This window comes from Haloferax sp. DFSO52 (assembly GCF_048158745.1).
Classification (GTDB): domain Archaea; phylum Halobacteriota; class Halobacteria; order Halobacteriales; family Haloferacaceae; genus Haloferax.
In genome coordinates, this window is sequence record NZ_JBLOPB010000002.1 from 113,230 (window position 1) to 167,793 (window position 54,564).

The 54,564-nt window shown below is 61.6% G+C and carries 60 protein-coding genes, 1 tRNA gene and 1 other RNA gene (2 of these 62 cut by a window edge); 26 read left to right on the top strand and 36 right to left on the bottom strand.

What is annotated here, in order from left to right; all coding sequences use genetic code 11:
- Both ACK3SC_RS10250 and ACK3SC_RS10255 read right to left on the bottom strand, forming a co-directional pair.
- On the bottom strand, positions 1–155 hold the 5' end (the start) of the coding sequence (locus ACK3SC_RS10250; protein ID WP_416840080.1) for a PfkB family carbohydrate kinase. 973 nt of this gene lie to the left of the window's left edge; 155 of the gene's 1,128 nt are visible here — the first part of the coding sequence; it begins with the start codon at positions 153–155; the stop codon falls past the left edge of the window.
- A 60-nt stretch (positions 156–215) separates the two neighbouring features.
- Positions 216–2,456: a PAS domain-containing sensor histidine kinase gene (locus tag ACK3SC_RS10255; RefSeq protein ID WP_416840081.1), complete on the bottom strand. Its 2,241-nt coding sequence runs from the start codon at positions 2,454–2,456 to the stop codon at positions 216–218.
- A 130-nt stretch (positions 2,457–2,586) separates the two neighbouring features.
- Here ACK3SC_RS10255 and ACK3SC_RS10260 point away from each other — a divergent pair, with 130 nt between their 5' ends.
- Entirely contained in the window at positions 2,587–3,072 is a 486-nt protein-coding gene (locus ACK3SC_RS10260) for a PaaI family thioesterase (RefSeq protein ID WP_416841212.1), read from the top strand.
- Positions 3,073–3,224: 152 nt separating this feature from the next.
- On the opposite strand, the gene ACK3SC_RS10265 is transcribed toward ACK3SC_RS10260, so the two are convergent.
- Positions 3,225–3,797 (bottom strand): cysteine hydrolase family protein, encoded by a 573-nt coding sequence (locus tag ACK3SC_RS10265; RefSeq protein WP_416840082.1) that lies wholly within the window; start codon positions 3,795–3,797, stop codon positions 3,225–3,227.
- A 141-nt stretch (positions 3,798–3,938) separates the two neighbouring features.
- Here ACK3SC_RS10265 and ACK3SC_RS10270 point away from each other — a divergent pair, with 141 nt between their 5' ends.
- The 3 genes from ACK3SC_RS10270 to ACK3SC_RS10280 all read left to right on the top strand — a co-directional run bounded on the left by ACK3SC_RS10270 (position 3,939) and on the right by ACK3SC_RS10280 (position 8,108).
- Positions 3,939–5,399 carry an Hvo_1808 family surface protein gene (locus ACK3SC_RS10270; protein ID WP_416840083.1) on the top strand — a complete coding sequence of 487 codons (1,461 nt, stop codon included), beginning with the start codon at positions 3,939–3,941 and terminating at the stop codon, positions 5,397–5,399.
- A gap of 58 nt (positions 5,400–5,457) precedes the next feature.
- Positions 5,458–6,879, top strand: a complete 1,422-nt coding sequence (locus tag ACK3SC_RS10275; protein ID WP_416840084.1) for an Hvo_1808 family surface protein — start codon at positions 5,458–5,460, stop codon at positions 6,877–6,879.
- 77 nt (positions 6,880–6,956) lie between these two features.
- Positions 6,957–8,108 carry a nicotinate phosphoribosyltransferase gene (locus ACK3SC_RS10280; protein ID WP_416840085.1) on the top strand — a complete coding sequence of 384 codons (1,152 nt, stop codon included), beginning with the start codon at positions 6,957–6,959 and terminating at the stop codon, positions 8,106–8,108.
- Between the two features lie 127 nt (positions 8,109–8,235).
- On the opposite strand, the gene ACK3SC_RS10285 is transcribed toward ACK3SC_RS10280, so the two are convergent.
- A complete protein-coding gene (locus ACK3SC_RS10285) occupies positions 8,236–8,838 on the bottom strand; it encodes a TIGR00296 family protein (protein WP_416840086.1) in 603 nt (200 codons plus the stop codon).
- Between the two features lie 150 nt (positions 8,839–8,988).
- On the opposite strand from ACK3SC_RS10285, the gene rnpB reads away from it, so the two are divergent.
- From rnpB to ACK3SC_RS10305, 4 genes are all read left to right on the top strand, one after another.
- Positions 8,989–9,478: RNase P RNA component (gene rnpB, locus ACK3SC_RS10290), an RNA gene on the top strand.
- Positions 9,479–9,588: 110 nt separating this feature from the next.
- Complete coding sequence (locus ACK3SC_RS10295) at positions 9,589–10,710, top strand: matrixin (RefSeq protein WP_416840087.1); 1,122 nt, start codon at positions 9,589–9,591, stop codon at positions 10,708–10,710.
- Positions 10,711–10,758: 48 nt separating this feature from the next.
- Entirely contained in the window at positions 10,759–11,439 is a 681-nt protein-coding gene (locus ACK3SC_RS10300; RefSeq protein ID WP_416840088.1) for a hypothetical protein, read from the top strand.
- Between the two features lie 147 nt (positions 11,440–11,586).
- The gene (locus ACK3SC_RS10305; RefSeq protein WP_416840089.1) at positions 11,587–11,904 is read left to right on the top strand and encodes a hypothetical protein; all 318 of its coding nucleotides are present in this window, start codon (positions 11,587–11,589) and stop codon (positions 11,902–11,904) included.
- A 61-nt stretch (positions 11,905–11,965) separates the two neighbouring features.
- Here the strand turns inward: ACK3SC_RS10305 and ACK3SC_RS10310 are convergent, their stop codons facing one another.
- Positions 11,966–12,262: a hypothetical protein gene (locus ACK3SC_RS10310; protein WP_416840090.1), complete on the bottom strand. Its 297-nt coding sequence runs from the start codon at positions 12,260–12,262 to the stop codon at positions 11,966–11,968.
- 85 nt (positions 12,263–12,347) lie between these two features.
- Here ACK3SC_RS10310 and ACK3SC_RS10315 point away from each other — a divergent pair, with 85 nt between their 5' ends.
- Positions 12,348–13,580 carry an MBL fold metallo-hydrolase gene (locus ACK3SC_RS10315; RefSeq protein ID WP_416840091.1) on the top strand — a complete coding sequence of 411 codons (1,233 nt, stop codon included), beginning with the start codon at positions 12,348–12,350 and terminating at the stop codon, positions 13,578–13,580.
- A 33-nt stretch (positions 13,581–13,613) separates the two neighbouring features.
- Here the strand turns inward: ACK3SC_RS10315 and ACK3SC_RS10320 are convergent, their stop codons facing one another.
- On the bottom strand, positions 13,614–13,751 hold the full coding sequence (locus tag ACK3SC_RS10320; protein WP_416840092.1) for a hypothetical protein: 138 nt from the start codon (positions 13,749–13,751) through the stop codon (positions 13,614–13,616).
- A gap of 331 nt (positions 13,752–14,082) precedes the next feature.
- Here ACK3SC_RS10320 and ACK3SC_RS10325 point away from each other — a divergent pair, with 331 nt between their 5' ends.
- Positions 14,083–15,372: a hypothetical protein gene (locus ACK3SC_RS10325; RefSeq protein WP_416840093.1), complete on the top strand. Its 1,290-nt coding sequence runs from the start codon at positions 14,083–14,085 to the stop codon at positions 15,370–15,372.
- Here the strand turns inward: ACK3SC_RS10325 and ACK3SC_RS10330 are convergent.
- From ACK3SC_RS10330 to ACK3SC_RS10340, 3 genes are all read right to left on the bottom strand, one after another.
- On the bottom strand, positions 15,369–15,761 hold the full coding sequence (locus ACK3SC_RS10330; RefSeq protein ID WP_416841213.1) for an SHOCT domain-containing protein: 393 nt from the start codon (positions 15,759–15,761) through the stop codon (positions 15,369–15,371). The genes ACK3SC_RS10325 and ACK3SC_RS10330 overlap by 4 nt on opposite strands.
- A gap of 320 nt (positions 15,762–16,081) precedes the next feature.
- Positions 16,082–16,369, bottom strand: a complete 288-nt coding sequence (locus ACK3SC_RS10335; protein ID WP_416840094.1) for a hypothetical protein — start codon at positions 16,367–16,369, stop codon at positions 16,082–16,084.
- Positions 16,370–16,371: 2 nt separating this feature from the next.
- A complete protein-coding gene (locus ACK3SC_RS10340) occupies positions 16,372–16,494 on the bottom strand; it encodes a hypothetical protein (RefSeq protein ID WP_416840095.1) in 123 nt (40 codons plus the stop codon).
- 126 nt (positions 16,495–16,620) lie between these two features.
- Between ACK3SC_RS10340 and ACK3SC_RS10345 the strand changes: the two genes are divergently transcribed.
- Positions 16,621–18,396: a PAS domain S-box protein gene (locus tag ACK3SC_RS10345; protein WP_416840096.1), complete on the top strand. Its 1,776-nt coding sequence runs from the start codon at positions 16,621–16,623 to the stop codon at positions 18,394–18,396.
- A 36-nt stretch (positions 18,397–18,432) separates the two neighbouring features.
- Here ACK3SC_RS10345 and ACK3SC_RS10350 read toward each other — a convergent pair whose 3' ends face one another.
- Positions 18,433–18,708, bottom strand: a complete 276-nt coding sequence (locus ACK3SC_RS10350) for a hypothetical protein (protein WP_416840097.1) — start codon at positions 18,706–18,708, stop codon at positions 18,433–18,435.
- Between the two features lie 45 nt (positions 18,709–18,753).
- Complete coding sequence (locus tag ACK3SC_RS10355) at positions 18,754–19,242, bottom strand: Lrp/AsnC family transcriptional regulator (protein ID WP_416840098.1); 489 nt, start codon at positions 19,240–19,242, stop codon at positions 18,754–18,756.
- 205 nt (positions 19,243–19,447) lie between these two features.
- On the opposite strand from ACK3SC_RS10355, the gene ACK3SC_RS10360 reads away from it, so the two are divergent.
- Complete coding sequence (locus ACK3SC_RS10360; RefSeq protein WP_416840099.1) at positions 19,448–20,386, top strand: DMT family transporter; 939 nt, start codon at positions 19,448–19,450, stop codon at positions 20,384–20,386.
- 5 nt (positions 20,387–20,391) lie between these two features.
- Here ACK3SC_RS10360 and ACK3SC_RS10365 read toward each other — a convergent pair whose 3' ends face one another.
- On the bottom strand, positions 20,392–21,312 hold the full coding sequence (locus ACK3SC_RS10365; protein ID WP_416840100.1) for a DMT family transporter: 921 nt from the start codon (positions 21,310–21,312) through the stop codon (positions 20,392–20,394).
- 326 nt (positions 21,313–21,638) lie between these two features.
- Positions 21,639–21,923, bottom strand: coding sequence for a DUF6360 family protein (locus ACK3SC_RS10370; protein WP_416840101.1), 285 nt, complete (start codon positions 21,921–21,923; stop codon positions 21,639–21,641).
- A gap of 250 nt (positions 21,924–22,173) precedes the next feature.
- Between ACK3SC_RS10370 and ACK3SC_RS10375 the strand changes: the two genes are divergently transcribed.
- Positions 22,174–22,566, top strand: coding sequence for a MaoC/PaaZ C-terminal domain-containing protein (locus tag ACK3SC_RS10375; RefSeq protein WP_416840102.1), 393 nt, complete (start codon positions 22,174–22,176; stop codon positions 22,564–22,566).
- A gap of 9 nt (positions 22,567–22,575) precedes the next feature.
- Here ACK3SC_RS10375 and ACK3SC_RS10380 read toward each other — a convergent pair whose 3' ends face one another.
- On the bottom strand, positions 22,576–24,354 hold the full coding sequence (locus tag ACK3SC_RS10380) for a nitrite/sulfite reductase (protein WP_416840103.1): 1,779 nt from the start codon (positions 24,352–24,354) through the stop codon (positions 22,576–22,578).
- A 90-nt stretch (positions 24,355–24,444) separates the two neighbouring features.
- Positions 24,445–24,765 carry a hypothetical protein gene (locus ACK3SC_RS10385; protein WP_416840104.1) on the bottom strand — a complete coding sequence of 107 codons (321 nt, stop codon included), beginning with the start codon at positions 24,763–24,765 and terminating at the stop codon, positions 24,445–24,447.
- A 304-nt stretch (positions 24,766–25,069) separates the two neighbouring features.
- Here ACK3SC_RS10385 and ACK3SC_RS10390 point away from each other — a divergent pair, with 304 nt between their 5' ends.
- Together ACK3SC_RS10390 and ACK3SC_RS10395 are read left to right on the top strand one after the other, a co-directional pair.
- Positions 25,070–25,234 carry a hypothetical protein gene (locus tag ACK3SC_RS10390; RefSeq protein WP_416840105.1) on the top strand — a complete coding sequence of 55 codons (165 nt, stop codon included), beginning with the start codon at positions 25,070–25,072 and terminating at the stop codon, positions 25,232–25,234.
- Between the two features lie 67 nt (positions 25,235–25,301).
- Entirely contained in the window at positions 25,302–25,973 is a 672-nt protein-coding gene (locus ACK3SC_RS10395) for a hypothetical protein (RefSeq protein WP_416840106.1), read from the top strand.
- Here ACK3SC_RS10395 and ACK3SC_RS10400 read toward each other — a convergent pair.
- A complete protein-coding gene (locus ACK3SC_RS10400) occupies positions 25,961–27,205 on the bottom strand; it encodes a M20/M25/M40 family metallo-hydrolase (RefSeq protein WP_416840107.1) in 1,245 nt (414 codons plus the stop codon). The two genes, ACK3SC_RS10395 and ACK3SC_RS10400, sit on opposite strands and share 13 nt — an antisense overlap.
- 84 nt (positions 27,206–27,289) lie before the next feature.
- Here ACK3SC_RS10400 and ACK3SC_RS10405 point away from each other — a divergent pair.
- The 3 genes from ACK3SC_RS10405 (at position 27,290) to ACK3SC_RS10415 (ending at position 28,856) form a co-directional block, all read left to right on the top strand.
- Positions 27,290–27,397: transfer RNA gene (locus tag ACK3SC_RS10405), tRNA-Lys, on the top strand.
- A gap of 363 nt (positions 27,398–27,760) precedes the next feature.
- On the top strand, positions 27,761–28,279 hold the full coding sequence (locus ACK3SC_RS10410) for a hypothetical protein (protein WP_416840108.1): 519 nt from the start codon (positions 27,761–27,763) through the stop codon (positions 28,277–28,279).
- A gap of 142 nt (positions 28,280–28,421) precedes the next feature.
- Positions 28,422–28,856 (top strand): group I intron-associated PD-(D/E)XK endonuclease, encoded by a 435-nt coding sequence (locus ACK3SC_RS10415; RefSeq protein WP_416840109.1) that lies wholly within the window; start codon positions 28,422–28,424, stop codon positions 28,854–28,856.
- 10 nt (positions 28,857–28,866) lie between these two features.
- On the opposite strand, the gene ACK3SC_RS10420 is transcribed toward ACK3SC_RS10415, so the two are convergent.
- The 6 genes from ACK3SC_RS10420 to ACK3SC_RS10445 all read right to left on the bottom strand — a co-directional run bounded on the left by ACK3SC_RS10420 (position 28,867) and on the right by ACK3SC_RS10445 (position 33,578).
- A complete protein-coding gene (locus ACK3SC_RS10420) occupies positions 28,867–29,007 on the bottom strand; it encodes a hypothetical protein (protein WP_416840110.1) in 141 nt (46 codons plus the stop codon).
- A 120-nt stretch (positions 29,008–29,127) separates the two neighbouring features.
- Positions 29,128–29,967, bottom strand: a complete 840-nt coding sequence (locus ACK3SC_RS10425; RefSeq protein WP_416840111.1) for a hypothetical protein — start codon at positions 29,965–29,967, stop codon at positions 29,128–29,130.
- Between the two features lie 83 nt (positions 29,968–30,050).
- Positions 30,051–30,362 carry a ferredoxin family protein gene (locus tag ACK3SC_RS10430; RefSeq protein ID WP_416840112.1) on the bottom strand — a complete coding sequence of 104 codons (312 nt, stop codon included), beginning with the start codon at positions 30,360–30,362 and terminating at the stop codon, positions 30,051–30,053.
- Positions 30,359–31,732, bottom strand: a complete 1,374-nt coding sequence (locus tag ACK3SC_RS10435; RefSeq protein WP_416840113.1) for an FAD-dependent oxidoreductase — start codon at positions 31,730–31,732, stop codon at positions 30,359–30,361. The genes ACK3SC_RS10430 and ACK3SC_RS10435 overlap by 4 nt, the downstream gene beginning before the upstream one ends.
- A gap of 55 nt (positions 31,733–31,787) precedes the next feature.
- Positions 31,788–32,798: an electron transfer flavoprotein subunit alpha/FixB family protein gene (locus ACK3SC_RS10440; protein WP_416840114.1), complete on the bottom strand. Its 1,011-nt coding sequence runs from the start codon at positions 32,796–32,798 to the stop codon at positions 31,788–31,790.
- Positions 32,799–33,578 (bottom strand): electron transfer flavoprotein subunit beta/FixA family protein, encoded by a 780-nt coding sequence (locus ACK3SC_RS10445; protein WP_416840115.1) that lies wholly within the window; start codon positions 33,576–33,578, stop codon positions 32,799–32,801. It abuts the gene before it with no gap.
- A gap of 144 nt (positions 33,579–33,722) precedes the next feature.
- Between ACK3SC_RS10445 and ACK3SC_RS10450 the strand changes: the two genes are divergently transcribed.
- Positions 33,723–34,334 carry a universal stress protein gene (locus ACK3SC_RS10450; RefSeq protein ID WP_416840116.1) on the top strand — a complete coding sequence of 204 codons (612 nt, stop codon included), beginning with the start codon at positions 33,723–33,725 and terminating at the stop codon, positions 34,332–34,334.
- 14 nt (positions 34,335–34,348) lie between these two features.
- On the opposite strand, the gene pepF is transcribed toward ACK3SC_RS10450, so the two are convergent.
- Positions 34,349–36,151 (bottom strand): oligoendopeptidase F, encoded by a 1,803-nt coding sequence (gene pepF, locus ACK3SC_RS10455; protein ID WP_416840117.1) that lies wholly within the window; start codon positions 36,149–36,151, stop codon positions 34,349–34,351.
- A 347-nt stretch (positions 36,152–36,498) separates the two neighbouring features.
- On the opposite strand from pepF, the gene ACK3SC_RS10460 reads away from it, so the two are divergent.
- Positions 36,499–37,836 (top strand): M28 family peptidase, encoded by a 1,338-nt coding sequence (locus ACK3SC_RS10460; RefSeq protein ID WP_416840118.1) that lies wholly within the window; start codon positions 36,499–36,501, stop codon positions 37,834–37,836.
- 23 nt (positions 37,837–37,859) lie between these two features.
- On the opposite strand, the gene truA is transcribed toward ACK3SC_RS10460, so the two are convergent.
- From truA to ACK3SC_RS10500, 8 genes are all read right to left on the bottom strand, one after another.
- Entirely contained in the window at positions 37,860–38,672 is an 813-nt protein-coding gene (gene truA, locus ACK3SC_RS10465) for a tRNA pseudouridine(38-40) synthase TruA (protein WP_416840119.1), read from the bottom strand.
- A 70-nt stretch (positions 38,673–38,742) separates the two neighbouring features.
- Complete coding sequence (locus ACK3SC_RS10470; RefSeq protein WP_416840120.1) at positions 38,743–39,189, bottom strand: universal stress protein; 447 nt, start codon at positions 39,187–39,189, stop codon at positions 38,743–38,745.
- Positions 39,190–39,303: 114 nt separating this feature from the next.
- On the bottom strand, positions 39,304–40,599 hold the full coding sequence (gene hisS, locus ACK3SC_RS10475; RefSeq protein ID WP_416840121.1) for a histidine--tRNA ligase: 1,296 nt from the start codon (positions 40,597–40,599) through the stop codon (positions 39,304–39,306).
- 104 nt (positions 40,600–40,703) lie between these two features.
- A complete protein-coding gene (locus ACK3SC_RS10480; RefSeq protein WP_416840122.1) occupies positions 40,704–41,609 on the bottom strand; it encodes an EamA family transporter in 906 nt (301 codons plus the stop codon).
- Between the two features lie 145 nt (positions 41,610–41,754).
- Positions 41,755–42,345 carry an alpha hydrolase gene (locus ACK3SC_RS10485; protein WP_416840123.1) on the bottom strand — a complete coding sequence of 197 codons (591 nt, stop codon included), beginning with the start codon at positions 42,343–42,345 and terminating at the stop codon, positions 41,755–41,757.
- Between the two features lie 3 nt (positions 42,346–42,348).
- Positions 42,349–42,711, bottom strand: coding sequence for a DNA-binding protein (locus ACK3SC_RS10490; RefSeq protein WP_416840124.1), 363 nt, complete (start codon positions 42,709–42,711; stop codon positions 42,349–42,351).
- A gap of 107 nt (positions 42,712–42,818) precedes the next feature.
- Complete coding sequence (locus ACK3SC_RS10495) at positions 42,819–43,274, bottom strand: 30S ribosomal protein S19e (RefSeq protein ID WP_416840125.1); 456 nt, start codon at positions 43,272–43,274, stop codon at positions 42,819–42,821.
- 116 nt (positions 43,275–43,390) lie between these two features.
- Positions 43,391–44,419: a lysylphosphatidylglycerol synthase transmembrane domain-containing protein gene (locus tag ACK3SC_RS10500; RefSeq protein WP_416840126.1), complete on the bottom strand. Its 1,029-nt coding sequence runs from the start codon at positions 44,417–44,419 to the stop codon at positions 43,391–43,393.
- 130 nt (positions 44,420–44,549) lie between these two features.
- On the opposite strand from ACK3SC_RS10500, the gene thiL reads away from it, so the two are divergent.
- Positions 44,550–45,431 (top strand): thiamine-phosphate kinase, encoded by an 882-nt coding sequence (gene thiL, locus ACK3SC_RS10505; protein ID WP_416840127.1) that lies wholly within the window; start codon positions 44,550–44,552, stop codon positions 45,429–45,431.
- A gap of 35 nt (positions 45,432–45,466) precedes the next feature.
- Here thiL and ACK3SC_RS10510 read toward each other — a convergent pair whose 3' ends face one another.
- The 4 genes from ACK3SC_RS10510 to ACK3SC_RS10525 form a co-directional block, all read right to left on the bottom strand.
- Complete coding sequence (locus tag ACK3SC_RS10510) at positions 45,467–46,606, bottom strand: site-2 protease family protein (protein ID WP_416840128.1); 1,140 nt, start codon at positions 46,604–46,606, stop codon at positions 45,467–45,469.
- Positions 46,607–46,944: 338 nt separating this feature from the next.
- A complete protein-coding gene (locus ACK3SC_RS10515) occupies positions 46,945–47,193 on the bottom strand; it encodes a hypothetical protein (protein WP_416840129.1) in 249 nt (82 codons plus the stop codon).
- A 306-nt stretch (positions 47,194–47,499) separates the two neighbouring features.
- Positions 47,500–48,285 (bottom strand): molybdopterin synthase, encoded by a 786-nt coding sequence (locus tag ACK3SC_RS10520; protein ID WP_416840130.1) that lies wholly within the window; start codon positions 48,283–48,285, stop codon positions 47,500–47,502.
- Positions 48,286–48,310: 25 nt separating this feature from the next.
- Positions 48,311–48,628 carry a hypothetical protein gene (locus ACK3SC_RS10525; RefSeq protein WP_416840131.1) on the bottom strand — a complete coding sequence of 106 codons (318 nt, stop codon included), beginning with the start codon at positions 48,626–48,628 and terminating at the stop codon, positions 48,311–48,313.
- 93 nt (positions 48,629–48,721) lie between these two features.
- On the opposite strand from ACK3SC_RS10525, the gene pyrH reads away from it, so the two are divergent.
- Together pyrH and lysS are read left to right on the top strand one after the other, a co-directional pair.
- Positions 48,722–49,435, top strand: coding sequence for a UMP kinase (gene pyrH, locus ACK3SC_RS10530; RefSeq protein WP_416840132.1), 714 nt, complete (start codon positions 48,722–48,724; stop codon positions 49,433–49,435).
- Position 49,436: 1 nt separating this feature from the next.
- A complete protein-coding gene (gene lysS, locus ACK3SC_RS10535; protein ID WP_416840133.1) occupies positions 49,437–51,122 on the top strand; it encodes a lysine--tRNA ligase in 1,686 nt (561 codons plus the stop codon).
- 36 nt (positions 51,123–51,158) lie between these two features.
- On the opposite strand, the gene ACK3SC_RS10540 is transcribed toward lysS, so the two are convergent.
- The gene (locus tag ACK3SC_RS10540) at positions 51,159–51,716 is read right to left on the bottom strand and encodes a hypothetical protein (RefSeq protein ID WP_416840134.1); all 558 of its coding nucleotides are present in this window, start codon (positions 51,714–51,716) and stop codon (positions 51,159–51,161) included.
- A 128-nt stretch (positions 51,717–51,844) separates the two neighbouring features.
- Here ACK3SC_RS10540 and ACK3SC_RS10545 point away from each other — a divergent pair, with 128 nt between their 5' ends.
- The 3 genes from ACK3SC_RS10545 to ACK3SC_RS10555 all read left to right on the top strand — a co-directional run.
- Positions 51,845–52,264 (top strand): hypothetical protein, encoded by a 420-nt coding sequence (locus tag ACK3SC_RS10545; RefSeq protein WP_416840135.1) that lies wholly within the window; start codon positions 51,845–51,847, stop codon positions 52,262–52,264.
- A gap of 67 nt (positions 52,265–52,331) precedes the next feature.
- Positions 52,332–54,125 carry a site-2 protease family protein gene (locus ACK3SC_RS10550; protein WP_416840136.1) on the top strand — a complete coding sequence of 598 codons (1,794 nt, stop codon included), beginning with the start codon at positions 52,332–52,334 and terminating at the stop codon, positions 54,123–54,125.
- Between the two features lie 106 nt (positions 54,126–54,231).
- Positions 54,232–54,564: the 5' portion of a heme-binding protein gene (locus ACK3SC_RS10555; protein ID WP_416840137.1), read on the top strand. It continues 1,167 nt past the right edge of the window; only the first 333 of its 1,500 coding nucleotides appear in the window; it begins with the start codon at positions 54,232–54,234; the stop codon falls past the right edge of the window.

Here is a 54,564-nt window from a genome sequence, read left to right on the forward strand (position 1 = left end):
TACTCATCTGCAGATTGTCGTTCCGAGACGAACTCACGAACTCGGTCGATGTACCCGTCGAAACCAAACACGACGCGTCCGCCGCCAGCAGTCTGCGGCAGGGCATCACGACAGGATTCGACCGCCTCTGTGGTCGCTTCGTCTGGTCGGTCCATACCACGGAGTTCGAAATGGCTCGAATTAGGCTTTTACACTACCAGCAATGTTCGTCGCTCTCACGACGACTGGGTCGTGATTTCGAATCGCGCGCCGCCTTCGTCGCTGTCGGAGTACCAGATGCTCCACCCGTGGGCGTTGACGACGCTCTGAACGATCGTCAGGCCGAACCCAGAGCCCTTCTCGCTCGTCGTGTACCCCGCTTCGAAGATTCGAGGGAGGTCGCTCGACGAGATTCCTACCCCGTCGTCTTCGACGAAGAACCCGTCGCGGTCTTCGAGCGGGCCGATTCGAACCGTCACGTCGTCACCGCCGTGGCGAATCGCGTTGGAGATGAGGTTTTCGAGCAGTTGCTGGAGGCGGCTTCTGTGGGCGTCTATCACAACGTCGCCGTCGACGATTTCGAGTGTCGCGTTCGGAGCGTTTGCTGCAGCGGTTTTCCACGCTTGCATCGCAACTGCTTCGAGTGAGACTTGCTCGACCTCTTCGACCGTTTGGCCGTTTCGAGCGAGCGCCAGCACGTCTTGGATAATCGTGCCGATTCGCTCGTGGGCGTTGGCGACGCGTTGGAGTGCATCGGAGTCGTCCTCTTCGCGAGCGAGTTCGAGATAGCCCATCGCGATGTTGAGCGGGTTCTGTAAGTCGTGGGAGACGGCCGACGCGAACGATTCGAGCTGCTCGTTCTGCCGGGCGAGTTCACGTTCGCGCTGTCGGAGCAACTGTTCGCGTTCGACCCGTCCGAGCGCTGCTCGGGCGTTCGATGCCAGCACCCTGGCGAGCGCCACACGCTGGTCTCCCAGCGCACCTTCGGTGAGTGCTCCCACGAAGAAGACGCCGTACTCGGGTATCGGGACCATCAGCTCCTCGACGATGTCGGTCCGTGGATTGTAGCGGCGTGGTTCAGATCCAACGTCCTCGTAGAAGCGCTCGGTGCCAGACTCGAACACCTCCCACGCGAGACCGGTTCCGCGGGGCAATGGTGGCACGTCGCCGAACAGTTCTTCTGCCTGTTCGGTGAACTTCGTCGGAACGAGTGCGTCGAGTGAGTCGTCGTAGAGGAGGACGCCACAGAGGTCGTAATCGAGTACGTCGACCGCCGCCTCACAGACGCCGTCGAGGACTGCTGCTTTACTCGTCGCCGCGCTCAACTGTCGCGTCGAGACGTGGAGCGCATTGAGTCGTTCTTCGTATCGTTTCCGGGCGGTAATATCCGACGAGAGGCCGACTGCACCGGTAATCTCACCGCCGGTCCCGTGAATCGGTGTGATGGTAAAATCGATGACGTACTCGCCGGATGCGAGCGAGACGTCCAGTTCGAAGCGTTCGCCGGTACTCTCGCCGGCGAGAATGTTTTCGAGTCCTGCCACGAACTGTGAGTACTGATCTTCGGGAAGGATTCCGTGTTCACGGAAGACCGAGATATGCTTCCCGATGAGTGTGTCCCGAGGCATCGAAGTTCGGTCCGATGCCGGTTCGTTGATGTACTGGAGGACGAAGTTTCGGTCGACGACGTAGGCACCCTGTTGAATCGACTCGACGATCGTCTCGTAGTGATGGAGTTGCGATTCGTAGGTCCGTTGTTCGGTGACGTCACGTAACGTGACGAGGACACCGTACTCTCCGTGAATCTCGATACTCTGTACGTTGGCCGAACACTGTCGCACTTCGTCGTCTGTCCCGACGACACGGACCTCGTAACTCTCCGGGGCGTCGTCACCGCGACGACGCCGTTCAGAAATCTCGCTGACTCGCTGTCTGTCGTCGGGGTGGATGATGTCTAACACCGTCTTCCCGACGAGTTCGTCGTCAGTGTGACCGGTCAGTTCGGCGAGTCGGTGGTTGCAAAACCGAACGTCGCCATCTTGGGCGACGAAGATGGCATCGTGGCTCTGTTCGACGATGGTTCGGTACAGTGAGTCACTCTCACCGGGAATCACCGACTCGAAGAATTCGATGGCACATTCGACGCGAGCGGCGAACGCTTCGGTGTCTTCGACGACGCTCGACCGGTGGACGCCGATTGCATCGTCACCGAGGACTGTCGGCGTGATGTAGTCTGGGTCGTCGACGACAAGATACACTGGAACCGCCCCGACGTGATCGCGGAGACGTGAGACGAACTTGCCGTTCGACTCGGCTTCGGAACGGCCGTCTACGACGACGCTTTTGACCGGGCCGTCGAGCGTCTCGAAGACTGCCGACCTGCGGGCGACTGTCTCCACTGCGAATCCGCGTCGCTCGAGAGCATCGCAGAGTAACGAGGCATCTTCACCCACGAGGAAGACACGGGACTCGCTCATACGTCTACGATTCTGGGTGTCGGTAAATATCCCACGCCAACCGAGGCGTTTGTTGGGTCCACCGTGACCGACTCGTTCCTGAGAGACGAGGACCGTCGGTTACATGCCGACCGGCCTACTCGTTCGTGGTATGATCGACGAGTTCCCTGCCGAGGCCGCGGCGATCGTCCAGCGGCATATCGAGGAGGAACACGGCTACCTCTCGTGGCTCAACACCCGCGTCGACGCCATCGAACGCGGTCGACTCGTGATGACCATCCCGTACGACGAGAAACTCACGAACACGGTCTCACCGCCGACGATCCACGGTGGTATCGCGGCGACGCTCATCGACACGGCAGGTGGTATCGCCCTCCGGACGATGCTCGACGACCCGCTCACCGGCGGCGTTGCCACGATCAATCTCAACGTGAACTACCTCCGACGTGCGTCTGGCGACCTGACCGCGGTCGCCGAAGTCATCCGTGCAGGTGGAAGCGTCGGCGTCAGCACCATCACCGTCGTCAGCACTGACCCGAAAGAAGACTCGAACGTCGCGAGGAGGCAATCTCCGTCGAGCGACTGGGACGACGCTGTCGCGACTGGGCAGGGCGCGTACCGACTCTTCCGCGATTGAGCAGAGTGCGTACCGACGCTTCACTGATTGAGCAGAGTGCGTATCGGCGCTTCACTGATTGAGCAGAGTGCGTACCGACGCTTCACTGATTGAGCAGAGTGCGTACCGACGCTTCACTGATTGAGCAGAGTGCGTACCGACGAACCGCGAACTCACTCGAATTCGATGTCGTCGAGCGTCGTCGTCTCACCGAACAACCAGTCGGCGTGGTCGACGGCGTACTCCTTGTGTGCTGGTTCGAGATAGCCGAGCGCGTCGGTGACTATGACGGGTCGGTAATCTCTCAGACCGGCACTGCCGGCAGTGTGGAGGACACAGACGTTCGCGAGCGTGCCGCAGATGAGCAGGTCGTCGATACCGTGGGCGTCGAGCCAGCCGTCTAACTGCGTCTGGTAGAACGCGTCGTAGGTGTGTTTCTCGACGACGAGGTCTTCGTCACGCACGTCGAGTCCGTCGTGTAACTCGGCGTCCCACGTCCCTTCGACGACGTGTTCGCCCCAGCGCTCGAACTCGTCGTAGTAGTGCGCATCGTCGAACTGCTCCGGGGGGTGGACGTCCTGCGTGTAGACGATGTGGGCCCCTGCCGCTCGCGCCAGCGAGACGAGTGTGGTGACGGCTTCGATGGCTGTCTCACTCGCCGGGGCGAACAGGCTCCCGTCGGGATGACAAAAGCCGTTTTGCATATCCACGACGACGACGGCAGTTCGTGTCGGGTCGAGTCTCATACTCGATGGTTGAACAGCAACGACCAAAACAGTACACGCCGTCGCGGATGGCGCTGTGGCACTCCCTCATCGTCGCGTATGCTGTTGGTTTCGGTGGTTATGTCGGACAAGGTACTTCCCTGCCCAGACCAAGAGTACGATATGCGAACGATTGGCTTGCGTGCTATCTTGGTCGCTACCCTCTTGCTTCTCGCTGGATGTGCCGCCCCGACGGCGACACCCGGCGCAGCGGGGAGCGACAGTTCTCCTCCTGCAACACCGGACCCCGACCGAACCGGGTTCGAAGACCCCGACAGCGACGTACTCGGCTGGGAGAATGGCTACTGGTACGACGAACCGATTGCAGTCGACCAGTCTGACGGTCTCAACGATTCAGAACTCGAAGCCTACGTCGCCCGTGGGATGGCACGAGTCGAACACATCCGGGAACTCGAATTCCAGGAGACGGTCCCGGTGAACGTCATCTCCCGCGAGGAGTACCGCAGCAGCAACGCCAACAGTTCCGGCCCGGCCGACTCGGAGTTCAACCGCTGGAACGACCAGGTGTGGGAAGCGCTGTTCATCACCGGTGAATCGACCGGAAGCGGAGAGGCAATCACCGAGACGACCAGCAGTGCTGTCCTCGGATTCTACTCACCGACCGACGACGAAATCAAAATCGTCACCGACTCGACCGGTGCGCCGACGATTAACAACGCGACGCTGATTCACGAACTCCAGCACGCACTCCAAGACCAGCAGTTCGACCTGACCGACGAACGATACAGTGGCGAGACACAAGACCGCCAACTCGCAGTTAGCGGTGTCGTCGAAGGCGACGCGAAACTCGTCGAACTCATGTACACCGAGAAGTGTGAGTCCGGTGCGTGGGACTGCGTGAAGACTCCCGCTGCGAACGGCGGCGGTGACGCGTCCGGAGACGGCAGCGGCCCGAATCTCGGAATTCTGCTCACCATCTTCCAACCCTACTCTGACGGCCCCGTCTACCTGAACACGCTCTACGAGGATGGTGGCTGGGAAGCCGTCAACGACGCACTTCGCAACCCACCAGCATCCTCTGAGCAGACAATCCACGTCACCGACGAGGAACCCGTTCCCATCGCCTTCGAAGACGGAGCGACGAACGGATGGACGACGTTCTCCGAACAGGGTGTCGATGGCGCTGACACTGTCGGCGAAGCGTCTATCTTCGCGATGTTCTGGTATCAAGCCCGCGTGTCCGGTGCCGAGACGATAAACCCACAGACCATCGTCGACACGAACGCGAAGTACGACACGTACAACTACGACGCTCCTGCGTCCGCCGGGTGGGGCAACGACCGAGTGTTCCCATACCAGAACGAGGCCGGCAGCGAAACCGAGTACGGGTACGTCTGGGTCACCACGTGGGACTCCGAGGGTGACGCCCGCGAGTTCGAGGATGCGTATCTGAACATCCTCGAAGCCAACGGCGCGACCCAGCAGGCAGACGGCATCTACGTCATCGAATCTGGCGAGTTCAACGACGCCTTCCGCGTCGTCCGAACCGGTGACCGAGTGGTCATCGTCAACGGCCCCGAACCCGGGGATGTAAACGAGATTCGACCGAGTCTGGCCTCGTAACGCGAGCGACAACCAGCCTGCCGGGACGTTTTTCCCTCCTCGCGTACCGTTTCAGTCTATGAATCGGCCGCGACTCGCCGCTCTCCTCTCGGTTATTTTCGTCGTCGTCGCCGGCTGCGCCGCACCTGCGGTGAACCCGGATGCGACGGCAGATACCGAAGGCGACTGGTCGTGGCCCGACGACCCACCGACTGACCGACTCGGGTGGGAAGGTGGGTACTGGTACAACGAATCTATCGACGTGAACCAGTCTGACGGCCTCAACGCGACGGAACGCGCCGCGTTCGTCAACCGGACGATGGCCCGCGTCGAGGTCATCCGAGAACTCGAATTCACCGACACGGTCCCTATCGAAGTCATCTCGCGCGCTGAATACCGTAACCAGTCGCAGTTCGACACCAACCCCGACAACGAGTCGGCCGTCATCCACTCCGACTGGAACGACCAGGTGTGGGAGTCGATTCTGTTGGTCGGCGAAGATCGAACCATCGACGAGGTGTTCGGCGAAATCTACGGCGGGGCAGTCCTCGGCTATTACTCGCCGTCGGAAGACCGAATCGTCCTCATCAGTGACGAGGGCGACCCAGTCGTGGACCGGCAGACACTCGCCCACGAACTCCACCACGCGTTACAGGACCAGCAGTTCGGTATCGACGGGTCGCCGCCGACACAGGACCGACAACTCGCAGAAAACGGTCTCGTCGAGGGTGACGCCAGATACGTGGACCGACTCTACGAAGAACGGTGTGCTGACGACTGGGAGTGTGTCCCCCGGCCGTCTGGATCTGGGTCTGGCTCTATCGGTGGGTCGTTCGACTACCCAGTCTTCTTGACCATCTACACCCCCTACAGCGAGGGCCCGACGTTCGTCTCCGAGCTGCGCGAACGCGGCGGGTGGGCGGCAGTCAACGATGCGTACGCGATGCCCCCGGTGTCCACCGAACAGATTATCCACCCCGAGACGTATCCCGACGAGCAACCAGTGGAGGTGCGTATCGAAGACCGGTCCTCCGACGAGTGGGTTCGGTACGACCACGACCCGGTGGGTGACACCGTCGGTGAGGCGTCTATCTACGCGATGCTCTGGAAACACGGGGCTATCGACCGAACCGACCTCAACCGAAACACGGGGCAGTACTCGGCGTACAACTACTCGGCAGGACCCTCGAAGGGATGGGCCGGTGACCTCGTCGTTCCCTACCGCCCCGCGTCCGACGACGAGTGGGAGACGAATCCGAACCAACGCGCCTACGTCTGGCGGATCGTCTGGGATTCAGAGGCAGACGCCGAGGTGTTCGAGACCAAATACGTGACGACGATTCTCCAACTCCGACTCGGCGCGAAACGAGTCGCACCGAACACCTACCTCCTCGAAACGGGCCCGTTCGCCGACGCCTATCGCGTCACTCGACAGAACGACACGGTCACGATCGTCAACGCGCCGACCGTCGATGCGTTAGCCGAAGTGCACCCCGAGTGAGTCGTTGAAGAAGATTCCTCTTCGACCGCCAGAACCGATTATGTACCTTTTTCATCGCGCAGCGGGAACTCACGATAATGACCGAGTTCGACATCGTCGGTTCCGAGGCCATCCGCGAAGGCGTCGCGACCGACGCCTACTTTCAGCGGACCGAGGACACCCTCAGGCACGCGGGAAAGAACCCTCGCGTCGTCGCCGAGGTGACTGCGGACCAGTTCCCCGATGGTGAGTTCGAGGTGTTCGCCGGTGTGAAAGACGCGGCGGCACTCCTCGAAGGCCACGATATCGATGTCGATGCGATGTACGAGGGCCAACTCTTCGACGGCGGCCCGGTGATGCGTATCGAAGGGAACTACCTCGAATTCGCCCGATTCGAGACCTCACTCCTCGGATTTCTTTCGCATGCGTCTGGCTGTGCGACTGCGGCGCTCGAGGTGCGGACCGCCGCACCTGAGTCTCCGATTTTCTCCTTCGGGGCGCGCCACGTCCACCCCGCTATCGCGGCGATGGTCGAACGAAGCGCACTCGTCGCCGGCATCGATGGCTTCTCGCACGTCGCCGCGGGCGAGATTCTAGGGAAGGAAGCATCGGGGACGATGCCCCACGCACTCCTCATCGCCTTCGGTCGCGGGAACCAGTCCGATGCGTTCCGCGCCTTCGACGAAGCAGTGCCGGAAGACGTGCCGCGAATCGCCCTCTGTGACACCTACGGCGACGAAACCGAGGAAGTCCTCCGCGCAGTCGAGACGCTCGGTGACCGCCTCGACAGCGTTCGCCTCGACACGACGTCGTCACGTCGAGGGAACTTCCGTCACATCGTCCGCGAAGTTCGCTGGGAACTCGACGCCCGCGGCCACGACGACGTCGGCATCTTCGTCAGCGGTGGCCTCGGCCCCGACGAACTTCGCTCCCTCCGTGACGTGGTCGATGGCTTCGGCGTCGGCGGCTACATCTCGAACGCGAACCCCGTGGATTTCGCGCTCGACATCGTCGAAGTGAACGGCGAACTGGCGGCCAAGCGTGGAAAACTCTCGGGCGTCAAAGAAGTCTACCGCACGGCCGACGGCGGCCACCACATCGGCCTGCGGGGGACGCCCGGCCCGACCGATGGCGACTCGCTGCTCGAACCTCTCATCCGAGACGGCGAAATCGTCCGCGACTTCGACCTCGATGCGGCGACGAGGCGGGCACGTGAGGACGCAAAGCGCGTCGGATTTGGAGACGACTAGCGCCGACTGGTCACGGGTCTTGGTTCTCCCGATGGCTTCGTTCGGGCGCCTAGACGATGCGTTCGGCTGTCTAGACGATGTACTCGGCAGTCGCCCAGTCGAGTAACAGATTACGGTGTAACCGAACTTACAGCGCTTCGACGCTGCCCCCGTCTTCGCGCTCGCGGAAGACCTGCCCCTCGAAGAGGGTGATCATCGTGTCTTCGTCTTGCCACGCGAGTGGCGAGAGCCCGGATTTGCGGCAGGCGTTCGTCAGGAACTCTTCTTTGGACCATCCGAGCTCGAGCGGGAGCGTCGGATACATCCATCCGTGGGTGCCACCGGCGTCGATGGCGATGCCGTGTTTCCCGAGTTCGAGGTCTGCAACAGGGTCGTTAGTAAGTGTGTAACTGTTAACGATGCAGACCGAGATGTTGAGGTTCGGTAGCTCCGGTGCCTCGATTTCGGTTTGACACGAGTCGCCGGACGACGCCTTGATAGCGGCGTCGACGATTGCGTGGCCCAGTTGGTCTTTCCCACGATACGCCCCTGCACAGCCCCGGAGCCGCCCACGCCCGCGTGTTGACTTGATACGAACGAACGCCCCCGTTCGTGCGTAAAACGCGTCACGCATACTCCCCGGTTGTTCTCGTTGCCCGTGGAGAACGTACGATTCGACCGATTCCCGCGCCAGTTCGACCGCCCGCGCCCCATCCTCGTAGGTGAGGTGTACGGTCTGCGCCTCGGACATACTACTATTCACGGCCTGTGTTGACTTCAACGCTTCCCTCGACTGTTAATCGATTGTTACGTCGATTAATTACCACATAAATCGCAGAATCGGGCCGATTCGACCTCCCCAATCGAACCGCTTATCCGGGGGACTGGGCTAGAATAACTCGGCAGAGAGAGCCCAGTTCCCGTGCCCATACTCGGGCATGAGGAAAGTCCCCCCACCGTCTGGACAGGTGACCGGGCGCAAGCCCGGAGTCGGAGACGGCTGGCTCTGGAACAGAAACGACACCCCTCGACCCGACCGATGATGTGCGTGTGACGACTTCGGTCGTCGCCGGTACGAACGAGGCAACTCGCCCGTACGCGAACCGACCCGTAAGGGGAGGAAGATAACCCACAGAGGGCTGGGAGATGGCATCGCCATCTCCGAACGAACGAGCGGCGAAGCCGCGAGTCGTTGCGTGTGGCCTCGTCTACACGCCGACGGTCGAGAATGGATGGAACGGTGAATCCTCACCGGTGCAAGTCCGCGCCGTGAAGGTAGTCCGGACGGCGCGTCGGGTTCGCCCGGCGTGCCCTCGGGGTCCGCCCCGAGAAGGACGCGGACGCTTAGCCGAATGCTGGGACGAACAGAAGGGGGCTTACTCCTCTCAGCCGATTTCGAACGACAGAGCGACAGCCACGTCGAATCGTTCGGTCGCTGCGTCGCTGCCCGATGCGATTCCGTAGATAAACATTCTTGCCAACCTGACACCACTCTCTGTGTATGCGTGGACTCCCCGTCCTCTTTGTCCTCCTCGTCGCACTGGCTGGGTGTACGGCACCAGCCCTTCCGGGTGACGGCTCGCCAGTAACGACGCCGATAGAGACACCGAGCGAGACACCCGCTACGACGGAGAGCGAGACGCCACCCACGACCACAACGACGGCACCGGAGTCCACGGAAACGGCGACACAGACGGCAACACCGACGGCCCAAGCGACGACCACGTACCCACCTGCATCGGGCTACGGACCGTGGGGGTCTGACCCGGTCATCGTCGACGTAGAGGCACCAAACGACGGCCGAGACTACGAAACACTCGTTCGCGAAGCGACGGTGTTCTGGGAGCAGAACGACGCGCGGTATCTCGGCTACGAAATCGAATACGCGGTGGATTCAGACGCTCGTAATCCCGACATCATCGTCCAGTTCTCAGACGAGATTCCAGAGTGTAGCGGGCAGGCGGACGCCGTCGGGTGTGCGCCCTACATCACGGACAGACGCCAGATTGAGCGCCCAGCCACGGTGTACGTCAAAACGGGATTCGGTGACGATTCGACCGTCGAAATCACCGAACACGAGCTGGGTCACACGCTTGGTCTCGCCCACGGTGACGAACCGGCCTCGTTGATGAACTCGACGGGCATCCTCTACACACTCCCGCGAACGAACGCCACCGAGAAGGCGTTCCCGTGGGACGACCCGGAGTTCACGGTCTACGTGGACGACTCCGGTTCGACCGACCCTGCGGAAGCACGTGACCAGATTCAACACGCCTTCGACTACTTCGAAGCGGGCGCTCCGGGGATGCCCGACAATCTGACGTACACCTACGTCGACGACCCCGAAGACGCAGAGGTTCGGATTTCGTTCGCCGAGGAGTCACCGTGTGGCGAGGGTGCTGCTTCGTGTGCCGCCGTCAGTGGATACGACCCCGACGGCGACGACGCATTGGAAACGTACGACCGCTTCGAAGTCGTCCTCGTCGATCTCGACACCGACGCCGTTGGCTGGCACGTCGGCTACTGGACGGCTCACTATCTCGGCGCAGAAGACGACGCCGACAAACCTGACCCATTCCGAGACGCGACGTACTCCGAGCGACGGAGTGAGTGGTGGACGTAACGCTGCGACTGATGGAATTGAAATACCGTCGAGGTGAACTACGATACCGTGTCTCCCGAGAAGTCGCAGTCGCCGCCGTTGACAGTCGTCTCGTGGTCGAGTGACGACAGTGGCGGCTTCGGTGAACTCCTCAGCCACGACGCAACCGCACTCGTCGGTGGTACCATCCTCGTCGCGGGAATCCTCATCGGACTTGCCACCGTTGGCGCGAGTCGCCTCGGAGAGTACAGACTCGTCGCGTTCGTCGCCCTGGCTCTCTTCTTCGGTGGCCCGTTCATGCTCGTCATCATCGCAGTAGTCGCCGCAGGCGGGTCACTTCGCGAGAACTTCCCGACTATCGAGACGATTCGACTCCGACCGTTCATCCTCGCGAGCGTCCTCGGCGTGTGTGCAGTCGTTCTCGCTATTCAGTATCCGCCCGTCCTCGCCGCCTACCTCTTCGTCGGGATTCTCACCGCTCTCACCGTCTCGATTCTCCGGACGGCAGGGACCGTCGATGTCGAGGCCGCGTCGCTCAGCATCTCGTCGCGCATCGGTCGAGACAGCGTGTTGGACCTCACCGACCTCCAGTCGGTGACCACACACCGGGTCGGTGGTGTCGTCGTCTTTCGACTTCGGTTCGTGGGAACACGTGGGGCTGCGAGTTGGCCGGTCGTCTCAGTTCCGACTGGCCGAGCAGCCGAGGTTCGGCGTGCTCTCGAGGCAATCGCCGACAGCGCTGGCGACTAATCTGCCCGCTGGCGATTACGCTGTCCGCTCCCGGACTGACCTGACCACGAGAGTGAGACTGTCCACAGGACTGCGGTCGAATCACGCTGGGACGTTGTGCGCAGAGTATACCGTAGCCGAGCGATTCTTTGGGTTCGGACGCGTAGCATGAGTGTGATACCCACCGATAGCCACGGTAACTCTCAGCTCTCCTTCGACGAGGAGGTGTTTCTCGACGCACTCTCCGAGTTCGGCGGAACCCCCGGAGAGCGGCACGTCGTCGCCCGACAGGCCCGCGACCTCGCCGACTCGGGGCAAGCAGAAGTAGACCGCGGCGCTGTGCTCACCGCAGACGAGATTATCCGCAACCTCCGCGATGCGCCAGAAGGTGGGCCTGCGACGCGGTGGAACTGGTGGCTCGGCGCGCTCGAAGCGGCGTACGGGAGTTACCGCGAGTTTCAGGTTCGCCACATCCCCGAACCGTGAGCCGTAATCGGTGAACGTGCTGTCGTGAGTTTCTCTTCTGCAGGGTCGGAACGTGCTCGTCTCAGTTTTGACCGTCGAGCGCAGCGAGTGCCTCGGCAAGCGATTCGCGCGCCGCTTCGACGTGTCGGTCGGCCTCCGCATCGTCGGTTCCGTCGACCTGTTCGAGGAGGTGTTCGACGTGCCCGAGACGCGTTCGAGTCACGTCTGCACTGGGGAGTGGAGCAGTTGTGAGGTCGGTCGCAACGGCCTCCGCTTCACCCAGCCATCGACTCGCATCTTCGCGGACGGGCAGTGTCGCCGTCGCTGCGAGGTGCTCCTGAAGCGCTTCGACGAGTTGCTGGAGGTCCGAGTCTGTCACGTTCGCTGGTGGTTGTGTAACGGTAAAAACTGGTGTGCCGACCGGACCGACGGGCAAAAGCCGCTCCAGTCGGTACGCATAGGCAATGCAACTCCAGTTCCTCGGCGGGGCCGGGGAAGTCGGGCGCAGCGCGATACTCGTCAACGACTCGCTGCTCCTCGACTACGGGATGATGACCGGGAACCCACCACAGTTCCCCGTCGGGTCGGTCGACCCCGACGCAGTCGTCGTCTCTCACGGCCACCTCGACCACGTCGGGACGGTCCCCTCACTCCTCTCCGGTTCCGAGTGGCCGGCAGTCCACTGGACGCCGCCAACGTACGAACTCGCGCTGACGCTCGCGCGCGACACGCTCAAACTCCACGGTGGGACCTACGACTGTCCGTTCACCGAGACGCACATCCGACGGATGACCCAACAGTCCGAACCGCACGAGTACGGCGAGACGTTCGAGGCTGCTGGGCACGAGGTCACCTTCTACAACGCAGGCCACATCCCCGGAAGCGCACACGTCCTCGTCGACGATGGTGAGACGCGACTGCTCTACACCGCTGACTTCCACACTGACGACCAGCGGTTGGTCAGCGGAACCACCGACCGCCCCGATGCAGATGTCGTCATCTGCGAATCGACGTACTCAGACGTCGAACACGAAGACCGAGCGACCGTCGAAGCGCGATTCGTCGAATCCGTCCGGACGACCATCTGGCAGGGCGGCACCGTCGTCGTCCCTGCGTTTGCCATCGGTCGAACACAGGAACTACTGATGGTGCTTGACGCCCACGACATCGATTGCTACGTCGATGGAATGGGGACGCAGGTTCTCGAGATGCTTCGAAACCACCCAGAGTATCTTCGCGACCCGGCGGCGCTCAAACGAGCGAAGTCGAACGCGAGAATCGTCTCGGGACGCGATGGCCAGCGACGGCGCATCGCTCGCCAGAACACCGTCATCGTCACGACGAGTGGGATGCTCTCGGGTGGCCCGGCGATGACCTACATTCCCGAAATCAGACAGGACCCGACGAACAAAATCTGTCTCACCGGCTATCAGGTAGACGGAACACCGGGTCGCGAACTCGTCGAACGTGGGCGGTGTGAACTCAACGGCGGTGTCGTCCCCGTCGCCGCCCGCGCCGAGATGTACGACTTCTCCGCTCACGCCGACAGACACGGCCTCCGCGCGTTTCTCGACTCGTATCAGGGCGTTCCAGTCTTCGTCAATCACGGCGACCGCTGTGCGGCATTTGCAGAAGAACTTCGCGCGGACGGACACGAGGCGACTGCACCAGAAGTCGGTACTGTCGTCGAGTTCTGAACTACGCTCTCCGACCGAAAACAAGTACCTCGATTACTCCGTGTCCGCTTCGGACACGACGTGCATCGACCGACTCGCTGCGACACACGCCGAAACACGGAGTCGCGTTCGCTGTGGGTGGAAGTGTTTGAACACTGCCCACGGACCACCAGACTGCGACGGTTCGCCCATACTTTTAGGTTGGCCTAAAAGAAGAAAACTATTCCGGTTGGCACCGGTCAGTACAGTCGCCACGGCCGTTCTCTTCTCCTCGAGTACCCTGTGGCTAAACAGCAATTTGACCCCCAACGTGTCCGTTCGGAGCCAAATCTGTGGTTCTCTGTTCGTTCTCTTTCACCACACCATCTAGGCCGTGCTTAATCGTGTCACGCGTACTATAACTATGGCTGATAGTCGCGTCTATTCTGTCAATCGTTCAGGATTCTGCTGTGACAGTAGGGTCCACTCGGTTACCCTTCGCTCGTGACTGCCCGTTTCGATTGCCCGCCTCACCAGACACCTGATGGTCTCAACCCAACTCATCGTCGTCATCGTCCTTCTCACGCTCCCAGTGACGGCGAGTGCGACTGTCGGGTTCTCTCCGATGTCGGTCGTCTCTGCGAGTGACTACGATGGTGCGTACTCGACGAATGTGGACACCGTCTCAGCGGAGACACAGACTCCTGTTGGGTCCGTTCGTTTCGCTCACTCCCCCGACAACTTCCCACTCACTGACGCTCACGGGAACCCTGTCGATTCGAACCAGGAGTTGTATTCGGCTGAAACACTCGAAACCGTCGACAAACCACCACTCGCCTCGGAACCGTCGTGGGTGGATTCCGATGGAGACGGCCTCGACGACCGATTAGAGCTATCGGTCGGCACCGACGTCTCCTCCTCGGATACCGACGGAGATGGCCTCGACGATCTGGCCGAGGTCGTTAGATACGACACCGACCCACTCGACAACGACACAGACGACGATGGTATCCTCGACAGCACCGAGTTCCGTCTCGGGTTGTCGCCGACCGTCTCAGATGCAACGTCAGGCCCAGATACAGACGGTGATGGACTCTCAGACGACCTCGAACGACGAATCGGAACCGACCCGACGCTGCAAGATACTGACGGCGACAAACTCAGTGACGGAATCGAAGTCTACGGCGCACCGCACCTGTTTCCCGGTGCCGACCCGCTTCGAAAAGACCTCTACTTCGAAGTCGATGCGTACCACACGACCACGGTGAACTGGACTGCCCTAGACAACGCAGCTGCGTTCTTTGCGTCGGCACCGGTCGAAAACCCTGATGGTTCGACCGGCTTTTCGGTTCACTTCGTCGTCGACGAGACGAATCTGACGACGCTCCGAGTCGCAAACGTGAGTTATCCAGCGCGCGTCGTCGCAGACTTCGACCGCGCAGACAGTGGCTATCAGTACATCTTCCTCACGGAGGCCGTCTTCATCGGGGACCGACAGGTTCGTGCGACTGCGAACGGTGGCCGAATCGCCATCGCCGAACGCGACCAGACTGACCGCCTCTACATCCACGAAATCGCTCACCTGCTCGGCGTCCACGGAAGCGACAGTCCGGGTGTCGACTCCTACGAGGCGTCTATCGAAGAGTACCCGAGTATCATGTCCTACGCATATCTCAACTCGGACCTGCCAGTTCAGATGGCGACGGGAGACGAGTCACCGAAGTCGAACGACGACTGGGAGGACATCAGACGACGGTTCACCCGCTGGGTAGACACGAGCGCACTCGACCCGCCCGGAAAATCTGCGCGTGCAGTGGCCGCCGACCGTCGTTAGTGCTGCGTGCCGTCTCGCTCGAGGCGGGCACGCCGCCGGTCGAACTCGTCGTCGTCGATATCGCCCCGTGCGTACGACCGCCGGAGTTCATCCAGCGCGTCGTCACCGGTTCGGTCACCACTCAGCGCACGGAAGAGCAAGACACCGCCTCCGACGACAACGGTGAGGATGAGTAGTTGACCGAACAGACCCATCCCCCACATCCACCACGGGATGGACCCTCCGGTGCCGCCGTGCATCCACGTGTCGTGCATCCACCCGCCGCCCCACCCCATTGGCCCGCCGCCGAAGGCGCCTGACATTCCGATGAGTACGGGAAGGACGAACAGGGCCACGAGCGCGAGCAGTACGATACCGATGAGTCGCGTCGAGTTGCGTGTCGTCGTCATAATTGGAATCTTGAACGGCACTCGGCCGTCCACATACCGACGTACGCGTCCAAGGTTTACGTCTCTTCTCGTTCAGTCACTCGGGGTTGTTCGCCGCACCAACCTTTGAATCCAAGGAATCTATCCCCCAACGGTTTTGGAACCGGGCGTTCCGCCCACACCGGTGACGAATCCGACTCTCGCAGTACCGAACGGCCGGACCCCAGCCAAGTCTGGTCAGAGGAACGACACTGGTGGGGTACGCGATACGGAATTCCATTCGCTGTGACGCTGACGACAACCACGAGCCGTGGCCTATGGAGTCGTCCACTGCGCGTCGGTCACGAATCGTCACTGCTGTGTCGTACGCCGTACAGGGAGTAGAGGACAGAGAGCATCCCGAGCGTGACGATACCCGTCTGGATGGTCCCTGCCTGAAAGAGCGACAACCCCACGACTTCGAAGAGGAGACCCTCGATGACAGCACCGAAACTGATGAACAGAAACCCGATCGCGACGAAGAGCATCGGTCTGCTGTCGTACTCGGTGTATCCCTTGTACGCCTGATAAGCGATGAGGAGCCCGAGTGCCATCGTGATGACCTTCGCGACGACGAGTTCAATGTGCACGCTTACTGCCTCCTGATGTCGTCCCAGATACGCGTGAACCGCTCTGCTGCCGACTCGTCGTAGTCCAACTCGATTCGGAGTTCGCCGTCGGCCACGATGATGGCGGCCACGACGACGGCGACCACACCGAATAACCTTGTTCGGTTCCGCGAAGCGGCCTCATCTTTTGGTGTCTCGTTCGAACAGAACATGACTGCTGAGAGATATTTTGTGTCCGTTTCATACTTGACCTCCGGTTGCGATTGCAGGGTATGGCCAGTAGCGTGTCCGTTCTCGTCGTCGACGAGGACAAACAAATCCGTGAGCATCTGGCCGCTTCGCTCCCAGATGCTGTCGGTGACAGGAGTACGACAATCTACGTTGCGACTGTCGACAGCATCGAGGTGGCACGGGCCGAACTCGACCGCTCACGGGTCGACTGTCTCGTCGTCTCGGCGAGGCTGATAGGCGATGACGGCACCCGACACGGGACGCCAGTATGGACCGATGGCGTGCCACTCGTCTCGTTCGAACGGACGAACGCATCAGATATCGACCTCGAAACCCTCGGTCAGGTCGTCTCCGACGCAATCCAGAACACCACTGGACGACTCGGTCACGACCGAGAAGACGACCTCGAGGCGTTCAAGAGCGCCGTCGACGCCGTCGATGCCGGTATCGCACTCACCCACGGTAGCGAACACGTCTACATCAACGACACTGGCGCGTCCATCTGTGGGTACCCCGATAGCGAAACGATCCTCGAAGGGTCGTGGACCGACCTCCACACCGCCGAAGAGGCCGACCGACTTCGCGAAGTCATCGGCGACGGGCTCGACACGTCGGGGCGATGGCAAGGCGAGGTATCGATTCGACGCCCCGATGGCGTGGACGTTCCGGTCCGGGTCACCATCACGTCACTGACCGACGACCGCAACGTCGTGGTGTTCCAGGACCTCACCGAACAGAAAGAGCGTGAGCGCGAACTCGAACAGAGTCGGGATTTTCTCGACCAAACACAGCGCATCTCGAAAGTCGGTGGGTGGGAACTCGACTTGCGAGACGAGACGGTGGAGTGGACCGACGAGACGAAGCGTCTCCACGGCGTCTCACTCGACTACGAACCGTCGCTCGACGACGCCATCGGGTTTTATCCGCCAGACCAGCGCGAGAAGGTTCGAACGCTCGTCGAACGCTGTCGTACCGAGGGCAAACCGTGGGAAGACGACTTCCGTATCGTAACCACAGATGGGGCCGAACGATGGGTCAGGACACATGGCGAACCTGTCATCAGAGACGGGCGCGTCGTCGCCCTCCGGGGAACGATTCAGGATGTCACCGTCAGTCGGGCTCGCGAACAAAAGTTAGAACGAATGAACGCAGAGCTGGAAGCGCTCAACCGCATCATTCGCCACGACATCAGGAACGATATGGCGGTCATCGTCGGATGGGCGGAGTTACTCGCACCGCACGTCGATGCCGAGGGCCAAGACATTCTCTCGCGCATCCTCTCGACGGGGCGACACACCATCGAGATTACCGAAGTCGTCCGCGACCTCATCGAGACGATGAGCGGTGACGCAGTCGAGACGTATCCACTCTCTCTCACCGACACGATCCAGCGCGAACTCACGGTTCACCGCGAGGCGTATCCCGCTGCCACGTTCGAAACCGACGGAGAGATTCCTGACGTTGCGGTTCGGGCGAACCCACTCCTCGCATCGGTGTTCAGGAACGCCTTCGGAAACGCCATCAAACACAACGGAAACGACACCGTAGTCACGGTGTCTGCCTCCGTCGAAGACGGCGGCGACGGCGACGATTTCGTCGTCGTTCGCATCGCCGACGACGGCGTCGGTATCCCCGACAGCAGGAAATCGGCCGTCTTCGGCAAAGGCGAGAAAGGATTAGAGAGTACAGGAACGGGGCTTGGTCTCTACTTCGTCAACAAACTCGTCGACTCGTACGGTGGCACGGTTTGGATAGAAGACAACGACCCAACCGGCGCGGTTGTCGTCCTCGAACTGCCAGTTGTGACGGTGGCGTGACTCCGAATCGGGTGGGAACTCCGCTGTCTGCTTCTGTTAGACGACGTCCGACGAGTCGTGCGTCTCGGCCATCTCTCGCGCCGCGGCGGCGTATGCCATCTGCGTCTCTTCGTCGCCGACGTGGCCTAACTCGTCTTCGTGGATGTCGAGTGCCGCGTAGGTGTCGCGGCTATCTGATTCGAAACTCGTCAGCGACCGTTCTTTTCTGTGATACCGCGTCCCGTCGATGGTCGCATAGACCAGGATGATGATGTTCTGTTCGTCGTCAGAGTAGGTCCGCTCGACCAGCCATACACGTTGGGTACCTGACATGCAGCAGGAGTACGGGCCGAAGAAGGATACGTCGTACGCTGGTGGTCAGTCGTCGATTCCCAACTCGTCTAGGAGCGTCTCGAGCGTGTAACTCTGCAGCGCTCTGTGACTGTCGCGCATCGTCGAGATGACGAACGTCGAGTTCGTCCGTTCGACTTCGGGGATGGCCTCGAAGTCGTTGATGAGACGCTCGACCCGGTCAGAGTCTGCGAGATGGGCGATGACGATGAAGTCAGTCTCTCCCATCGTGAAGTACAGTTGGGTGACGCCTTCTATCTCCAGCAGTTCGGTGCCGACTTCTTCGTACGGACCGCTGTAGTCGGCCAACACCTCGACGACGACGGTGACACCGAGTCCGAACGCCTCCAGGTCGATGTCGTAGAGGTCGTTTTCGATGACGCCGTCGTCTTTCAGGTTGTTCAATCGATAGTGAATCGTCGATACAGGAATCCCGGTCGCCTCGTGTAGCTTCTCGGGACTTCCAGTTCCGAGGTCCGCGATGGCCTTCAGCAGGCGCACGTCGCGTTCGTCCATATCTACACTGCACGTGTGATAGACCGTAAGTCTGTATGCTGGCCGCTGTATTTACTGGAACACTTCTCTCTTTCGGACTATCAGGATTTATTTATGGATAACTCTGCCAAACTCAGAATATCCGAATGAAAAATACAACTAGATAGAAAATCTTTGTAGAAGGATTTAACAAGGACTATCTCTGACGATTGAAGCACATCCGACCATGACGCACACCTCTTGGAGAAACCTCCCGACGACCCCCCTGATGTTCGTCGTCCTCGCGGCGATGTGGGGCACGTCGTTCGTCGCCATCGAAGTCGGGTTGGAGTTCTTCCCCACGCTGACGTTCGCGGCGATACGCTACGAGGCCGCTGGCCTCCTGATGCTCGCGTACGCCGTCTACTCCACCGACCGGTGGCGACCCCAGACCAGAGACGAACTGCTCGCGACAGCCATCGGTGCGGTGTTCATCATCGGCGCGTACCACGGCCTCCTCTATCTCGGACAGAACTACGTCCCCGGTGCAATCGCGTCGATAATCATCAGTCTCTCGCCCATCCTCACAGCCGTCTTCGCGGCACAGATTCTCTCTGCGGACTCGCTCGGAAAGACGGGCGTCTTCGGACTTCTCGCTGGTTTCACCGGCGTCGTCCTCGTTGCGGACCCGGGTTCCGGCATCCTCGAATCTTCTCAGGGACTCGGTATCGTTCTCATCTTCCTCGGGTCCATCTCCTTCGCACTCGGGTCGGTCCTCACCCGCCCCCTCCGTACAGACTTGCCAGTCCAGTCGATGCAGGCGTGGACCATGCTCGGCGGTGGGGTCATCCTCCACATCTGGGGACTGGCACGCGGTGAATCGATAGCCGCCATCGAGTGGGCACCGCTCGGAATCGCATCGTTCCTCTATTTGACGCTCATCTCCGGTGCAGTCGCGTTCATGCTCTACTTCGAACTGCTCGACCGCATGGGCCCGACAGAACTCAACCTCATCGGCTACGTCGAACCCGTCGTCGCGGCGGTGCTGAGCTGGGTGCTCCTCGGACACGCCATCGAGACGACGGCGCTCGTCGGATTCGGTGCAATCTTCGTCGGATTCGCGGCGATGAAAAAAGACGCACTCGTCGATGTCGCCACCACGGTTCGGCGACAGATTGCGGTCTAAGCTCGTTATTCGGTCTCTGCAGGCCGGTGCCCCGCCGTGCCAACGATTCTGGCCACGCTCTCGCGTTGGACCAGCAAGAATCCGGAGACGATGACGCCGAACCCGAGAATCGTTCCTGCCGATACCGACTCACCGAGGAACGCCCACCCGAAGAACGTCGCGACGATTGGCAACGCGTATGCGACGAGGTTCCCACGGACGGGACCTGCCTCTGTGAGCAGCGCAAAGTACACCGGGTACGCCGCTGCCGTCGCGGGCATCCCGACGTAGAGAATCGCTGCGACGATGGTCGGTGACCACACGACCTGCGTGGGTGACTCACCGAGCCCCAGACTCACGGCGTGGATGCCGACAGCGGCGACGACCATCGCCCACGCGGTGAGGGGAATCGTTCCGATGGTGGGGCCGACGCGTTTGAGCAAGACCGTGCCGAACGCGACAGAGACCGCTGCACCGACGACGAGCACCTGTCCGGCGCTCCCGCCACCAAGGACGCTCTCCGGACCGACGATGACGACGACGCCGGCGAGGCCGAAGAGGATCCCCACGGCATCGACAGCGGAGATTCGCTCGTCGGCGAGAAGGAACATCGCGAACACGGGTGAGATGACTGGCACCAGACTGTACATGACTGCTGCAGCACCTGTCGTCGCGTGCTGTTGCCCGAGGAAGAGCAACACGTTGTTCGCGCCGAGAACGAACGCGGCGCTCGCGAGCACGCCGAGAACGTCAGCGCGGGTGCGGGGAAGCCAGTAGCCTCCACGGAGTGTGACGAGCGTCAAGAGGACGACAGCGGCGACGTCGATGCGGAGCGCTGCGAAGAGCACTGGCGGGACAGAACCGATAGCGGCCTTGATTCCGACGAAGGAGGTGCCGAACAGCACCGCCGTCGCGACGAAGAGGACGAGGGTCCGGTGACGACTCACGCCACCACCCCCCGCGCTGTGGCCGGCGTTCGATTCGCCGGGTATGCGCGGGAGGTAGAGAGCGGTCGACGGGCAATACGGAGACTGCGTGAAGGCCTCGTCAATATCACAACCCAGTATTCTGTGGACATTGCCATATGTCTATCGATAGCTCAAGATGCTGGACGAATCTATACCGAATGTGCACAATTATCAAAGATTGTGTGGGAAATCAAGATAAAACTCACCATGGTCTGTGTTGTCACTGAGCGTTCAGCGCGGTCGAACGTACCCACCAGCGAACTCTCTACCGAGGGCTACATTCGCAGAAACCGAGGGTGCAGGAGTTAGTCGTTGGTCGCCGCTTCGACCCGGTCGGCGTGCGTCTCGAGCGCTGCCGCCAGCGTCCGCGCCTCGTCGGGGGTGAGCGTCACCCGGTCTGCGTGCGGCGCGAGCGTGTCGAGTTGCGTCCCGTCGAGTTCGAGTTCCAGCGTGATGGCGTCCGGGTTCTTTCGCGGGGAGGTGACGTTGAGTACGGCGAACGCGGATTCGTCGAAATCGTGTCCCTGTGCGGTTCCGTCGAGTAAGTCGAAGGTCGTGTACGCGTTGACTCTGAGGATACGGTCTGGCATTGGTTGTTGTACGGTGATAGTGTGGTGGTTTCGTGAGTGTGCTGGTGGTAGTGTGGTAGTTTCGTGAGTGTGTTGGTAGTGCTGGTGATTATGCTGGTGATGGTAGTGGTGATGGTGATTTCGTTGGTGAGACGGTGTTCGTCGTCGTCGAGGTGGCCGATAGATGATGTGAATCGCCGGTGATGTCTGGATTGTCAGTGTCGATAGTACGTGGGTGAAGAACTATCTCGCGGTCGGCCGTGGACAGGGTATGTCTACGACCGACGTTCCGTCTGTGGGTGAGACCCTCGTCACGGAACGGGTGTTCACCACGTCAGAGGTGGAGTCGTTTGCGACCCTCTCTCGCGACGAGCAACCGATTCACACGGACCCCGACGACGACGGCCGACTCGTCGTCCACGGGTTGCTGACTGCCACGCTGCCGACGCAAATCGGCGGCGAACTGGAAGTCCTCGCTCGCTCGATGGAGTTCGAGTTTCTCGCCCCGGTGTACACCGGCGAGACGATTCGCTGCGAAGTGACGATGACCGCCGTCGACCCACGGGAGGACCGCTACGACATCGAAACCGACATCGTCTGCCGACGGCTGGACGACGGCGCAGTCGTCCTCCGGGGCGGGTTCGAGGGGCTCATCTGGAAGTGAGTTGGCTCCTCAGTCGTCGCTCTCGATAGGTGTCCCGTCGGCGTAGTTCGGTGCCGGACTCGCTTCCAGACTGTCGTCTTCGGCGTATGGGTACCACGTGCGCTTCGTGTTGTGCATCATCGGGTCATCGTAACTCGTCTCTTCGGGTTCGACGAGTTCGGCGAGCGTTTCGCTGTCCGTCCGTTCGACGAACTCGCGGAAGGTCTCGTCACCCACTCGACGCGCTTCGAAGTTCGCGAGCAGGTTCTTGATTGCGCCGGGAACTTCGTCGACTGGGACGCGCTGGGTGACCCATTCGGCGAAGTTCGGATTCTCGCCAAGACCGCCGCCGAGGCCGATATCGAGCGCTTCGACTGGCTCTCCATCTTTGCGGGTCTTCATGCCGCGAAGACTCACGTCGGCAATCTGTGGCTGGGCACACGAGGCCGTACAGCCCGAGAGGTGGATGTGGAAGTCCTCGACGCCGTCGGGAAGGTCGACGTTCTCCTTCAGCCAGCGTGCGTAGCGGACCTGTCGGTTCTTCGTCTCGACGATAGAGAGCGAACAGAACTCGGTGCCCGTACAGGCGACAGAACCGCGCATGAACGGGTGCGGGTCGGGCGAGTAGTGGTCGAGCAGGTCCTCGTCCTGTAACGCGTCGAGTTTCGCTCCCGGCACGTCGGTGATGATGACGTTCTGGCGCTGCGTGATGCGGATTTCGCCGGACCCGTACTCGTCGGCGACGCGGGCGAGTTCTTTCGTGTCGTCGACGCCCATGCGCCCGACGAGCACGTCGAGGCCGACGTAGTAGTTGCCATCGGCTTGCTCGTGGATGCCGACGTGGTCGGCGTGCCCACCGTTGGCGTAACCGGAGTTGTACGAGTACTCCGAACGGAGGTCCTCGCCGGCGGATTCCAGTTCGAAGTCGACGTACTCATCCTGGAGGACGCGACGGAACTTCTCTGGTCCCCACTCGTCCAGCAGGAACTTGATGCGGGCGTTGTAGCGGTTCTCGCGGTCACCGTTGTCGCGGAAGAGCGCGGAGATGGCACCCGACACCTCCGGTGCCTGTTCGGGCGTCACGAAGACGTCGATGTCGCGGGCGAGTCGCGGTTCGTTACGGGAGAGGCCGCCGCCGACGCGGATGTTGAAGCCCTTCGTCTTCTCGCCGTCGAGTTCCTTGGTCGCAGGCTCCAGCGCAAGGTCGTTGATGTCGCCTTGGCCACAGCCTTCGCGGCAGCCAGTGATAGAGACCTTCCACTTACGGGGGAGATTCGAGTGGTCGTCGTTGCCTTTGAACGTCTCGTTGAGTTCCATCGCGACGGGCAGCGCGTCGACGTGTTCGTGTTTGTCCTTGCCGGCGACGGGACAGCCGACGATGTTGCGCCACGAGTCACCACAGGCTTGCTGCGTGGAGAGGCCGACTGATTCGAGTTTGTCGAAGATTTCGGGGATATCCTCCAGCTTGATCCAGTGGAGTTGGATGGACTGGCGGGTCGTCCAGTCGACGTAGCCGTTCCCAAAGATTGGGTTCTCGGCCGGGCCACGAGCGTACTCGTCGGCGACTTCGGCGACGACTTCAGTCTGTCCGGGAGTCAACACGCCGTTCGGCGTCCCGATGCGCATCATGAAATACGACTCCTGGCCGTTCCGCTGGTGGTAGAGACCCCACCATTTGAAGCGCTCGAACCACTCGTCTCGTTCGTCTTCGGGGATGGCTTCCCAGCCTTCTTCGGCGAATCGGAAGAGATGCTCCCGTATCTCGGTACCGTACACTTCTGATTTCCAGCGTTCGACGTCCGTGGGCATTCGTACGAATCACATGAATTTCCGGACGTAAGGCCACGAGCGTACCGTCAACCCTTCCCGGTGCTGGCAAACACAGGCAAAAAACACCGCTTAATGATGGTCACGCTCTCGAACCGAGAGGACGACGCTCTCGCGGTCGATATCGACGAATTCGCCGTCCGAGAGGCGACCGACCGGAACCCACCCGGGGACGCCAGTTTCACCGCAGGCGATACACTGGCCGTACACCTTCGCGTCGATCGTGTGTTCGTCGACACCGACTGCGAGGATGTTTTCGACGACGAAGTCGGGTAAGCCGCACGCACAGAACGTGGGCGCGTCGAGACGCCAGAGTTCGCTGACACTCACTTCTCTCGCGTCGTTCACGGAGACCCACGCCCCGTCGTCGAGGACGCGTAACGAGACACTCATTGGTTCCAGTCTGTGTTCTGGCTACCTATGCTGGACGGCAGACGCAATCTCCGCAGAAGGGCGTGACGACGGTTGGTGACCTCATTCGACTGCTGTCTGGCGATTTTCCACTGGCTGGGATGTCTGAGGTAGGGGCAACGAGTTCCGGTAGCCGGGAGTGGGGGTACACATTACAGGTGCGGATTCCCTTATCTGCATGGCCCCCAAGTGTGTCGATGATGAGTGACCATCGAACCGCCGTCCGACAACACGCCTCCGCCGACGCAGCCCCCGAACTGTTCGACAGTGAACCCGAGGAGGAAGCATGACTGGCGAGGCAGAACTCGAACCCAAGCAGACTGCCGACTCGGAGTGCGAGGCGGAACGAGACGACGCAGAGAAGGACCTTACGTCGCATCTCGACGACCTGGAGGACGGCGCGGGATGTACCGAAATCTGGTCACATCTCTCGGAGTCCCGAGAAGAGTGAGCGCTCGAGCGCGACATCTACCATTTGGGGGGATATTTTTAACCGAGAACGCGAAATCGGTTCGTAGATGACGAACGACGAACACCGACGCGGCCAACAGGTCCCGGCCGATAGGCGAGAGCCTGTCGGTGCGCCTGTCGTCCGTGGTGACCCTGCCGTCACGGGCGAGCGTGCCCGCGACGCCGTTGGCTTCGACCCGACCAACCCAGCGAGCGTCGAGGAAGCCGCTCGGACAGTCCGCTCGTTTTCCGAGTCCTCGGCGGGGGACGACCACGTCTTCATGCTTCGCGGTGCGGCCGCCTGTGCGGCCCTCGTCCGTGGCGTCGGGTCGTACAAACAGGCCGCGGAGATGGCCGGCGGCGACGTCTCAGTCTCGTTCATCCGCAAGTGGGCCCGCGTCCACGACTTACCACAGTCGGTTCGTCGACACGTCGCTCGCGGACACATCGCGCCGACGGCAGCCAAACACATCGCTCGCGTCTCCGGTGATGCGCGACTCTATCTCGCGTGGGCGACGCTCGATAGCGACCTGACGGTCCGAGAAATCCGCCGCCTCGCGAGTGAAGTTAACAACGGCACGCCCGTTCTCGATGTCCTCGAAGACCACGGCATCGACGTGGGGAGCGTAGATATCTCGCTCCCACCGGACGTCTACCTCGAACTGCGCCGACGTGCCTCGTTAGACGACGCCGAACCGGGTGACATCGTCGCCGAGGCGTTGACTGATTACTTCGACTGAAGATATCGCTGGGCTGTCTCTCGAATCACGGTACGGGCCGTCTCGACTTCGTCCCACTCGATAGTCTCGTCGGGGAAGTGCGCCTGGTCGATGTTCCCCGGGCCGAAGACGACCGTCGGGATACCTGCGTCGACGTAGTGTCGTGAGTCCGCGCCGTAGGTCGCTCCCACGGGTTCGTCGTCCAGTGAGTCGGCTCGGAGCGTGGCCCGAAGCGCCTCGACGACCGGTTCGTCGGGGGCGATCTCGGCCGATTCGAACTGTACGGAGAACCGCTCGAACGTCGGCGGATGCTCGGAAAGCCACTCGTCGTCGGCGACGACTGTCGCCAGTCGCTCCTCGAACGCCCGTTCGACGTCTGCAACGCTCTCGCCCGGTGCGACGCCCAGTCGCCACTCTGCGGTGAGTGTTCCGGCGACGCTCGACGCCCACGACCCTGCCTCCACTCGGCCGACACAGATTGGCCACGGAATCGGATAGTCGTACAGCGGGTGTGAGACGTGTTCGGTCCGTTCGGCTTCGAGTTCGAAGAACGCCTCGCGAATCGTCTCGAACTTCGGAAGCACGTCCACACCGCGCCACCGTGAGGCGGCGTGAGCAGTTCGGCCGGTCAGATGGAGTCGTTTCATCACCGACCCTTCGGTGGCAACCACCGGTTTGAGTCGCGTCGGTTCGGCGACGAGTGCGGCGTCTCGCTCGAATGGGTACGGGTTGTCGAGCGCGGCAGCAGCAGCACCGATTCCCCCTTCTTCTTCGCCGACGACGCTCTCGACGACGACTCGGCCGTCGATGTCGATGTCGCCCGAATCGGCCGCCTCCTTGAGGTCGAGTGCGGCGAAGACGCACGCCGAGAGGCCGGATTTCATGTCGGCCGCCCCGCGAGCGCTGACCGTCTCGTCGTTGTCGCTCCACCGGGGAAGGTACGGTTCGTGGGACCACAGTTCTGCGTCGGCGGGGACCACGTCGACGTGCCCGTTGAGGACGATGGTCTTTCCGGCGTCGGGGTCACCGAACTCGAGGACGCCCGCGACGCTCGGTCGGTTTACCGTGTCGATGTCGTCGGGGTCGTCGGGAAACGACGGATGGTCGGCCAGTCGGCGTGGGTCGGCGTTCCACTCGTACGTCTCGAATCCGAAGTCGTGCAGGCGGTTCTTGAACCACATTTGCGCGGGTGCTTCGGCCCGGGCGACGCTCTCGAATCGAAGGAATGTATCGACGAAGTCGCGCAGTTGCATACATGGTAGACGGCAACGGGGTACAAAGCAAATGGGGGAACGAAAATAAACGCTTATCAGTATCCCCACCCTCGAATCGGACGAGGGCTGGTAGCTCAGTTAGGCAGAGCGTCTGGCTTTTAACGGGGCTACGCAGTTTGCGTGGTTTCGGAAGACACCAGACGGTCGGGGGTTCAAGTCCCTCCCAGCCCGTTCTTACATCCGCGAGCGACAGCGAGCGGTGGTCAGACGCCACTGGGAGGAGTTGAATCAGGGAGCGAACGCAGTGAGCGAGTGAGGTTCAAGTCCCTCCCAGCCCGTTTCTACACTTCTGAGCGAATGCTGACGACACAGTAGGTCTACTGAGAGTATCCAGTTGGTGACTCTGGTTGTTGGTTCTCTGTGGATTCACCCATAGATATTCATTTTGACAGCTTATCGAGGCCGTGCTGAATACAGCGCGCATATCTCGCAAGGTAACTCTCGGGAATGACTGGTATCCAGTGGATTCGTATTTCGCTCACATCGTCGTATTCGCTCGCCGACATTTATGTACAAACGGGGACAAAACCTATTGTGTACAGACGGTTCCTCCTCTCCACGTTGGCAGTTCTTCCTGTCTGGGGGACTGGATGTCTCGGCCAACAAGAGACGTCGCCCGACGGTGGCGCAGGACAAAGCGACTCGGGAGCGGGCATCAACGACGCGAAGCTCCAGTTGGAGGGCTACCAGAATCATCAGAAGGCAATCGAAGATGGCTATCGAAATACAGGCACCTGTATCGAGGGGCTGGGTACCCCGTTCGTGAGAGATGATGTCTCTCAGGTTTCCTACGACAATCCGAACGTGCTCTTGTACGAACGGAGAGACACCGACCAGTACGAACTGATGGGTGCCGAGTGGTTCGTCCCTGCCAGTGACGTCGAGGAACCTCCTGCACTCTTTGCTGGTGATGACCGGCAAACGTTTCGTGGGCCGACGGAGGGCCATTATTCGGGACAGCCTACGCATTATGGACTCCACGTCTGGTTGTTCACCGAGAATCCGAACGGACAGTTCTCGGATTCCAATCCCAATCTAACTTGCTCGAACTGAACACGGTCCCACTCTGCTGCATCCATCCCCTGTCTGTGTCACTCCATTCATGTCCGATTCTATAGAATCATGTCGAACCTCCACAGGTATTCACTTTCGCTGTACGCCGACCATTCATCTCTAGCTGAAACGTGGTGAAGACATGGAGAAAGCGGCGCATCCAAAGCAGCGGGGGCAATGCAGTGAAGCGGCCATTCTCTTCGAGTTCGTTCGCAACGGCGTCACGGTACTCGAACCGTTCGGTGACAACGAACGGTACGATTTCGTCGTCGAACTTGGCAGTGAGTTCTATCGAGCGCAAGTGAAAACTGGACGGCTAACTGATGGCCGAGTTCAGTTCGAAACACGAAGTTCGGGGACGCTGACTCGGAAAATCAAAAAGGAAGGATACGACGGACAAATCGATGTCTTTGCTGTCTACGCTCCCGACCTCGAACAGTCGTACATCGTGCCCATCGACGAGGCACCACGAACGTCGATGGGACTCCGTGTCGAACAAGCACGGAAGAAGTCGCCGAACATCAATTGGGCAGACGATTTCTCGCTAACAGCGTGGATTGACCACGTACGGCCGTAACTTGGCGCCCTCATTGCTTCCGTATCTTCGCCTTGACAGGCGGCTCGACCACCGCGAGTTCGTAATACTCACCATCCTTCCGAAACCCGAGTACCACCTCTTCGACGCCAGACCCCTCACCTAACTCGACTTCGAGATGCTCGGTTGACATTTTATTCGTCAAGATTGTTGGATATCTAATACTAAAAACATTTTCCGGGGGCTGCTAGAGTTTCAGGAACTACACAGAGACGGTCGAGACAGAATGTGACGGTTGCGGGGACAAGCTTCGTTACTCGGTCGGTGTCGTGGACGTGCCAGTCGCCGTCTCTCCGACCGGAATCTCGACCTCCCACTCGTCGCGTCCCCAGTCGAGGCGAACGATTGCTTCGTCACCGTCTCCGACCATCTCTGTGGTACTCTCCAGTTCGGCCGTCGTTCCTGCATCGAGCGTCACTGTGGCCGTCTTCGACCCCGAGACGTAGTTCCCCGTCAGACTCGCGCCGAACGTTCCCACTCCCTCGCCGACGTTCTCGACGGTTGCCCGAACCGTCGCACTCGTCTGTTCACCGGCGGGTATCTCTGCCGGCATAACAGTGAGATTTGAGACGCGGAACCTCGGCGGGCGGTTCAGTCGCTCCAGCGTCGCCGTCGAGAGCGAGTGAAGCGTCACCTCTCCATCGGTGACGTCTCCCGTCTCGTACTGGCCGTCTTTCGAGACGGCGAAGGCGACGTCGGTGGTGTTCGACTCCCACGAGACCGGTTGGCGTTCGGCCAACTGCACTGTCTCGTCGTTCAACTGGAGGGACACTCGCTCGCGAATTGCGTCGTCGTCGAGCGGCGAGTCCACCTCGACAACCATATACTGGACGCCGGGGCGTGCGTGGACGTGTGGATGCACACCAGCGAGGGGATACTCGATGAAGTCTGTGACGGAGAGTCCAGTGACGGAACGTTCGATAGACGTGGAGTCTGTCTGCTCGTCGTCAGTCTCGGTATCGTCCGGCGACGAGTCGGTCGGACTCGCGTTCGTGTCACCATCGACGCTGTCGGCGAGACACCCCGCGAGTCCGACCAGTGCGAGGCACCCAGTCGTCAGCGCTTCTCGGCGTGTCACGTCGGTGGAGGGCATGTCTGCCAGTTGCCACTCTCGCGGTAAATGTTTCGTGTCTGTCGCGCGCCAAAGAATAGGCCGCAAACGCGTGCCGTCGCCGTCTATCCCTGTTTGAACACGACGCCGCCGCCGGTCTTCGGGTACTCCCACGTGACGTTGTCGTAGGGGCATCCGAACCGGCAGGTCCCGCATTCGAGGCAGTTCTCGTAGGCGATGTGTGGAACGCCGTCGCCGTCGTCTTCGACGGTCCAGACCGCCGCCGGACAGACGTTGGTGCACTCGTTAGTCGTGCAGTCTGTACAGACGTCTGGATTCTCGACGCCGAGGTGGGACTCACCTGCGTCACGGTATTTGACCGTGTAGAGACGGTCCTCGATGCTGACGTCTGGAACGTGTGGTTGTGCTGTGCTCATGATAACATCCTCCGGAAGCGCCACGCGCGTTTCGCGGCACCGAACCACCCACCTGCAGCGTCGAGGAGGCGGTCACGGGCCGCGTCGGTGTGTTCGTCTTTCGACGTGCGGTCCATCCTGAAGAACTCCGTCTCGGCGTCGGCCAGCGCTCGCGGTAGGTCCTCGAAGAGGAACTGCCGGTCGTCTGCGATGGTCTGCTGGAACCAGTCGTAGTGGCGCAGGTTCTCGACGACGAACGAGTTCTCGAGGTCACGTGGGTAGTCGGCCAGTGCCGCTTCGTCGCTGCGGCCGTCTGCGAGTGCAGCGACGATGGCTTTCCCAGCGTGGTAGCCACTCTCGACGGCCATGTTGGTCCCTTCGAGGTGGACACCGCTGTTCAGCACCAACCCGGCAGCGTCACCGACGACGACGGCCCCGTCGTGGACGAGGTCCGGCATCGCGTCGGCCCCACCTTCGGGGATGACGTGCGCGGAGTACTCGATGCGGCGACCACCACGAATGAGTGGTGCGACCGCTGGGTGCGATTCGAAGGCATCGAGCGTCGCTTCGGGTGTCTGGCCGTGTGCTGCGTCTTCGATACGGTAGGCGACACCGACGCTGACGGTCCGTTTGTTGGTGTAGACGAACCCGCCACCGACCGCCTTGCCGACGGCACCTTCACCGAAGTACTGGTAGGCCGCACCGGCGTCGCCGTCGAGGCGGAACCGGTCGTCGATGGTCTCGCGGTCGAGTTTGAACACCTCTTTGACCGAGACGGCCACGTCTTCGCGGTCGGGACTCGCTTTGAGGTCTGCGCCCTCGCTGACCAGCGAGTTCGCGCCCTCTGCGAGGACGACCACCGGGGCGCGAATCTCCCCGTCCGGGCGGTCGGTCTCGACGCCGACGATTTTCTTCCCGTCGCGGATGAGCCCCGTCACCGTCGTCTCGGTGATGAGTGTCACGCCCGCTTCGACGGCCTGCTTGGCGAACCACTCGTCGAACCGTCGTCTGATGACGGTGTACGAGTCGTTGTGTGGTTCGTCGCGCCACGCTCCGGGCCGTACAGAGACGGCCGTCTCGTCACCGTCCGCGGTGAGCATCGAGAAGCGTTTCTCGGCTATGTAGCGCTCAGTCGGCGCGTTGTCGATGTCGACCAGCTCGCGGAGTGTCGGCGTGTAGAGGACGCCACCGAAGACGTTCTTCGTCCCCGGTGCAGGGCCGCGTTCGAGCATCAGCACGTCGAGTCCCTCGCGGGCCATCGTTATCGCTGCCGCCGTTCCCGCGAGGCCCGCTCCGACGATGATGGCGTCGTACGCGTCGTTGTAATCAGGCGTCTCCGAGACCATCTTCGGGAGTTGCAGGCTTCCGTTCTCAGCTCCATCAGCGCTCATGCGACCACCTCCAGAACGTCGTTCTGGCGTACTCGCAGTCGCTGTCTCCGACAGCTCATGCGACTACCTCCTGTTTCTCGCGAATCATCGCAGTGAGTTGCGGCAGCACCTCGTGGAGGTCACCGACGATGCCGTAGTCGGCGTTGTCAAAGATAGCTGCATTCGGGTCGGTGTTGATTGCGACCACGTAGTCGCTGTCGTTCATCCCTTCGAGGTGCTGGACGGCACCCGAGATACCGGCGGCGATGTAGAGGTGTGGCCGAACGGTCTTGCCCGTCTGGCCGACCTGTCTGGCGGGTTCGACCCAGCCTTCGTCGACGGCGGCACGACTGGCGGCGACTTCGCCACCGAGTGCCTCCGCGAGTTCGACGATTGGTCCGAAGTTACCTTCACATCCTGCACCGCCGGCGACGACGACGTCGGCGTCGGTGATGTCGACTACGTCGCTGACGACGCGTTCGATGACTTTCGAGAGTGTGTCTTTCTCCTCGACGACGACACTGACTTCCTCGACGGCGTCGGCATCGACATCCGTCTCGACAGGGTCGCTCGCGTCGAAGACGCCGGCACGAACAGTCGCCATCTGTGGGCGGTGTGACGGACACTTGATGGTCGCCATCGCGTCACCGCCGAAGGTCGGCCGACTCGCGAGGAGGAGGCCTTCGTCGTCGACGTCGAGTTCGGTACAGTCGGCGGTGAGTCCGGCGTGTGCCGGGACGGCGACACGGCCCGCGAAATCGCGGCCGGTGTGCGTCCCACCGATGAGGACGATACTCGGTTTGCGTTCTTCGACGAGTGTGCGGAACTGTTCGCCGTACGGGTCGGCCCGGTACGGTTCGAACACCGGGTCGTCAGCGAGCAGTGCGTGGTCTGCACCGCGTCTGACTGCTTCGTCGGCGAGGTGAGAGACACCGTCGCCCATCACCAGTGCAGTGAGCGGTTCGCCCATCTCGTCTGCGAGTTCGCGGCCCTTCGTGAGCAGTTCCCACGAGACGGGCACTGCCTCGCCGTCGTGTTGTTCGACGAAGACCCAGACGCCTCGGTAGTCGTCGATATCGATTGTCATTCAGAGTACCTCCATGATGTGGTCGTACAGTTCGTCGACGTCGTCGACTTGCACGCGTTCGCGTTCGACTGGTGACGCCGTGTCCATCCCGCCGACTTTGGTCGGTGAGTTGGCAAGCCCGACTCGGTCTTCGATGCCGAGGTCGGAGGCGTTCCACTCGACGGGTTCGAACTCCGTCTCGGCGAAGATTTTTCGGTGGAGACCTGCCGGACGTGGTCGGTTCGCACCGAACTCCATCGCGACGACGACAGGGAGTGTGGCGGCCACGCGTTCGTAGCCACCCTCCACGTCTCGTTTCCCGACGAGGACGCCTTCGTCCGGACGTGGTTCGAGTGATTCGACGTAGGTGAGTTGCGACCACCCGTTGTGGGCGGCGATTCCTGGCGGCACCTGTCCGGTCGAAGAGTCGGTACTCTCCTCGCCGCAGATGACGACGTCCGCGTCGAGTTCTGCTGCCGCTCGGGCGAGTGCGAGGCTCGTCGGCCACGTGTCACTCCCCCCGAATGCGCGGTCGGTCAGCAGGACGCCGCCGTCAGCGCCAGCACCGACTGCCGTCTGGAGGACGGCCTTCGCCGGCGGTGGGCCCATCGTTATCGCGGTCACTGTCCCCCCGACCGCTTCGCGGAGTTCGAGTGCGGACTCGACGGCGTTCTGGTCGGGCCTGTTCAGAACTGCAGGGGCGTCAGACCGGTTCAGAACCCCTGTATCGGGGTCGATCGTAACGTCGTCCGCGTCGGGTACTTGTTTGACGCAGACGACGATGTTCCATCCGTCATTCATGATTAGACGGCGCCGTCGTATGCGGCGCTCGAAATGAACTACGTACTAGGAATGTACATACCGGGGCGGTCATTCTCGAAAAATAGGAACGGAATATGCGCTATTATTCCCCGGATGACGTACCTTCCGTCAGGAGGGTCACCAATGTACACTCATATCCTCGTTCCCGTCGATGGCAGCCCAGAAGCCGAAAACGCAGTGGGCCACGCCGTCCATCTCGCCGCTGCGGTCGGTGCCGAGGTACACGCACTGTACGTCGCTGGAGCGCAGTCTGCCGACGAACCGACAGCCAGGGCGGTCGCAGACCGCGGACGGCGCGCCCTCGAAGACGTTCGTGAACGCGCCACGGAACACGACGTGACCGTCGATACGACCGTCGCCGAGGGCGAACCTGCACAGACGATTGCTGACTTCGTCGAGACGACTGGTGCGGACCTCGTCGTCATGGGAACTCACGGACGCGACGGCGTGGACCGACTCCTCAACGGAAGCGTCGCCGAGCGCGTCGGCCGACTGGTCTCGATTCCCGTGATGTCGATTCGCCTCGGGGCTGGAGAACAGGCGGTGACCTCACCGCTCGAGGCCCAGCGCATCGCCCGCGAGAAACTCCAAGTAACGGGACACGAAGACGCAGTCATCGAGTCGCCGTCGCACCAGCGAACCGCGTGGGTCGTCCACGCCTCCGACGACAGCGGCGAGTACAACATCCACATCAACAGCGCGTCGGGACGGGCAAAACTCGTCCACCTCGGCTGAGAGCGCTCGTTTTTCTACGCGTCGAGGTCCATCAACTCGGCCGCCTCGTCGAGGAACGACTCGTACACCGACATCGCGTCCTCGATGGGTTTGGGTTCGGTCATGTCTACGCCCGCCGTCTTCAGCACGTCGAGTGGGTACTCGCTTCCACCGAGTGCGAGTGCGTCGCGGTAGTCTGCGGCAGCAGACTCACCGTCTTCGCGGATGCGTTCGACGATAGCCGCGGCAGCAGAGATGCCCGTCGCGTACTGGTAGACGTAGTAGTTGTAGTAGAAGTGGGGAATCCGCATCCACTCACGAGCGATGTGGTCGTCCGTCTCGGCGGGGGCGTAGTACTCCGCTTTCAGGTCGCCGTAGAGCTGGTCGAAGCGGTCCGGAGTGAGTGCGCCGTCCGCCTCGACGATTTCGTGAATCTGTAGTTCGAAGTCGGCGAACATCGTCTGGCGGAACAGCGTCGACCGGAAGCGTTCGAGGTACTCGTCGAGGACGTGCATCCGGAGTTCGTCGTCGTCGACGTTCTCCAGCAGATACTCGGTCAAGAGCGTCTCGTTGACCGTCGAGGCGACTTCGGCCGTGAAGATGTCGTAGCCCGCGTCGTGCCACGGCTGGGCGTCGTTGGCGAGTTCGGAGTGCATCGAGTGGCCCAACTCGTGAGCGAGCGTGAACATGCTCGCGGCGTCGTCCTGATAGTTCATCATGATGAACGGCTGGGTGTCGTAGGTACCGGACGAGAACGCGCCGGCGCGCTTGCCGCGGTTTTCGTACACGTCCACCCAGTGGGTTTCGAGGCCCTCAGCCATCCGCGACTGATACTCTTCTCCAAGCGGTGCCACTGCTTCGACGATGTACTCCTTGGCCTGTTCGTAGGATATCTCCGGGCCGTGGCCGCCGGTCAGCGAGACGTAGAGGTCCCACATCTGCAACTCGTCGGCCCCGATGGCTTCCCGCTTCAGTTCGGCGTGTCGGTGGAGGTGTTCGAGATTGTCGCGAACGGTCTCTATCAGGTTGTCGTACACGTCAACCGGGACGTTCGGGCCGTCGAGTGCGGCCTGTCGGGCGGTGTCGTAGTTGCGGATGCGGGCTTTCTTTACGTCGGCCTTGACGCTGTTTTTCAACGACGATCCGACGGCGTTGCGCACGTCGTACCAGCGGTCGTAAAACTCCTCGTGGACCGTCCGGCGGAACGCTCTGTCGGGGTGTTTTTGCAACTTGGTGAAGTTCCCCTGCGTAATCTCGACGGACTCTCCATCGGGTTTCTCGACGGTCGGGAACTCCATGTCGGCGTTCGCGAGCATCGAGTAGATGTCGCTCGGCGACCCTGTCACGTCAGAGAGGTCCGCGAGCACCGCTTCCACTTCGGCCGACCGGGTGTGTTCTTTCGTCCGAAGCACGTCGTCGAAGTGGTGTTCGTAGGCTTCGAGCGCCGGTTCTTCTTCGACGAACTCCTCGACACCCGCACGGCCGAGTTCCTGTATCTCTGGGTCGAGATAGCTGACTGCACTTCGTGCCTTCGACGCGAGCGCTTCTGCACGACCGGCCTGCGCTTGATACTCCTGATTTCGCGTGTCTTCGCTGCTCCGAAGGCTGGCGTACGAGACGACCATCGACACCTCACGAAGCACCGATTCCATCGTCTCGAGGAGTTCGAGAAGCGTCTCGGGGTCTTCTGTTGCACGCCCTTCGTACGCTTCGAGTTCGGGGATGCGCTCGACAACGTCCTCGTAGGCGTTTTCCCACTCCTCGTCGGAGGTGTAGATACTGTCGAGGTCCCACTTGTACTCCTCGTCGATGTCGCTCCGCTCGGGAACCGAACTCATGATTCACCCGTCGTTCGCGCGGGTGGTAAGCCTTGTCAATCGACTGCCGGCGAGGAGAAGAGCGGGCGAAGTAGCGTCGAGATTAGTGTCGTGTCGCTCTCGCTTGTCGTACCTGCGCACCGTCACGAACCATATCCTCACAGTGAGGACAGACTCGCGGCTCCTCCATGCCTTCTGGTGCAAACACCCGTACGTACCCTTCCGTAACGAAAGAACCGCAGTTCTGACATTGTGGCATGGTACCTCGCCGTACCACGTCGGATTAGTTAGAAGTTATGCACAAATTATATATCCGCGTGTCTGACATGGGGCACAAACCACTTTGACTCCCACGGTGTGAGTGAGCCATGGACGACCTTTCTCCGGCGGCCCGTGACGCGTTCGCTCGAACGTGGACAGACGACAGACCGTGGGAGTTTCTCACCCGACTGACCGCAGTGGGTGACAGAATGGCAGGAAGTGACGGCGACGCTCGTGCGGCCGCCATCGTCGCCGACGCGTTCAGGGACGCCGGTGTCCGCGACGTGGAGTACGACCCCTTCGAGATGGCGTCGTGGTCACGCGGGGAGACGACGCTCGAACTCACCGCGCCCGACGAGCGAACGTTCGAGGCGATTGCTCTCCCGTACGCTCCGGCGGCGGCTGTCTCTGGTCCACTCGTCGATGTCGGGTACGGAACGCCGGCCGAAATCGACGACTACGATGTCGAGGGAGCGATCGTCGTCGCCAGTACGACCACGCCCGAGGGCGGGCGGTTCATCCACCGGGTAGAGAAGTTCAACTACGCCATCGACTCCGGTGCGAAGGGATTCGTCTTCGTCAACCACGTCCCCGGGCAACTGCCGCCGACTGGCACGCTCAGATACGACGAGGAGGCAGTTGCACCCGCGGTCGGCGTGAGCAAAGAGACGGGCGCGTGGTTGACCGACTACGCCAAGCGGGGTGGAGCGGCACGACTCACTATCGACGCCAGCACAGAACCCGGTGAGAGCCGGAACGTCGTCGGCCGCGTTGGCCCCGACACCGACCGAGAACTCGTCTTCTGTGCGCACTACGACGCCCACGACATCGCCGAGGGTGCACTGGACAACGGATGCGGCATCGCGACTGTCGTCACCGCAGCGCGAATCCTCGCGTCGATGGACCTTGATTGCGGCGTTCGCGTCGTCGGTGTCGGTGCCGAAGAACTCGGTTTGACCGGTGCGGAACATCTCGTCGAGACGCTGGACGTCGACCGGGTCGCCGCCGTGGTAAACGTCGATGGTGCGGGTCGGTTCCGCAACATGGTCGCGATGACGCACGCCTCGGACGCGATGGCGGACGTGGTCGAAACAGTTTCCGACGAGCTGGGACACCCGATTCGCGTCGAGTCGGAACCCCACCCGTTCAGCGACCAGTGGCCGTTCGTCAGAGCAGGGGTCCCGTCAGTGCAACTCCACAGCGACAGCGGCGAACGCGGCCGTGGCTGGGGGCACACGCACGCAGACACGCGCGACAAAGTAGACGACAGAAATATTCGCGAACACGCGATGATGACCGCACTTTTGGTCCGTACACTCGCAGTAGAAACGGCAACCGACACGATTCCGAGACTCGACGGCGACGAACTCGTCGCTGCCTTCCAGGAAGCGGAGTTCGAGACGGGAATGAAGGCAGCAGGCATCTGGCCCACTGACTGGGAGTAGCCCGCTCCGACTCCGATTTCTGGTTATTTGGCGTCGATTCCGCGACAGATACGCGACCCGACGCGCCACCCGATTCTATCTGCGAGCGCCCGCTCTCGGAACGCGTCGACAGCACTCGCTGCGGCGTCAGGGTCGATACCGAACTCGATTCCCGGATATTCGACGGCAGTGAGGACGAGCGGTGTCGGTCGTGCAGGGGGAACGCCGTCCGGTCCCTTCAGATGCGTGGGGCCGAGAACGTCGTCGACTTTCGACATCGGTGCCGCCCCCGACCCGACGGCCTGAACCAGTGAGACGAGACGGCGGACGAGTTCGCGGGCGAACCCGCCTGCTTCGACGCGGACGAGCAGAAACTCACCATCTCTGGTCAGGTCGCCGTCGACCGTTCGGGTGGTTCCGTGTTCGTCGGGCGTGAGGTTGTGAAAGTCGTGTTCGCCGCGGAGCGCGTCGAACACGATGGCTGCGCGTTCGTCGTCGAACGTTTCGGCCGGTGCGTAGAGGTCGTAGACGTACTCCCGACGATTCGGCCGGTGTCTCGCGTGAAAGTCGTCGGGAACGTCGGCAGCGGCCCACGCCCTGACGGTTCCGGGGAGTTCGGAGTTCAACGCCCGTGGGGTACACCAGTCGGGACACTCGAACGCGACGGTCTGTGCGAGTGCGGAGACGCCGGCGTCGGTCCGGCCGGCAGCAGCATAGCCCGGTGGGGCCGCATCCGTCTCACAGAGGCCGAGGTCGCGGCAGGCGTCGAGAATCGTATCTTCGACGGTCGGAACGTCCGGTTGTCGCTGAAAGCCGTAGTACGGACGGCCGTCGTAGGCGATACGGAACGAGCGCATGAAAATGAGGTTCTCCGTGGCCGTACTTAATCGCCCCCACTCGATGGCTGACGACGGCGTGTCTGTTCGGCTATTCGTCTTCGAAGGGTTCGTCCTCGCCGCGGATAGTGAGTATCGGCACGTCGGTCATCCGGAGGACACGTTCGGTGACGCTCCCGATGAGATAGCGTTCGAGTCCGCGACGGCCGTGGGTCCCCATGACGATGAGGCCGACGTCGTGTTCGTCGGCGTATCGCAGAATCGCGCGGTGTGGCGACCCGTGTTCGACGGCCGTCACGACGTCGACGTCTGCCCGTGCGACCGACTCGGCGGCCTCCGAGACGATTTTTTCGCCTTCTTGTTCGTAGGCGCGCACGAGGCCACCGGCGTCGAGTTGTGTGGCGTGGAGGACTCGCTCGTCGACGACGTAGACCACGTGAATCGTCGACCCAAGCGTTGCAGCGAGTTCGATGGCCTGGTCGAGGGCCGACTCGCTCGGGGCACTCCCGTCGACGGGGACGAGAATCGTATTGTACATCTCGATTTTCGATAGGATGGGCAGGGAGAAAAGGACGTTCGCAAACCTCACTTCGCGAGAATCGATGTCTGTAGATGTAGACGAGCGTGAACGCGACGGACCGAATTTCCGACCTTACTCGAAGTCGGTGTAGGTCGGTTCGTCTACGTCACCGGGGAAGTCGTCGACGGGGACGGTCGTCTGGTCGCCAGACTGCATGTCTTTGATGGTCACTTCGCCGTTCTCTAAGTCGCGTTCGCCGACGATGACGACGGTGCCGGCGTTGATGGAGTCGGCGTAGGACATCTGTGCGCCGAAACTCCGGCCGGAGACGTCGACTTCGACGACGTTCCCAGCAGCGCGGAGGTCACGAGCGATGCGCGAGGCGACGGTTCTGGTGTCGCCCACGGTGAGGATGTAGTAGTCCGTCGTGAGTTCTTCTTCGGGCCAGACACCGGCACGCTGGCAGAGCAGTTCGAGCGGTGCAGCACCGATGCCGACGCCGACTGCAGGCGTGGGTTGGCCGCCGAACGACTCGATAAGGTCGTCGTAGCGACCGCCACCGAAGGCTGCACGTGAGACTTCGCCCGTCGAGTCGAAGCACTCGAAGACGACGCCCGTGTAGTAGTCGAGGCCACGAGCAGTCGTCAGCGAGACGTGGCAGAACTCGCCAGCGCCGAAGTCCTCGGCCGCCGCGAGGACGTTCTGGAGATTTTCGACCGCCGATTCGACGTTCTCGCCGCCGAATTCTGCGATTTCGTCGAGGTCACCACGCTCGATGAGGGAGGCGAACTCGTCGGCCTGGTCGTACGAGAGCCCCGCATCCGAGAGGAGGCCCAGATACTCTTCGCGCTCGACTTTCTCGGACTTGTCCACGGCACGGACGGCGTCTCGAACGTCGACATCGGCGTCGAACGACCGGAGGAGGCCGCCGAGGATGTCGCGGTGAGAGACGCGGAACTCGAAGTCGTCGGCGGTGAGACCGAGGTCGGTCATGGCGTCTGCTGCGAAGGCCAGAATCTCGGCGTCGGCCTCCGGTTCCGAGGAGCCAAAGATGTCGGCGTTCGTCTGGTAGAACTCGCGGAAGCGACCCTGTTGGACCTGTTCGTAGCGCCAGAAGGGGCGCGTCGAGACCCACTTGATGGGCTTCGACAGCGCCTGCTGTTTGGCGACGACCATCCGGGCGACGGTCGGCGTCAGTTCGGGGGCGAGCGAAATCTCACGGCCGCCTTTGTCTTCGAAGGCGTACAGTTCTTCGACGATTTCCTCGCCGGATTTGTCGACGTACATCTGGGTCCGTTCGAGATACGGCGTCCCGATTTCGCGGAACCCGTAGCGAGCGGCAGTCGTCTCGACGGTGTCGATTACTTCGCGTCGAGCCGACATCTCCTCGGGGTAGAAGTCACGAAATCCCTTGAGTCGGTCGTACATGCCCAGTCGTTGGCGAAGGCTCCGCTTGAAACCTGTTGTTCGCGAGCGCGGCGAACTCCCAGTCGCTACTGACTATCGGCCATCGAGACGAACCCTGTGGGCGACTACCCGACCACCGAGACGAGTGTCGACACGTTGCCGATTGCGATGAGCGTGACACCGGCGACGGCGAGGAAGGCGGCGACGAGCCGTGTTCCGAACTGGGCTTCACGAAGGACGACGCCACCGAGGATGACGGCGACGACTGCCTGTGTGTTGATGATGGGTGACCCGATACTGGCCGGCACGAGCGAGAAGGCGACCGAGGTGACGTGTTCACTTCCAGCGACCAGGAGCCCCATGGCGGCGAATTTCGGCAGGCTGGCCCGAACTGGTTGCCAGTCACGGACGGCAAGCGGAAGCAAGACAACCGTCCCACCGACGAAGAGAATCGGCACCCACAGCGTCGTCGGGATGGACAGTTCTTGCAGGGCAACGCGCTTTCCAACGTCGCTGACGGCGTAACAGATGGCGCTGGCGAGTGCGAACTGCGCCGGCCGGGAGTTCGCTGCCCGCCGAAGTGGGTCGAAGAGGCCGCCTCCTTCGTAGTTGGCGACGTACACCGCCATCGTCGCGACGGCGACACCGACGAGTTGGAGTGCGGTCAGATGCTGTGAGAGGAGAATAATCTCGATGGGGAGGACGAAGACGGGGACGAGTTTGTTTATCGGCGCGACGTACGACACGTCACCGCCGTCGAGGGCTTCGATGAAGAGGACGAACCCGAGGCCGATGAAGACGATGGTGATGAAGACGACAGCGACGCCGACGATGCCGAGTTCGGCGACCGTTGGAATCGACGCCGGGTCGAGGCTCGTTCCCGTGACGGGTGCGTACCACGCGACGGCGAAGATGTTGACGACGACTGCGAGTTGCGCCGCGGCGTAGCCTTCGAAGTAGCGTTTGAGGCCGAAGATGTAGACACCCCACCCGAGGGCAGCGAGGACGGCGAAGAGAATACCGGGGTCCATACTACGTCTCGCACTCTGGGAGATGAAAAGCGACGTGATACGGGTCTATTGACCGATGTTATCCGGGTCTACTGAGCGGTTCGATGCCGGTCTGTCGGATACTTCGACACGACGCAGACTGGTGGGCTGCTCGCTGTCGCGTCACTCACCGTCGGCCGTGAACGTAGCTCTGGATGTGGTCTGGGAAGACTTCCTCGACGGCCTCGGCACCGTGTTCGTCGGCGATGAGCTGTCTGAGTTCACCTTCGTAGTCCGCCTTGGGAATCTCGTCGGACGGCCCCGTCTCGACCTCGAGATGTGATTCGACCAGTCGGTCGACTGCCCCACGCCCAAAGCCCGAAAGCGGTGAGAGGTAATCGACGCCGTGGCGGTCTTCGAGGCTCTGTGCCTGTGCGCGCGAAATCGACGGAACCCGGTCGTCGCGACGCGTCCCGTCTGCAACGGCGTCGAAGTCCAGTCCACACACTGCTTCGAGCGCGTGTTCGTGGACGGTCTGGATGCCGTTGCGTGGATACCCGTCTTCGACCATTCGCGTGGCTGCCTCTTCGGCAACCTCCCGGTCGAGTTCGAGCGTCTCGAACTCGTAGCCGAGTTCCAGTGCCGCGTCTCTGGCGTACTGCCAGTCGTCGGTGACGCCGAAGTGCGCCGTCACGAGGGTCACGTCGTAAAACGTATCGAGAAGCAGTGCGGCGAGCGAGGAGTCCTTCCCACCGCTGTAGAGGAGCGCGAGTTCCACGTGTTACCGGCGACGGATGTTGAAGCTCTTAGACTCCGGCTGGAGCTCTTTCAGAAGTGCCTTCATCTTGGCGTCGTCGATGCGGTCCTGGATACGGCCGCTCTGTGCGAGGGCGACGATCTGGCGTTCGACCTGTTCTGCGAAGTCCGGCTTGGACATCTGGACCGCGTTGAGACGCTGGCGTGCTTCGTCGGTCAGATACTGTTTGAGGAGTGCCTGTTTCTGCTGTTCGGCGCGCTGTTGGGCGGCTTCCTCGGCCTGTTGCTGCTCTGCGGAGCCCTGCTGTCCTGCTTGCTGTTCCTGGAGCTCTTGCATCTTCTTGCGTCGAAGCTCCTCCAGTCGCTCGTCGTCTGGGCTACCACTCATACACTAGCGCACGGTCTGCCGTCTGAAAACCATTACGGACCCGTCTACTGACCGCTCTCTCTGGGGTCTACGGCCGAAGAAGAACGTTCGGGGTATGTCGGCGTCGTCTACGCGTAGCGCTCGAGTTCCGGACGGTCGAGTTCTGCGAGAACGTCGGAAGCGGCGTTGTCGAGGAAGCTGCTGCCTTCGGCGGTGATGCGGCGACCCTCGCCTTTTGCGGTCTCGATGAGTCCTTCCTCTTCGAGCTGCTGGAGAAGCTTGCGGATGACCTTCTTGCTGCCGGTGTCGCTGTGTGCACCCGCGACACTGTATCGGTTCGACCCACGCTTGAGGCCACCGTACTCGGTGGAGAGGCGGTCGACACCGACTGGGCCGTTCATGGCGACTTTGCGGAGCAGACTGGCGCCACGGATGAACCAGAAGTTGTCTTGTTGTGGGGGCAGTTCACGGGTCTGGCCGGTCTTTGCGAAGGCCATCCAGTCAGGTTGCTCGATACGGTCCTCGAGTCGTCCGGCGACCTCGTCGATGAGGGCGTCCGCCGGGACGTCATAGATGGTTACCATGGCTAAGGGTTCTTAATCGCGGCGTTTAAAGGCATCGTATTCGCCCGATACGGGCAGTTGGAGGCTCCTGTGCGCCGACCGGCGTGTGTCGGATTCACACTCTCAGATGCAGGTCGTCAGGCTCGCCACCCACGGGCGCTCTCGAGGCCCAACACGATGCCACCGAGAATCGTCGGAACCCAGTAGATGAACCCGCGAAAGAGAACGACACCGGCAGTCGCCACGTCGAACGAGACGGCACCACTGGCCGCCGAAACGAGGATGGCGAGCGTCCACTCGATGCCACCCGCACCGCCCGGAAGCGGGGTCACTCCGGCGATTGCACCGATTGGGACGACGAACAGTGCGATAGAGAAGGCAATCGGTGCGCCGATCGCGTGGAACGCGACCCAGAGGCCGACCATCTGGAACAGCCATCCGAGGCCCGACAGTCCGAGTGCGATTGCCAGTCCGCGTGGGTTCCTGCCGACGCGTTCGATCGCCCGAAAGAAGCCGTTGATTCTGCGTTCGACACCGTCTGTCGATGGAACGCTCACGCGAGGGATGTAGCGTGCGCCCGTCTGAATAATCGGGGTCAGCGCGTCGATGAGTTTCCGTTCGAGTTCGTACCGTCGCTCCCATGCGATGTAGACTGCTGTTGGGACGCCGATCGCGAGGCCAACGACTGCGACGAGCGCGATTTCGAGGTTGCGTCCGAGCGTGACCTCGGTCGCGTAGTACCCCGCGCCGATGAGTGCAATCGTGATAGACGGGACGAAGTTGAGTGTGTCGACACTGGCGATGGCGGCGAGTCCCGTCTCGTATTCGGTGTCGGCACTCCGCGAGATGAGGAGTGCTGTGACGGGTTCGCCACCGGCCTGCCCGAACGGCGTGATATTGTTGGAGAACATCGCTCCCGTGAAGACGAGAAACGACCGCAGAACGCTGATGTCGACGCCCAGAACACCGAGGACGGTCTTCAGCGACGACCCCCACGTGACCAGCCAGAGTATCGTGATGACGAACAGCCCTGCCAAGAACGCAGGGCCCACCATCGTCAAGCGGTTGATGAGTTCGTCGACACCCGCGAAGTAAAAGAGGACGGCAAAGACGACGAATGCTGCGGCGAACCCGAGTATCGTCGCTCGAATATTCTCGCGGGCCATCTGCCAGAAGTGGGGCCACGAACGGCATTAAGCCACCGAATTCAACAGACGGTTCGATGCACGTCCGGCCCGCGCTCCGTCCGTGTCACGGATAGATGGACATTTCCCCCGGGGATGACACACGTGGTGTATGGACGAGCGCACCGCCCTCCGATTGCTCGCGGCGGACCTCCCCGGTGCAGGTGACGATGCCGCACTCGTAGACGGTCTCGTCGTCACGACGGACATGCTTCACGAGACGACGGACTTCCCCGCTGGGACGACTCGCTACACTGCCGGGTGGCGAGCGGTCGGCGCATCGCTGTCGGACGTGGCCGCGATGGGAGCGACAGCAGTCTGTGCAGTCGCCGTCTACGCGGCACCCGAACTCGACGAGACGGAACTCTCTGCGTTCGTCCAGGGTGCACGTGACGTGTGCGAGGCCGTAGACGCTGAGTACGTCGGCGGTGACCTCGATACACACGACGAGTTCACGGCGGTGAGTACGGCCATCGGTCGTACCGACGACCCAGTGCTTCGCTCCGGTGTCAATCCGGGAGACGTACTCTGTGTGACGGGCGAACTCGGTCGCTCGGCAGCAGCAGTTCGCCTGTTCGAGATGGGCGAGGCAGAACGTGCGAACGACCTGTTTCAGTTTACACCGCGCGTCGCCGCCGGTGTCGAACTTGGGGACGTGGCGACGGGGATGATGGATTCGAGCGACGGACTGGCGCGCTCGGTCCACCAACTCGCAGAGGCGAGTGACTGTGGGTTCGAACTCGACTGGGATGCGCTTCCGGTCCACGACGCAGTCGATGCGGTTGCGACCGACGACGCCGACTTCCGTGACCTCGCTGCGTACTTCGGGGAAGACTTCGAACTCGTGTTCACGATTCCCGAAGCCGAACTCGACGCGGTTCGCGACGAAGTCGACGTCCCGCTCACCATCGTCGGACGGGCGACCGAGGGGTCGGAAATCGTCGCCGACGGCGACGCAGTACCCGACCGAGGATACACCCACGGCGGCGACTGACTGGCGAAACGCTACTTTTAGACGAACCTGACTGCCTACGCCGGGATGACCTGAATCGGCACGAGGAGGAAGCACGCTGCCCCGAGCGCGAAGGTAAACAGGCCAATCGCGATTCGCCCCGGCCCTAACGGTGTCTCGTCGACTGGGTCTGCAGGGCCGTTGTAGGCGATGAACGTCGAGAGGAGGCCCCAGAAGAACCAGAGGCCGACGGACTCGTTGATGCTGAGGCCACGGACGTAGAACAGGTAGCCTGCGATTCCGAACAGGAACAGCGGGACAGTCGCTGCCAGTGACTCTTGACGTTCTCCGAGCATCGCCCGAACCATGTGGCCACCGTCGAGTTGACCGACCGGGAGCAGGTTGAGGACGGTAAAGAACATCCCGACCCACCCGCCGATGACGACGGGATGGACGACGGTTCTGGGGTCTGGGTACTCGGTCGGTCGGCCGAGAGCCGCGGCGATGGCGTCGAGGAGTGGCGGGTTGTTGAAGACGATGACGTCACTCGAACTCGCGAACGCCCACGCGGGCACAGTCAACGGTTCGAGTGAGAGGCCGATACCGGTGACGACGATCGTCGCTGCGAGCCCAGCGAGTGGTCCTGCGACGCCGATATCGAACAGCGCCTTTCGGTCGGGCATCTGTCCGCGCATTCGGATGATGGCACCTAAGGTTCCGAACGGGAAGATAAACGGGATGAGATACGGGAGTGAGACGTTGACGCCGTGGTACTTCCCCATCAGATAGTGGCCGAGTTCGTGAACCGAGAGGACACCGAGCACTGCGGCGGTAAAGGGCCACGCCTGAAGTGCGACAAGCGGGTTTGCGGTCAACTCCGCGAGCGGGACGTAGTACCACCCAACTGCTCCGACGAACAGCGTCGAGACGATGGTCGCGACGAAGAGTGCGAGGTTTTTCCACGGAACCCCGTCGATACCGGCCGAGACGGGTTCGGCGACGACGATGTCGGTCCCACCGAATCCCGTCGTCTGCGCTTGCACTTCGTATCCTGCCTGCCTGAATGCAGGCCAGATCTCACGAACGAGCATCTGTTCGGGGACGAGCGACTCACCGTAGTAGACGAGTCGCTTCCCGTCGGTCCGTGTCTCGTGTACATCGAAGACGGTACGAAGTACCTCGACCGGCGGTCCGTCCGCCGATTCGGCCTGTTCCATTGCCCTCCGCTAGGTGTGCGACGTGTATAAATCCCGTGACGAAACTCACTGCTCACCGTTCAGGTGTCGGAAAAACGGGTGAAGAGCCACCGGAGAGTATGGGGGCGGTCAGTGGAGGGCTGGTCTCCCACTGCGTGTGGTTTCGTCGTGAGAGGGTGGTAGGTTGGTTGTTAGGGCTGGACGGGTGGGTAGTAGGCGGGTTTGGGGCTGGGTGGGGTTTGGTTTGGGGGCTGAGTTGTAGTTGCAGGTGGTGGGGGTTGTCGGGTGGGTGGTGGTTGTGTTCTGTGAACCGAGATGGGTCCTCTCGGGGTATTCAGGGCGTTCGGACGGGGTCTCGTTCAGACAGCAGACTCTACACGCCACGTGGTCGCACTCGTGTACGACCACTTTTCGATGGTCAGTTCGGTCGCGGAGTCGCGAAGCTTGACCATCAGCGCGCCAATCTCCTTGGGAGAGAGACCGACGTCGTCAGCGATGAATTTGCTCTTGAAGTACATCTCGCCATCTTTGGCACGGTCGAGCAGATACTGCTTGAGACGGTCTTCCTTCGAGCTGCCATCGGTGGAGGGGGATGCTGTAACACTCATCTGGTACACCTCGCTCTACTCTATCACCCATAAGGTGTTATAAAGGAAGGAACGTTGAGATTAGTTCGACCGCTTTCACCTTGAATCTACGAAAAGAGTTCATTTTACAACTCTTTTAGAATCCACTAGACATTTTAGAAACGAATCTCAGGGTTATGTTCATATAATTAAACCCAGAATAAATAACCCTCATATTACTCCCGAATTGGATTGTAAAAACGTTATTTTGCGGTAATCTGTGCCGCAAGTTGAGCCGGAGACGGCGGTTGGATGGCTGAACGGCTTCGAACGAGTCACGTGCCGGACTCAGCGGTCGTGGACCCAGAACTCTTCTTCGACGGTCGTCTCCTTCTTGAATATCGGCACTTCGTCTTTCAGTCGGTTGATGCCGTCTTCGACGGTTTCGAACGCTTCGGTCCGGTGTCCGGCGAGGACGACGACGAACACGATGTCTTCGCCGTCTTCGATGGGTCCGACGCGGTGGTGCATGAGGACACGGTAGACGCCGTCTCGTGCTTCGAGTTCTTCGGAGATGGTCGCCATCTTCGCCTCTGCGACGCCGTCGTACTTCTCGAATTCGAGTGTGACGGTTCGTGCGTCGTCTTCGGACTCTTTCGCGCGAACCCGCCCAGTGAACGTCGCAATCGCACCTGCGTAGTCTGCTTTCGGGTCGTTTTTTACCTGTTCGACCAGCGACTCGAGTGTGATGTGCGGTTCGAACCCCTCGACGTCGCCCGCGAGTTCGTCGACGTCGACGTCGTCGGCAGCTTCTGCTTCAGTGACGACGTTCGCGGCGGTTGCACCGTCGAGTGAGACGGTGGGAACGCGCGCGTCGGGGAATCCTGTGAGGAGGGCGTAGTCGTACTGGGAACTGAGTTCGTCGAGAAGCGTGTCGAGCGTGCGATTATCTCCGCCGCCCATCCAGTCGCCATCGGGTGTGAGACCGTACGACCCGTTGACCCCCTCGGTCGTCTCCGACTGGGGCGCGTTGCTCGGAACCGATTCGACAGTCGCGACTCGGCCATCTAATTTCGGGGCGAGTCGCTCACAGAGGACGGTTGCGCCCGGACCAACCACGCCAAGTACCTGCATACAGAGTCTCTCGTCCCGCGTCGTTTTAAGATTGCTCCGACTTGGACGGGTCGTCGCCTCCGGCCGACCGTGTTCGATAGAGATACAGCGAGATGCCTGCACCGAGAAGCCCCAGCGTCGTCGCAATCCACGGTGCGAGCGCGCCAACGACGGTGTCTGCCGTGGCGGGGAGCGTATCGTACTGCCACAGCGCCCACCCGATAGAGAAACACGCCACGACGACCCAGTAGAGGCCGGTCCGACTGTCGAATTCGCCTCGATAGTAGCGGACGAAGAGCGCGCCGAGGGCCAGGCCCCACCCGACGACGATGAAGGTAATCGTCTCGACGGTGACCAGTCGCATACCTGTAGTCGCCGCGAGACTGGTTTAAACCCCCCGACACGGGTGTCTCGCACTTGATAACCCTTAAGATGCGCTCACGGATACCCGTGTGCAATGAGAGTCGTCATCTCCATCGGCGGAAGTGTACTCGCGCCGGACCTCGACCCAGACCGTGTACAAGCGCATGCGTCGGTCGTCGAGGCGCTCGCGCGAGAGGGGTGTGAAATCGGTGCAGTCGTCGGCGGCGGCGGCGTCGCCCGCGATTACATCAGTGCCGCCCGTGAACTCGGCGCGAACGAAGTGCAACTCGACCAGATCGGTATCGACGTGACCCGAATCAACGCTCGTCTGTTGATTGCGGCACTCGGTTCGCAGGTCGACCCGAAAGTCGCCCACGACTACGAGGACGCCGGCGACGCCATCCGTCGCGGCGATATCTCGGTCATGGGCGGAGTCATGCCCGGTCAGACGACGGACGCTGTCGCGGCCGCCTTCGCAGAGTACGTCGACGCCGACTTGCTCATCTACGCAACCAGCGTCGACGGCGTGTTTAGCGCCGACCCGAAGAGCAACCCCGATGCGACGAAGTTCGAGGAGATGACCGCCGGCGAACTCGTCGACGTCATCGGCGACATCGAGATGAACGCCGGGTCGTCCGCACCGGTCGACCTCTTGGCCGCCAAACTCATCGAACGCGCGAAGATGCGCACCATCGTCCTCGACGGAACCGACCCCTCGCGCATCGAACCCGCGGTCCTCCGAGGCGAGCACTCTGGAACCGACATCATCCCGGAAGGCGGCGACGAACCGACCTACTGGGCCCAGTGAGATGACGACGGACCAAGCCTCTTCCGACGACGCGCCAGACGAGCCCGTCGCGACCGACGCATTCGACGACGCGGCCGACCCGAACGACGGCCACCGCGACTTCTGGGCCGACGACGTTGCAGACGAGATAGAAGCCCGAGACCCCGACGAACCCATCGTCATCAAAGGCGGCGTCTCACCGTCTGGCGTCGCCCACCTCGGCAACTTCAACGAGATTATCCGTGGTTACTTCGTCGCCGAAGTGCTCCGCGAACGCGGCCACGACGTCCGCCAGGTCTTCACGAGTGACGACAAGGACCCGCTCCGCAAACTCCCCCGCAAACTCGCCGACGAAGACGGCACCATCGTCGGCCTCGGTGAGGTCGATGCCGGTGCACTCGGCCGCAACCTAGGCAAGCCGTACACCGCGATTCCAGACCCCTTCGGGAAAGAAGAATCGTACGCCGCGCACTTCGCCGCCTTGCTGAAGGCCGACGCCGACCGTCTCGACATCCCCGTCGAGATGATTTCGAACACGGAGATGTACGCCGGCGGCGACTTCGACCCAGTCGTCGAACACGTCCTCGAAAATATCGACGTTGCGCGCGAGGTGCTCTCGAAGTACCAGTCGAAAGTCGACGACGACTACGTCCCGTTCAACCCGGTCTGTGCGAACTGCGGGAAGATCACGGAGACGGTCACGTCGGTCGATATCGAGGCAGGAACCGTCGAGTACGTCTGTACCGACATGACCGTCGGCGACAACACCATCGACGGCTGTGGCCACGAGGGAACGGCGACGTTCCGCGAGGGTAAACTACCGTGGCGCTTCGAGTGGCCCGGCCAGTGGCAGGTCCTCGGCGTCGACTTCGAGCCGTTCGGCAAGGACCACGCCGAAGGGTCGTGGCCCTCCGGCAAGGACATCGCAGAGAACGTCCTCGAATTCGAACCGCCGATTCCGATGGTCTACGAGTGGTTCACGCTCAACGGCGAGGCGCTCTCGTCGTCTGCGGGGAACATCGTCACCGTCTCGGAGATGCTCGACCTGCTCGAACCCGAGGTGCTTCGGTACTTCTTCGCGCTCAATCCTCGGAAGGCCCGTGACCTCGACCTCACCCGTCTCGACCAACTGGTCGACGACTTCGACCGATTCGAACGCGCGTACTTCGGCGAGGTAGACGACGAGAACCTCACGCGGTTCGCCACGCGCGCCTACCCGTTCGTCGTCGACGAAGTCCGCGACGACCGCGTCCGTCTGCCGTACACGTTCGCCGCCGTCCTCGGGATGACCGACGACGTGGAACTCCGCGAGCAGATGGCTAAAAACGAGGGCTTCTTCGACGACGACACGCCCGAAGACGTGGTCGAAGAGGCGCTCGCTCGCGTCGAACGCGCCCGCAACTGGGCGGAGAAGATGGACAACCAGTACAACTACCGGCTGCAGGTCGACCTCCCCGAGTTCGACTTCGACCCCGCAGTCGAGGCGGCGCTCGACGAACTGGCCGACTTCGTCGAAGAGAATCACGACGGCGAGGCGATTCAGGGCGAAATCTACGAGACTGCTCGCCGCAACGACATCGAGATGGGCGACTTCTTCGCTGCCGGCTATCGCCTCTTCTTCGACGAGACGCAAGGACCGCGCCTCGGTGAGTTCCTCGGCGAACTCGAACAGGACTTCGTCGTCACGCGCCTCCGCCGCGAGGCCTGACGGCGCTGTCACGTCCGAAGCGACCACCCACTCCGGTCAGTTCTCTTCTATCGCGTCGATGACGACGGCCCCAACAACGAGGAGTCGCGGGTCGATTTCGTCGCGGTCCACGTCGATGGAGTAGGTGTCACGCAGCGAAAACGCCTCGTCGATGGCCCCGACTGGGTCGCCAGCGGCGTTCTCGACCCGGTAGGAAAACGGAATAAGCGTCGTGATGAATCGCCGAGCGACGGCCATCGGCACGTTGTCTTCGACGATACGGCCGACCACGGACCCGTTCGGGCCGAGCAGTTGGTAGGTGTGTTTCGCGAACGAGAACGCACCGCGTTTGACTGCGCCGACGCGGTCACCGGTCTGACTGTCGACGATGTCGTACGCTGCGGACACGTCGAGCACGCTGTCTGCCTTCACGCGAAACCGTTCTTCGCCCGTCTCGTAGTCGTCGAGACGAAAGTCCTCTTTCAGTTTGAACTTCTTCTTCTTCGCGGAGAGAATCGGCGTCTCGTCGCCTGCAGTGTCGTCTTCCTCGTAGACGACGTACTTCGAGCCAATCGAAATCTTCTGGCGAACCTCGTACGTAGAACTCTCGAACATAGGTTCGGATGGAACCGTCTTGGGGTAAAGACCTTCTGGGAAACGACTTATGTTCTCGTCGCGCGTATTCCCGAACAGGTTCGCTCCCCGTGAGCGACCCGTTTGCGGCCCCGCCGCAGTGATTTCACATGTCTCTCATCGACTTCATCCAGGCCCTCGAAGAACCGCACGAAGAGTTCGACGCCGACTCCGAACAGGCAGCTGACAGCGACGACGCGTCGTCAGGCGGTCGCTCGTTAGTCCGTCTCGTCGTGGTCGCACTCCTCCTCGCAGGCGTCGCCTACGTCGTCTACCGACTTCGCTCGTCGGCAGACAGCGAACTACTCAGTGATATCGAATTAGCGGAGTTCGACGCCGACTCCGAGGCGAGCGAGGCAGCCGACAAGGCGACAGTCTCTGTCGAACACGACCCCGACGACGCGAGCGATGTCGAGGCGTCGGAAGACGAAACCGGCGAAACCGGCGAAACCGACGAACTCGACGAGGAATCCGCAGTCGAAGTCGAAATCGAATCACCGGACGACGAGGCCGACGAAGACGACGCGTAAGCGTTCGGTTCCCGCCGACGTACCGTAACCCGAACGCCTTTTGGCGCTCGCTGCTTCCGTTCGACCAATGAATACGCTGCTGTGGATCCTCGCTGGATTCATCGCTTACTCCCTCCTCGCCACGCTGTTGCGTGCTCGTGGGATTCTCCCCGAGTACGTCCGCGTACAGGGTCCCCTCACGACGGTTCACACGCGCCGTGGGCGCGAGTTACTGGATACGCTCGCCGAACCCAAACGGTTCTGGCGTGCGTGGAGTAACATCGGCCTCGGCATCGCGCTCGTGATTATGGTGGGGACGTTCGTCCTCCTGTTGTATCAGGCCGTCCTCATCGTCCAGAACCCGCCTGCACCGTCGCAGGTGAACCAGCCACAGAACTTCCTCGTCATCCCCGGCGTCAACGACTTCCTCCCGCTTTCTGTCGCACCGGAGATTCTCTTCGGCCTCCTCGTCGGCCTCGTCGTCCACGAAGGTGGCCACGGCATCCTCAGCCGTGTCGAAGGAATCGACGTGGAGTCGATGGGCATCGTCCTCCTGACGATTCTTCCCGTCGGTGCGTTCGTCGAACCGTCCGAAGAGAGTCAACGCCGTGCCGACCGTGGCGGAAAATCACGAATGTTCGCCGCCGGCGTCACCAACAACTTCGCGGTGACCGTCGTCGCGTTCGCGTTGCTGTTCGGCCCCGTCATCGGTTCTATCTCCGTCGCGCCCGGCATCGCCGTGGCCGGTTCCTACGCTGGGTCACCCGCCGACGTGGCGGGAATAGCCGGCGGCGACCGTGTGACTGCAATCGATGGCACGCCAGTCAACACGACACAGGAACTCGATGCGGCGCTGGTCGCTGCCGACGACCGAACAATCGAGGTCGAAGTCGACGGTGAGCGAACCACGTCGGTCACACGTGAACTCATCGTCGCAGGCTCTGTGGCCGGCAATCCGGCGAATCTCACTGTCGAGTCGGGAAGCGACCCGATTCGCGTGACGGCAGTCAACGGGACGCCCGTCTACACCCGTGCTGGATTCGAAGACGCCGTCGGCGACTCCCGCTTTGCCACGCTCGAAACGTCTGCCGGCGAGCGAACGATTCCGGTCGGTGCGTACATCACGAACATCGCCGAAGACCAGGCGCTCTACAACGCGACGGGAGCGACGTCACCGCTCATCATCACCAGTTTCGACGGCACTCGAATCACGTCGTCGACCGACCTTCAGGTCGCCCTCGACGCGACTGACCCCGGACAGACCGTGCCAGTCGAAGTGTACAAAGACGGCGAGTTCCGAACCGTTTCGGTCACGCTCGGTGAGAACCCACAGGACGGAAACGGCTTCCTCGGCGTCAACATCTTCGCCGGAACGAGTGGCCTGCTGTTGACCGACTTCGGGACGCAAGCGTACCCGGCGGGAACGTACCTCTCGCTCCTCGGCGGTGACGGTGGTGACGGTCCGGGTGGCGTCGCCAACGCGTTCGGCGGGTCGCCCCTCCAACTCGTCTACGTCTCGCTGCTGTTGCCACTCGCCTCTGTCGTCCTCGGGATTCCCAACTTCCCCGGATTCACCGGCGAGGTCATCAACTTCTATCAGGTCGGTGGCCCCTTCGGATTCCTCGGTGGCGGCGTCTTCATCCTCGCCAACCTGCTGTTCTGGACGGCGTGGATTAACCTCCAACTCGGGCTGTTCAACTGCATCCCCGGCTATCCGCTCGACGGTGGACGTATCCTCCGAACCGGGGCAGAAGCAATTGTCTCACGTCTCCCGGTCGACGACCGCCACACCGTGGTTCGAACCATCACGACGTCCATCGGCTTGACGATGCTCGCATCGCTCATACTCATGATATTCGGGCCGACGCTCCTCGGTGGATAGTCCTGCGGATTTGAGGTAGAGACGGCCGGAATCGGCCGTTCCCGGCCATTCTCTCCCACTGGCACGACTCGCAACTTCAATACCGGATGAATCCTAAAGCCACTGTATGGTAGAGGCCCCACAGACCGACGAGGGCTGGTTCGCGCTGCACGACTTCCGAACCATCGACTGGGACGCGTGGCGAGACGCGCCCGAACACGAACGGAAGCGAGCAATCGACGACGGCGTCGCCTATCTCGAGGCACACGAAGCGGTCGAAGACGACGAGGAAGGCACCTCGGCCGTCTTCTCCGTCCTCGGCCACAAGGCCGACTTCGTCGTCGTCCACTTCCGGCCGACGCTGGACTCCCTCTCTCGCGCCGAGCGAAAATTCGAACAGACTGCGTTCGCCGCGTTCACGGAGCAACCGACCTCATACGTCTCCGTCACCGAAGTTTCG

Excerpts from the sequence above, each read along its gene's own strand:
- ACK3SC_RS10255 (WP_416840081.1), bottom strand. The coding sequence starts at position 2,456 with ATGAGCGAGTCCCGTGTCTTCCTCGTGGGTGAAGATGCCTCGTTACTC.
- ACK3SC_RS10260 (WP_416841212.1), top strand. The coding sequence starts at position 2,587 with ATGATCGACGAGTTCCCTGCCGAGGCCGCGGCGATCGTCCAGCGGCAT.
- ACK3SC_RS10265 (WP_416840082.1), bottom strand. The coding sequence starts at position 3,797 with ATGAGACTCGACCCGACACGAACTGCCGTCGTCGTCGTGGATATGCAA.
- ACK3SC_RS10270 (WP_416840083.1), top strand. The coding sequence starts at position 3,939 with ATGCGAACGATTGGCTTGCGTGCTATCTTGGTCGCTACCCTCTTGCTT.
- ACK3SC_RS10275 (WP_416840084.1), top strand. The coding sequence starts at position 5,458 with ATGAATCGGCCGCGACTCGCCGCTCTCCTCTCGGTTATTTTCGTCGTC.
- ACK3SC_RS10280 (WP_416840085.1), top strand. The coding sequence starts at position 6,957 with ATGACCGAGTTCGACATCGTCGGTTCCGAGGCCATCCGCGAAGGCGTC.
- ACK3SC_RS10285 (WP_416840086.1), bottom strand. The coding sequence starts at position 8,838 with ATGTCCGAGGCGCAGACCGTACACCTCACCTACGAGGATGGGGCGCGG.
- ACK3SC_RS10295 (WP_416840087.1), top strand. The coding sequence starts at position 9,589 with ATGCGTGGACTCCCCGTCCTCTTTGTCCTCCTCGTCGCACTGGCTGGG.
- ACK3SC_RS10305 (WP_416840089.1), top strand. The coding sequence starts at position 11,587 with ATGAGTGTGATACCCACCGATAGCCACGGTAACTCTCAGCTCTCCTTC.
- ACK3SC_RS10315 (WP_416840091.1), top strand. The coding sequence starts at position 12,348 with ATGCAACTCCAGTTCCTCGGCGGGGCCGGGGAAGTCGGGCGCAGCGCG.
- ACK3SC_RS10320 (WP_416840092.1), bottom strand. The coding sequence starts at position 13,751 with ATGGGCGAACCGTCGCAGTCTGGTGGTCCGTGGGCAGTGTTCAAACAC.
- ACK3SC_RS10325 (WP_416840093.1), top strand. The coding sequence starts at position 14,083 with ATGGTCTCAACCCAACTCATCGTCGTCATCGTCCTTCTCACGCTCCCA.
- ACK3SC_RS10330 (WP_416841213.1), bottom strand. The coding sequence starts at position 15,761 with ATGACGACGACACGCAACTCGACGCGACTCATCGGTATCGTACTGCTC.
- ACK3SC_RS10345 (WP_416840096.1), top strand. The coding sequence starts at position 16,621 with ATGGCCAGTAGCGTGTCCGTTCTCGTCGTCGACGAGGACAAACAAATC.
- ACK3SC_RS10350 (WP_416840097.1), bottom strand. The coding sequence starts at position 18,708 with ATGTCAGGTACCCAACGTGTATGGCTGGTCGAGCGGACCTACTCTGAC.
- ACK3SC_RS10355 (WP_416840098.1), bottom strand. The coding sequence starts at position 19,242 with ATGGACGAACGCGACGTGCGCCTGCTGAAGGCCATCGCGGACCTCGGA.
- ACK3SC_RS10360 (WP_416840099.1), top strand. The coding sequence starts at position 19,448 with ATGACGCACACCTCTTGGAGAAACCTCCCGACGACCCCCCTGATGTTC.
- ACK3SC_RS10370 (WP_416840101.1), bottom strand. The coding sequence starts at position 21,923 with ATGCCAGACCGTATCCTCAGAGTCAACGCGTACACGACCTTCGACTTA.
- ACK3SC_RS10375 (WP_416840102.1), top strand. The coding sequence starts at position 22,174 with ATGTCTACGACCGACGTTCCGTCTGTGGGTGAGACCCTCGTCACGGAA.
- ACK3SC_RS10380 (WP_416840103.1), bottom strand. The coding sequence starts at position 24,354 with ATGCCCACGGACGTCGAACGCTGGAAATCAGAAGTGTACGGTACCGAG.
- ACK3SC_RS10385 (WP_416840104.1), bottom strand. The coding sequence starts at position 24,765 with ATGAGTGTCTCGTTACGCGTCCTCGACGACGGGGCGTGGGTCTCCGTG.
- ACK3SC_RS10390 (WP_416840105.1), top strand. The coding sequence starts at position 25,070 with ATGACTGGCGAGGCAGAACTCGAACCCAAGCAGACTGCCGACTCGGAG.
- ACK3SC_RS10395 (WP_416840106.1), top strand. The coding sequence starts at position 25,302 with ATGACGAACGACGAACACCGACGCGGCCAACAGGTCCCGGCCGATAGG.
- ACK3SC_RS10400 (WP_416840107.1), bottom strand. The coding sequence starts at position 27,205 with ATGCAACTGCGCGACTTCGTCGATACATTCCTTCGATTCGAGAGCGTC.
- ACK3SC_RS10415 (WP_416840109.1), top strand. The coding sequence starts at position 28,422 with ATGGAGAAAGCGGCGCATCCAAAGCAGCGGGGGCAATGCAGTGAAGCG.
- ACK3SC_RS10420 (WP_416840110.1), bottom strand. The coding sequence starts at position 29,007 with ATGTCAACCGAGCATCTCGAAGTCGAGTTAGGTGAGGGGTCTGGCGTC.
- ACK3SC_RS10425 (WP_416840111.1), bottom strand. The coding sequence starts at position 29,967 with ATGCCCTCCACCGACGTGACACGCCGAGAAGCGCTGACGACTGGGTGC.
- ACK3SC_RS10430 (WP_416840112.1), bottom strand. The coding sequence starts at position 30,362 with ATGAGCACAGCACAACCACACGTTCCAGACGTCAGCATCGAGGACCGT.
- ACK3SC_RS10435 (WP_416840113.1), bottom strand. The coding sequence starts at position 31,732 with ATGAGCGCTGATGGAGCTGAGAACGGAAGCCTGCAACTCCCGAAGATG.
- ACK3SC_RS10440 (WP_416840114.1), bottom strand. The coding sequence starts at position 32,798 with ATGACAATCGATATCGACGACTACCGAGGCGTCTGGGTCTTCGTCGAA.
- ACK3SC_RS10445 (WP_416840115.1), bottom strand. The coding sequence starts at position 33,578 with ATGAATGACGGATGGAACATCGTCGTCTGCGTCAAACAAGTACCCGAC.
- ACK3SC_RS10450 (WP_416840116.1), top strand. The coding sequence starts at position 33,723 with ATGTACACTCATATCCTCGTTCCCGTCGATGGCAGCCCAGAAGCCGAA.
- pepF (WP_416840117.1), bottom strand. The coding sequence starts at position 36,151 with ATGAGTTCGGTTCCCGAGCGGAGCGACATCGACGAGGAGTACAAGTGG.
- ACK3SC_RS10460 (WP_416840118.1), top strand. The coding sequence starts at position 36,499 with ATGGACGACCTTTCTCCGGCGGCCCGTGACGCGTTCGCTCGAACGTGG.
- truA (WP_416840119.1), bottom strand. The coding sequence starts at position 38,672 with ATGCGCTCGTTCCGTATCGCCTACGACGGCCGTCCGTACTACGGCTTT.
- ACK3SC_RS10470 (WP_416840120.1), bottom strand. The coding sequence starts at position 39,189 with ATGTACAATACGATTCTCGTCCCCGTCGACGGGAGTGCCCCGAGCGAG.
- hisS (WP_416840121.1), bottom strand. The coding sequence starts at position 40,599 with ATGTACGACCGACTCAAGGGATTTCGTGACTTCTACCCCGAGGAGATG.
- ACK3SC_RS10480 (WP_416840122.1), bottom strand. The coding sequence starts at position 41,609 with ATGGACCCCGGTATTCTCTTCGCCGTCCTCGCTGCCCTCGGGTGGGGT.
- ACK3SC_RS10490 (WP_416840124.1), bottom strand. The coding sequence starts at position 42,711 with ATGAGTGGTAGCCCAGACGACGAGCGACTGGAGGAGCTTCGACGCAAG.
- ACK3SC_RS10495 (WP_416840125.1), bottom strand. The coding sequence starts at position 43,274 with ATGGTAACCATCTATGACGTCCCGGCGGACGCCCTCATCGACGAGGTC.
- ACK3SC_RS10500 (WP_416840126.1), bottom strand. The coding sequence starts at position 44,419 with ATGGCCCGCGAGAATATTCGAGCGACGATACTCGGGTTCGCCGCAGCA.
- thiL (WP_416840127.1), top strand. The coding sequence starts at position 44,550 with ATGGACGAGCGCACCGCCCTCCGATTGCTCGCGGCGGACCTCCCCGGT.
- ACK3SC_RS10510 (WP_416840128.1), bottom strand. The coding sequence starts at position 46,606 with ATGGAACAGGCCGAATCGGCGGACGGACCGCCGGTCGAGGTACTTCGT.
- ACK3SC_RS10515 (WP_416840129.1), bottom strand. The coding sequence starts at position 47,193 with ATGAGTGTTACAGCATCCCCCTCCACCGATGGCAGCTCGAAGGAAGAC.
- ACK3SC_RS10520 (WP_416840130.1), bottom strand. The coding sequence starts at position 48,285 with ATGCAGGTACTTGGCGTGGTTGGTCCGGGCGCAACCGTCCTCTGTGAG.
- ACK3SC_RS10525 (WP_416840131.1), bottom strand. The coding sequence starts at position 48,628 with ATGCGACTGGTCACCGTCGAGACGATTACCTTCATCGTCGTCGGGTGG.
- pyrH (WP_416840132.1), top strand. The coding sequence starts at position 48,722 with ATGAGAGTCGTCATCTCCATCGGCGGAAGTGTACTCGCGCCGGACCTC.
- lysS (WP_416840133.1), top strand. The coding sequence starts at position 49,437 with ATGACGACGGACCAAGCCTCTTCCGACGACGCGCCAGACGAGCCCGTC.
- ACK3SC_RS10540 (WP_416840134.1), bottom strand. The coding sequence starts at position 51,716 with ATGTTCGAGAGTTCTACGTACGAGGTTCGCCAGAAGATTTCGATTGGC.
- ACK3SC_RS10545 (WP_416840135.1), top strand. The coding sequence starts at position 51,845 with ATGTCTCTCATCGACTTCATCCAGGCCCTCGAAGAACCGCACGAAGAG.
- ACK3SC_RS10550 (WP_416840136.1), top strand. The coding sequence starts at position 52,332 with ATGAATACGCTGCTGTGGATCCTCGCTGGATTCATCGCTTACTCCCTC.